Annotated in this window: 60 protein-coding genes (1 of these 60 only partly in view); 32 read left to right on the top strand and 28 right to left on the bottom strand. The window is 69.9% G+C overall.

The window, feature by feature from the left end:
* The 4 genes from QSK25_RS43045 to QSK25_RS43030 form a co-directional block, all read left to right on the top strand.
* On the top strand, positions 1–30 hold the 3' end of the coding sequence (locus tag QSK25_RS43045; RefSeq protein ID WP_285647245.1) for a hypothetical protein. 372 nt of this gene lie to the left of the window's left edge; the window shows 30 of its 402 coding nt (coding positions 373–402); its start codon lies beyond the left edge, outside the window; its stop codon occupies positions 28–30.
* 65 nt (positions 31–95) lie between these two features.
* Positions 96–506 (top strand): hypothetical protein, encoded by a 411-nt coding sequence (locus tag QSK25_RS43040; RefSeq protein ID WP_285647243.1) that lies wholly within the window; start codon positions 96–98, stop codon positions 504–506.
* Between the two features lie 6 nt (positions 507–512).
* Positions 513–1,556 (top strand): anthranilate phosphoribosyltransferase, encoded by a 1,044-nt coding sequence (gene trpD, locus QSK25_RS43035; protein WP_285647242.1) that lies wholly within the window; start codon positions 513–515, stop codon positions 1,554–1,556.
* Positions 1,557–1,717: 161 nt separating this feature from the next.
* Complete coding sequence (locus QSK25_RS43030; RefSeq protein ID WP_285647241.1) at positions 1,718–2,398, top strand: lysophospholipid acyltransferase family protein; 681 nt, start codon at positions 1,718–1,720, stop codon at positions 2,396–2,398.
* Between the two features lie 281 nt (positions 2,399–2,679).
* Here the strand turns inward: QSK25_RS43030 and QSK25_RS43025 are convergent, their stop codons facing one another.
* Complete coding sequence (locus tag QSK25_RS43025; protein WP_191303177.1) at positions 2,680–3,096, bottom strand: cytochrome c oxidase subunit 4; 417 nt, start codon at positions 3,094–3,096, stop codon at positions 2,680–2,682.
* 12 nt (positions 3,097–3,108) lie between these two features.
* Complete coding sequence (gene ctaC / locus QSK25_RS43020) at positions 3,109–4,041, bottom strand: aa3-type cytochrome oxidase subunit II (protein WP_285647238.1); 933 nt, start codon at positions 4,039–4,041, stop codon at positions 3,109–3,111.
* Between the two features lie 194 nt (positions 4,042–4,235).
* Between ctaC and asnB the strand changes: the two genes are divergently transcribed.
* Positions 4,236–6,164 carry an asparagine synthase (glutamine-hydrolyzing) gene (gene asnB, locus QSK25_RS43015; protein WP_285647237.1) on the top strand — a complete coding sequence of 643 codons (1,929 nt, stop codon included), beginning with the start codon at positions 4,236–4,238 and terminating at the stop codon, positions 6,162–6,164.
* Positions 6,165–6,208: 44 nt separating this feature from the next.
* On the opposite strand, the gene QSK25_RS43010 is transcribed toward asnB, so the two are convergent.
* A complete protein-coding gene (locus QSK25_RS43010) occupies positions 6,209–6,973 on the bottom strand; it encodes a class I SAM-dependent methyltransferase (protein WP_285647232.1) in 765 nt (254 codons plus the stop codon).
* A 7-nt stretch (positions 6,974–6,980) separates the two neighbouring features.
* Positions 6,981–7,913 (bottom strand): carbohydrate kinase family protein, encoded by a 933-nt coding sequence (locus tag QSK25_RS43005; protein WP_285647271.1) that lies wholly within the window; start codon positions 7,911–7,913, stop codon positions 6,981–6,983.
* 157 nt (positions 7,914–8,070) lie between these two features.
* On the opposite strand from QSK25_RS43005, the gene QSK25_RS43000 reads away from it, so the two are divergent.
* Positions 8,071–8,244, top strand: coding sequence for a hypothetical protein (locus QSK25_RS43000; protein WP_285647229.1), 174 nt, complete (start codon positions 8,071–8,073; stop codon positions 8,242–8,244).
* Positions 8,245–8,393: 149 nt separating this feature from the next.
* Here QSK25_RS43000 and QSK25_RS42995 read toward each other — a convergent pair whose 3' ends face one another.
* Positions 8,394–8,765, bottom strand: a complete 372-nt coding sequence (locus tag QSK25_RS42995) for a HesB/IscA family protein (protein ID WP_089922497.1) — start codon at positions 8,763–8,765, stop codon at positions 8,394–8,396.
* A gap of 162 nt (positions 8,766–8,927) precedes the next feature.
* Positions 8,928–9,962, bottom strand: a complete 1,035-nt coding sequence (locus QSK25_RS42990) for a glycerate kinase family protein (protein WP_285647227.1) — start codon at positions 9,960–9,962, stop codon at positions 8,928–8,930.
* A 42-nt stretch (positions 9,963–10,004) separates the two neighbouring features.
* Here QSK25_RS42990 and QSK25_RS42985 point away from each other — a divergent pair, with 42 nt between their 5' ends.
* From QSK25_RS42985 to QSK25_RS42975, 3 genes are read left to right on the top strand one after another with little or no spacing between them, the layout of a single operon-like run.
* Positions 10,005–10,643, top strand: a complete 639-nt coding sequence (locus QSK25_RS42985) for a DUF3043 domain-containing protein (RefSeq protein ID WP_285647226.1) — start codon at positions 10,005–10,007, stop codon at positions 10,641–10,643.
* The gene (locus tag QSK25_RS42980; RefSeq protein WP_285647225.1) at positions 10,643–11,275 is read left to right on the top strand and encodes a class I SAM-dependent methyltransferase; all 633 of its coding nucleotides are present in this window, start codon (positions 10,643–10,645) and stop codon (positions 11,273–11,275) included. Before QSK25_RS42985 ends, QSK25_RS42980 begins: the two co-directional genes overlap by 1 nt.
* A gap of 33 nt (positions 11,276–11,308) precedes the next feature.
* Complete coding sequence (locus tag QSK25_RS42975) at positions 11,309–12,295, top strand: aldo/keto reductase family protein (protein WP_285647224.1); 987 nt, start codon at positions 11,309–11,311, stop codon at positions 12,293–12,295.
* A gap of 12 nt (positions 12,296–12,307) precedes the next feature.
* On the opposite strand, the gene QSK25_RS42970 is transcribed toward QSK25_RS42975, so the two are convergent.
* Positions 12,308–12,508, bottom strand: coding sequence for a hypothetical protein (locus QSK25_RS42970; protein ID WP_285647222.1), 201 nt, complete (start codon positions 12,506–12,508; stop codon positions 12,308–12,310).
* A 20-nt stretch (positions 12,509–12,528) separates the two neighbouring features.
* On the opposite strand from QSK25_RS42970, the gene cobU reads away from it, so the two are divergent.
* Genes cobU through cobS form a run of 3 tightly spaced genes read left to right on the top strand, consistent with a single transcriptional unit; the run spans position 12,529 to position 14,820 of the window.
* The gene (gene cobU, locus QSK25_RS42965; protein ID WP_285647221.1) at positions 12,529–13,068 is read left to right on the top strand and encodes a bifunctional adenosylcobinamide kinase/adenosylcobinamide-phosphate guanylyltransferase; all 540 of its coding nucleotides are present in this window, start codon (positions 12,529–12,531) and stop codon (positions 13,066–13,068) included.
* Between the two features lie 10 nt (positions 13,069–13,078).
* On the top strand, positions 13,079–14,122 hold the full coding sequence (gene cobT, locus QSK25_RS42960) for a nicotinate-nucleotide--dimethylbenzimidazole phosphoribosyltransferase (protein WP_285647219.1): 1,044 nt from the start codon (positions 13,079–13,081) through the stop codon (positions 14,120–14,122).
* A complete protein-coding gene (gene cobS, locus QSK25_RS42955) occupies positions 14,119–14,820 on the top strand; it encodes an adenosylcobinamide-GDP ribazoletransferase (protein ID WP_285647218.1) in 702 nt (233 codons plus the stop codon). The genes cobT and cobS overlap by 4 nt, the downstream gene beginning before the upstream one ends.
* Here the strand turns inward: cobS and QSK25_RS42950 are convergent.
* Positions 14,817–15,908 (bottom strand): branched-chain amino acid aminotransferase, encoded by a 1,092-nt coding sequence (locus QSK25_RS42950; RefSeq protein WP_285647217.1) that lies wholly within the window; start codon positions 15,906–15,908, stop codon positions 14,817–14,819. The two genes, cobS and QSK25_RS42950, sit on opposite strands and share 4 nt — an antisense overlap.
* Before the next feature lie 92 nt (positions 15,909–16,000).
* On the opposite strand from QSK25_RS42950, the gene QSK25_RS42945 reads away from it, so the two are divergent.
* Positions 16,001–16,273 carry a hypothetical protein gene (locus QSK25_RS42945; RefSeq protein ID WP_285647216.1) on the top strand — a complete coding sequence of 91 codons (273 nt, stop codon included), beginning with the start codon at positions 16,001–16,003 and terminating at the stop codon, positions 16,271–16,273.
* On the opposite strand, the gene QSK25_RS42940 is transcribed toward QSK25_RS42945, so the two are convergent.
* Complete coding sequence (locus tag QSK25_RS42940) at positions 16,197–17,447, bottom strand: APC family permease (protein WP_285647215.1); 1,251 nt, start codon at positions 17,445–17,447, stop codon at positions 16,197–16,199. The genes QSK25_RS42945 and QSK25_RS42940 overlap by 77 nt on opposite strands.
* A gap of 199 nt (positions 17,448–17,646) precedes the next feature.
* Here QSK25_RS42940 and QSK25_RS42935 point away from each other — a divergent pair, with 199 nt between their 5' ends.
* Positions 17,647–19,119 carry a leucyl aminopeptidase gene (locus tag QSK25_RS42935; protein WP_285647214.1) on the top strand — a complete coding sequence of 491 codons (1,473 nt, stop codon included), beginning with the start codon at positions 17,647–17,649 and terminating at the stop codon, positions 19,117–19,119.
* A gap of 50 nt (positions 19,120–19,169) precedes the next feature.
* Here QSK25_RS42935 and QSK25_RS42930 read toward each other — a convergent pair whose 3' ends face one another.
* The gene (locus tag QSK25_RS42930) at positions 19,170–19,757 is read right to left on the bottom strand and encodes a nucleotidyltransferase family protein (protein WP_285647213.1); all 588 of its coding nucleotides are present in this window, start codon (positions 19,755–19,757) and stop codon (positions 19,170–19,172) included.
* Between the two features lie 102 nt (positions 19,758–19,859).
* Here QSK25_RS42930 and QSK25_RS42925 point away from each other — a divergent pair, with 102 nt between their 5' ends.
* Both QSK25_RS42925 and QSK25_RS42920 read left to right on the top strand, forming a co-directional pair.
* On the top strand, positions 19,860–20,327 hold the full coding sequence (locus QSK25_RS42925) for an OsmC family protein (RefSeq protein WP_285647211.1): 468 nt from the start codon (positions 19,860–19,862) through the stop codon (positions 20,325–20,327).
* A 34-nt stretch (positions 20,328–20,361) separates the two neighbouring features.
* On the top strand, positions 20,362–21,348 hold the full coding sequence (locus QSK25_RS42920) for a MerR family transcriptional regulator (RefSeq protein ID WP_285647210.1): 987 nt from the start codon (positions 20,362–20,364) through the stop codon (positions 21,346–21,348).
* On the opposite strand, the gene QSK25_RS42915 is transcribed toward QSK25_RS42920, so the two are convergent.
* Positions 21,345–21,671 carry an oxidoreductase gene (locus QSK25_RS42915; protein WP_285647209.1) on the bottom strand — a complete coding sequence of 109 codons (327 nt, stop codon included), beginning with the start codon at positions 21,669–21,671 and terminating at the stop codon, positions 21,345–21,347. The two genes, QSK25_RS42920 and QSK25_RS42915, sit on opposite strands and share 4 nt — an antisense overlap.
* Positions 21,672–21,850: 179 nt before the next feature.
* Between QSK25_RS42915 and lpdA the strand changes: the two genes are divergently transcribed.
* The 6 genes from lpdA (at position 21,851) to QSK25_RS42885 (ending at position 27,931) form a co-directional block, all read left to right on the top strand.
* Complete coding sequence (gene lpdA / locus QSK25_RS42910; RefSeq protein ID WP_285647207.1) at positions 21,851–23,242, top strand: dihydrolipoyl dehydrogenase; 1,392 nt, start codon at positions 21,851–21,853, stop codon at positions 23,240–23,242.
* A gap of 54 nt (positions 23,243–23,296) precedes the next feature.
* A complete protein-coding gene (gene sucB, locus QSK25_RS42905; protein ID WP_285647206.1) occupies positions 23,297–25,045 on the top strand; it encodes a 2-oxoglutarate dehydrogenase, E2 component, dihydrolipoamide succinyltransferase in 1,749 nt (582 codons plus the stop codon).
* Between the two features lie 170 nt (positions 25,046–25,215).
* Positions 25,216–26,106: a TIGR01777 family oxidoreductase gene (locus QSK25_RS42900; protein ID WP_285647205.1), complete on the top strand. Its 891-nt coding sequence runs from the start codon at positions 25,216–25,218 to the stop codon at positions 26,104–26,106.
* On the top strand, positions 26,103–26,681 hold the full coding sequence (locus tag QSK25_RS42895) for a phosphatase PAP2 family protein (RefSeq protein WP_285647201.1): 579 nt from the start codon (positions 26,103–26,105) through the stop codon (positions 26,679–26,681). Before QSK25_RS42900 ends, QSK25_RS42895 begins: the two co-directional genes overlap by 4 nt.
* Positions 26,638–27,366 (top strand): lipoyl(octanoyl) transferase LipB, encoded by a 729-nt coding sequence (lipB, locus tag QSK25_RS42890; protein WP_285647199.1) that lies wholly within the window; start codon positions 26,638–26,640, stop codon positions 27,364–27,366. Before QSK25_RS42895 ends, lipB begins: the two co-directional genes overlap by 44 nt.
* 55 nt (positions 27,367–27,421) lie before the next feature.
* A complete protein-coding gene (locus QSK25_RS42885) occupies positions 27,422–27,931 on the top strand; it encodes a hypothetical protein (protein ID WP_285647198.1) in 510 nt (169 codons plus the stop codon).
* A 65-nt stretch (positions 27,932–27,996) separates the two neighbouring features.
* Here QSK25_RS42885 and QSK25_RS42880 read toward each other — a convergent pair whose 3' ends face one another.
* From QSK25_RS42880 to QSK25_RS42870, 3 genes are read right to left on the bottom strand one after another with little or no spacing between them, the layout of a single operon-like run.
* A complete protein-coding gene (locus tag QSK25_RS42880) occupies positions 27,997–28,929 on the bottom strand; it encodes an LLM class F420-dependent oxidoreductase (protein WP_285647197.1) in 933 nt (310 codons plus the stop codon).
* Between the two features lie 18 nt (positions 28,930–28,947).
* Positions 28,948–29,949, bottom strand: coding sequence for a CaiB/BaiF CoA transferase family protein (locus QSK25_RS42875; protein ID WP_285647270.1), 1,002 nt, complete (start codon positions 29,947–29,949; stop codon positions 28,948–28,950).
* The gene (locus QSK25_RS42870) at positions 29,946–30,242 is read right to left on the bottom strand and encodes an antibiotic biosynthesis monooxygenase family protein (RefSeq protein ID WP_285647195.1); all 297 of its coding nucleotides are present in this window, start codon (positions 30,240–30,242) and stop codon (positions 29,946–29,948) included. The genes QSK25_RS42875 and QSK25_RS42870 overlap by 4 nt, the downstream gene beginning before the upstream one ends.
* A 104-nt stretch (positions 30,243–30,346) precedes the next feature.
* Between QSK25_RS42870 and QSK25_RS42865 the strand changes: the two genes are divergently transcribed.
* Positions 30,347–31,123: a cyclase family protein gene (locus tag QSK25_RS42865; protein WP_285647194.1), complete on the top strand. Its 777-nt coding sequence runs from the start codon at positions 30,347–30,349 to the stop codon at positions 31,121–31,123.
* Positions 31,124–31,293: 170 nt separating this feature from the next.
* Here the strand turns inward: QSK25_RS42865 and QSK25_RS42860 are convergent, their stop codons facing one another.
* From QSK25_RS42860 to QSK25_RS42830, 7 genes are all read right to left on the bottom strand, one after another.
* The gene (locus tag QSK25_RS42860) at positions 31,294–32,211 is read right to left on the bottom strand and encodes an acyltransferase domain-containing protein (RefSeq protein WP_285647193.1); all 918 of its coding nucleotides are present in this window, start codon (positions 32,209–32,211) and stop codon (positions 31,294–31,296) included.
* Between the two features lie 67 nt (positions 32,212–32,278).
* Positions 32,279–33,493, bottom strand: coding sequence for a ketosynthase chain-length factor (locus QSK25_RS42855; RefSeq protein WP_285647191.1), 1,215 nt, complete (start codon positions 33,491–33,493; stop codon positions 32,279–32,281).
* Positions 33,490–34,758, bottom strand: coding sequence for a beta-ketoacyl-[acyl-carrier-protein] synthase family protein (locus QSK25_RS42850; RefSeq protein WP_090059926.1), 1,269 nt, complete (start codon positions 34,756–34,758; stop codon positions 33,490–33,492). Before QSK25_RS42850 ends, QSK25_RS42855 begins: the two co-directional genes overlap by 4 nt.
* Positions 34,755–35,468, bottom strand: coding sequence for a hydroxymethylglutaryl-CoA lyase-like TIM-barrel protein (locus QSK25_RS42845; protein WP_285647187.1), 714 nt, complete (start codon positions 35,466–35,468; stop codon positions 34,755–34,757). Before QSK25_RS42845 ends, QSK25_RS42850 begins: the two co-directional genes overlap by 4 nt.
* 225 nt (positions 35,469–35,693) lie before the next feature.
* Entirely contained in the window at positions 35,694–36,629 is a 936-nt protein-coding gene (locus QSK25_RS42840; RefSeq protein ID WP_285647186.1) for an aromatase/cyclase, read from the bottom strand.
* A gap of 29 nt (positions 36,630–36,658) precedes the next feature.
* Positions 36,659–36,910: an acyl carrier protein gene (locus QSK25_RS42835; RefSeq protein ID WP_285647185.1), complete on the bottom strand. Its 252-nt coding sequence runs from the start codon at positions 36,908–36,910 to the stop codon at positions 36,659–36,661.
* Positions 36,911–37,069: 159 nt separating this feature from the next.
* The gene (locus tag QSK25_RS42830; protein WP_285647184.1) at positions 37,070–37,879 is read right to left on the bottom strand and encodes an AfsR/SARP family transcriptional regulator; all 810 of its coding nucleotides are present in this window, start codon (positions 37,877–37,879) and stop codon (positions 37,070–37,072) included.
* A 237-nt stretch (positions 37,880–38,116) separates the two neighbouring features.
* Here QSK25_RS42830 and QSK25_RS42825 point away from each other — a divergent pair, with 237 nt between their 5' ends.
* The 5 genes from QSK25_RS42825 (at position 38,117) to QSK25_RS42805 (ending at position 45,437) form a co-directional block, all read left to right on the top strand.
* Entirely contained in the window at positions 38,117–38,275 is a 159-nt protein-coding gene (locus QSK25_RS42825; RefSeq protein WP_285647183.1) for a hypothetical protein, read from the top strand.
* On the top strand, positions 38,272–40,533 hold the full coding sequence (locus QSK25_RS42820; protein ID WP_285647182.1) for a TOMM precursor leader peptide-binding protein: 2,262 nt from the start codon (positions 38,272–38,274) through the stop codon (positions 40,531–40,533). Before QSK25_RS42825 ends, QSK25_RS42820 begins: the two co-directional genes overlap by 4 nt.
* A gap of 26 nt (positions 40,534–40,559) precedes the next feature.
* Entirely contained in the window at positions 40,560–41,204 is a 645-nt protein-coding gene (locus QSK25_RS42815) for a hypothetical protein (protein WP_285647180.1), read from the top strand.
* Between the two features lie 99 nt (positions 41,205–41,303).
* Entirely contained in the window at positions 41,304–43,574 is a 2,271-nt protein-coding gene (locus QSK25_RS42810; RefSeq protein ID WP_285647178.1) for a sensor histidine kinase, read from the top strand.
* Positions 43,575–43,613: 39 nt separating this feature from the next.
* Positions 43,614–45,437, top strand: a complete 1,824-nt coding sequence (locus QSK25_RS42805; protein ID WP_285647177.1) for a sensor histidine kinase — start codon at positions 43,614–43,616, stop codon at positions 45,435–45,437.
* On the opposite strand, the gene QSK25_RS42800 is transcribed toward QSK25_RS42805, so the two are convergent.
* Positions 45,401–46,408 (bottom strand): ketoacyl-ACP synthase III family protein, encoded by a 1,008-nt coding sequence (locus tag QSK25_RS42800; RefSeq protein ID WP_285647175.1) that lies wholly within the window; start codon positions 46,406–46,408, stop codon positions 45,401–45,403. The two genes, QSK25_RS42805 and QSK25_RS42800, sit on opposite strands and share 37 nt — an antisense overlap.
* Before the next feature lie 5 nt (positions 46,409–46,413).
* A complete protein-coding gene (locus QSK25_RS42795) occupies positions 46,414–47,001 on the bottom strand; it encodes a flavodoxin family protein (RefSeq protein WP_285647174.1) in 588 nt (195 codons plus the stop codon).
* Between the two features lie 108 nt (positions 47,002–47,109).
* Here QSK25_RS42795 and QSK25_RS42790 point away from each other — a divergent pair, with 108 nt between their 5' ends.
* A complete protein-coding gene (locus QSK25_RS42790) occupies positions 47,110–47,715 on the top strand; it encodes a response regulator transcription factor (RefSeq protein ID WP_285647172.1) in 606 nt (201 codons plus the stop codon).
* A gap of 15 nt (positions 47,716–47,730) precedes the next feature.
* On the opposite strand, the gene QSK25_RS42785 is transcribed toward QSK25_RS42790, so the two are convergent.
* The 3 genes from QSK25_RS42785 to QSK25_RS42775 are packed head-to-tail and all read right to left on the bottom strand — an operon-like array spanning position 47,731 to position 50,067.
* On the bottom strand, positions 47,731–48,948 hold the full coding sequence (locus QSK25_RS42785) for an NAD(P)/FAD-dependent oxidoreductase (RefSeq protein WP_285647171.1): 1,218 nt from the start codon (positions 48,946–48,948) through the stop codon (positions 47,731–47,733).
* 1 nt (position 48,949) lies between these two features.
* A complete protein-coding gene (locus QSK25_RS42780; RefSeq protein ID WP_285647169.1) occupies positions 48,950–49,729 on the bottom strand; it encodes an SDR family NAD(P)-dependent oxidoreductase in 780 nt (259 codons plus the stop codon).
* A 14-nt stretch (positions 49,730–49,743) separates the two neighbouring features.
* Positions 49,744–50,067, bottom strand: a complete 324-nt coding sequence (locus tag QSK25_RS42775; protein ID WP_285647167.1) for a 2Fe-2S iron-sulfur cluster-binding protein — start codon at positions 50,065–50,067, stop codon at positions 49,744–49,746.
* Between the two features lie 152 nt (positions 50,068–50,219).
* Here QSK25_RS42775 and QSK25_RS42770 point away from each other — a divergent pair, with 152 nt between their 5' ends.
* Entirely contained in the window at positions 50,220–50,660 is a 441-nt protein-coding gene (locus QSK25_RS42770) for a DinB family protein (protein WP_285647164.1), read from the top strand.
* 79 nt (positions 50,661–50,739) lie between these two features.
* Positions 50,740–52,158 carry an alpha/beta fold hydrolase gene (locus tag QSK25_RS42765; protein ID WP_285647162.1) on the top strand — a complete coding sequence of 473 codons (1,419 nt, stop codon included), beginning with the start codon at positions 50,740–50,742 and terminating at the stop codon, positions 52,156–52,158.
* 60 nt (positions 52,159–52,218) lie between these two features.
* Here QSK25_RS42765 and QSK25_RS42760 read toward each other — a convergent pair whose 3' ends face one another.
* On the bottom strand, positions 52,219–53,448 hold the full coding sequence (locus QSK25_RS42760; protein WP_285647160.1) for a cytochrome P450: 1,230 nt from the start codon (positions 53,446–53,448) through the stop codon (positions 52,219–52,221).
* A 30-nt stretch (positions 53,449–53,478) separates the two neighbouring features.
* Positions 53,479–54,237, bottom strand: coding sequence for an SDR family NAD(P)-dependent oxidoreductase (locus QSK25_RS42755; protein WP_266043478.1), 759 nt, complete (start codon positions 54,235–54,237; stop codon positions 53,479–53,481).
* A gap of 99 nt (positions 54,238–54,336) precedes the next feature.
* Here QSK25_RS42755 and QSK25_RS42750 point away from each other — a divergent pair, with 99 nt between their 5' ends.
* On the top strand, positions 54,337–54,666 hold the full coding sequence (locus QSK25_RS42750; protein ID WP_285647156.1) for a hypothetical protein: 330 nt from the start codon (positions 54,337–54,339) through the stop codon (positions 54,664–54,666).
* Positions 54,667–54,816 lie beyond the last annotated feature (150 nt).

Raw genomic sequence — 54,816 nt, 5'->3', positions numbered from 1 at the left:
CTGCAACCCGCCCGCGAACCGGCCCGATAGCATCGTGGCGACCTTGGTCACTTTCTTCACAGGACCGCAGTCGGCAGTCGCAGCGGAGGATCCAGATGAGCACGCAGACCACGAAGATCCTGGTGTTCAGCCACCGGCCCGAGGTGCGTGAGACGATCATCACTGCGGTCGGCCGCCGTCCCGCGCCGGACCTGGGGCGCGTCGACTACGTCGAGGCCGGGACGATCGCGGACGTCCTCTACGAGGCGGACAACGGCACCGTCGACCTGCTGATCCTCGACGGCGAGGCGCAGCCGACCGGCGGCATGGGCCTGTCCCGCCAGCTCAAGGACGAGATCACCGACTGCCCGCCGATCGTGGTCGCGGTGCGTCGCAAGGACGACCGCTGGCTCGCGACCTGGTCGCAGGCGGACGCGGTGCTGGTGCACCCGCTCGACCCGCTGGCCGCCGCCGAGACCGTGGCCGAGGTGCTGCGGGGCTCGGCATTGCCCGTCGTCAAGGGCTGATCCGCCATGAGCCAGCGCACCTGGCCCTCGCTGCTCAACCGCCTGCTCGACGGCGCCGACCTGACCGCCGACGACACCGCCTGGGGCATGGACCAGGTGATGTCGGGCGAGGCGACGGCGGCGCAGATCGCGGCGTTCGTCGTCGCGTTGCGCGCCAAGGGCGAGACTCCGGAGGAGGTCGACGGCCTCGCCACGATGATGCTCAGCCACGCGAACCGGTTCACGGTGGACGTGCGGGCGACCGACATCGTGGGCACCGGCGGCGATCATTCCGGTTCGGTCAACATCTCGACGATGGCCGCGATCATCACGGCCGCCGCGGGCGTGCCCGTGGTCAAGCACGGCAACCGGGCGGCGTCGTCGCAGTGCGGCACGGCGGACGTGCTGGAGGCGCTGGGCGTCGCGATCGACCTGCCGGCCGAGGGCGTGCGGGCGACCGTGCGCGAACTCGGCATCGGGTTCTGCTTCGCGCCGGTGTTCCACCCCGGCTTCCGGCACGCGGGCCCGGTGCGGCGCGAGATCGGCATCCCGACGTCGTTCAACCTGCTCGGCCCGCTGACGAACCCGGCCCAGCCCACGGTCGGGCTGATCGGCTGCGCGCGGGCGGCGGCGGCACCGCTGATCGCGGGCGTGTTCGCGCGGCGCCGCAACACCGCGCTGGTGGTGCGGGGCGACGACGGCCTCGACGAGATCACCACGACCACGACGACGTCCGCCTGGCTCGCCCAGGACGGCGTGGTGCGCACGGAGACGATCGACCCCGTCGTGCTGGGCGTGAAGCCCGCGCGCGAGGAGGACCTGAAGGGCGGCGACGCGTCCGTCAACGCCCAGGTGGTCCGCGACCTCGTGGGCGGCAAGACCGGTTCGGTGCGTGACGCGGTGCTCGTGAACGCGGCGGGCGCCATCGCGGCGCACTCCGGCTTCTCCGAGGACCTGCACGCCGACCTGACGGCCTCGCTGAGCCGCGCGGCCGACGCCATCGACTCGGGCAGGGCGGCGGAGTTGCTGACCCGCTGGGTGGAGCTCTCGACGTCCCTGAAGGCCCGCTGAAGGCTTTTCCGCCGTTTCCCGGGGGTTTCGGTCACGCGTCGTCGCCGACGCGTGACCGTGCTCGCACGGCCGCCGCATCGGTGTAGTCCGAGCGAGTGACGGGCCCGAGATGCGCACCACGTGGTAACGCCGTGGCAATCGCCACCTGGAATGCTGGAGTCATGGCCCTCCTCTACCCGGTGATGAAGCACGTCGTCGCGCGCACAGCCCGTCTCGTCTACCGCCCGGTGGTGGACGGTCTGGAGAACATCCCCACCGACGGCCCCGTCATCCTGGCGGCCAACCACCTCAGCTTCATCGACAGCGTCGTGATCCCGATGGTCGTGCCCCGCCGCGTCTCGTTCCTCGCGAAGGCGGAGTACTTCACCGGCACGGGCGTGAAGGGCTCGCTGTCGCGCTGGTTCTTCTCGTCGCTCGGCCACGTGCCGGTGCACCGCGGCAAGGGCCGGGACGCCCGCGCGGCGCTCGACACGGCCGCCGAGATCCTGGGCCGCGGCGACGCGTTCGCCATCTACCCCGAGGGCACCCGCTCGCTCGACGGCATGCTGCACCGCGGCCGCACGGGCGTGGCCCGCATGGCGCTGGAGTCCGGTGCCCCGGTCATCCCGGTCGGCATCATCGGCACGGACAAGGTGCAGCCGGTCGGCAGCAGGTTCCCCAAGATCGTCCCGGTGACGGTCCGCTTCGGCGAGCCGCTCGACTTCAGCCGCTACGACGGCATGCAGGAGTCGCTGCCGGTGCTGCGCAGCGTCACCGACGAGATCATCTACCGCATCCTGGACCTGAGCGGCCAGGAGTACGTCGACGCCTACCAGAAGACCCCGGTGCCGGCGGCGGCGTAGCCGCTCCGCAGTCTCACAAAAGCGAAGGGCCCTTCCCGCCGTTGCCGGTGAGGAGGGCCTTTCGCTTTGTCACGGCGGGGGACATCGCGTCTCGCGGGCGATATCCGATATCCGATGTATTGGCGGCCGTGTCCCCCTGCAGCGGCTGACTGATATCCAGTATGCGATGTATCACATGTTGGATATCGGGTCCGATTTCCCTGTCCGGCAACGACGAAGGCCCCCTCCGCGCGCGGAGAGGGCCTTGGCCGAGCGATGTCCGATATCCGGTGTATCGGATATCAGTCGTGGTTGGGTCCGGTGTGGTACTCGAACACCAGGCCGCCGACCATGATCAGCACCATGACGATGGCGATCACGAGCAGCCACACGTGCCAGAACGCCACCGCGACACCCGTGGTCGCCGCCGCGGCGGCGAGGCCGACCGGCCAGTACGAGCCGGGGCTGAAGAAGCCCAGCTCACCGGCGCCGTCCGACACCTCGGCGTCGGGGTTGTCCTCCGGCCGCACCTCGATGCGGCGGGCGACGAACCGGAAGTAGGTGCCGGTGATGAGGGCCAGGCCACCGGTCAGCGCGAGCGCCACCGTGCCGGTGGGCTCGACGTGGCCGGTCGCGAGGTGCGTCCAGTAGCCGTAGACGACGGCCATCAGGAACGAGAAGGCCATCACCAGGTCGAATACGCGAGCTTCGATCTTCATCGCGGAGCGTCCCTACTTCTGGCCCGCGCCGGAGGCCTCGCGGGCCGTCCGGTCGGTGTTGAACGGGGTGGTCGTCGTGGCCAGCGGAGAGCACCACTTGTCGCAGTTCACCTGGGACAGGGCCTCTGCGGTGGTGTACGGCTTGCCCGTCTTCTCGTTGACCTGCTTGCGCAGCTCGATGTACCTGTCGAAGTCGGCCGACTCGAGGGCGCGGACCTCGAAGTTCATCACCGCGTGGTATGAGCCGCAGAGCTCGGCACAACGTCCGACGAACGCACCGGGACGGTCGATCTGGTCGATCTGGAAGACGTTGTCCTGGTTGTTCTTCTCCGGCTGCGGGAAGACGTCCCGCTTGAAGTGGAACTCCGGCACGAAGAACGAGTGGATGACGTCGGTCGAGCGCAGCGTGAACTGGATGCGCTTGCCGGCCGGCAGCACCATGATCGGGACCTCACCCGAGGTGCCGACCGTGCTGACGGCCTTGCCCTCCTCGGTCTTGTGGTCCGGGTACTGGAACTCCCAGTTCCACTGGAACGCGATCACGTCGACGTTCACGTCGGGCTTGCCCGACTTGTCCGTGACGTAGTTCTGCGTGATGGCGGTGAAGTAGAACAGCACCGCCACGATCACCGTCGGCACGACGATGAGCACGATCTCCAGCGGGAGGTTGTACGCCGTCTGACGCGGCAGCTCCTCCGACTTCTTGCGGTGGAACACGATCGACCACAGGATCAGGCCCCACACGATGACGCCGACGACGAGCGCGGCGATCACGGACCACGTCCAGAGCTCGCGCATCTTCTCGGCCTGCGGCGTGACGGCCTGCGGCCATCCGAAGCGCAGCACCTCGTCCGTGGAGCAACCGGTGGCCCCGATACCGACCAGGCCTACCAGCCCGGCGGTCTTCACCAGCCGGGATGCCCTGGTGCCCTCCTTCAGGCCCACTGCTCGCCCGCCTCCTCGTTCACAAACATCTGGCCATGCCAACGGATCAAGCGGGAGCGTAGCCCAGCGGGACTGCGCTCACCCCTCGGGGGCACCGCCGCTGCGGTGCAGTTTCGGTCACACAGAGCCCCTTCGGCATACTGGGGACTTCCCCGTGGTCTTCCCCTTCATGTCTTTTGAGAGGTGCGAGAGCCTTGTGCGGCCTGGCAGGACTTGTTTGCCCCAGCGAGAACGAGGCCGAGAACGCACGCCCGGCCGTGGCGGCTGCGTTGCGCTGCATGCGGCACCGCGGTCCGGACGAGAGCGGCACCAGGCGGGTCGATGAGGTCGTGTTCGGCTTCAACCGGCTCGCGATCATCGACATCGAGCACTCCCACCAGCCGCTGACCTGGGGTCCGGCGGAGTCGCCGAGCCGGTACACGATCAACTTCAACGGCGAGATCTACAACTACCTGGAGCTGCGGGCCGAGCTCACCGAGAAGCACGGCGCGGTCTTCCACACCGACGGCGACACCGAGACGATCGTCGCCGCCTACCACTACTACGGGGCCGCGGCGATCACGAAGCTGCGCGGCATGTTCGCCTTCATCATCTGGGACTCCGAGCGCGAGCTCCTGTTCGGCGGCCGCGACCCGTTCGGCATCAAGCCGCTGTACTGGGCGCAGGGGCAGAGCGGCGTGGCGTTCTCCAGCGAGAAGAAGATCATCCTGGAGATCGCGTCGTCGATCGGCATCGCGCCGAAGATGAACGTCAAGGGCCTGCAGCACTACCTGACGCTGCAGTACGTCCCGGAGCCCGCCTCGCTGCACGACTCGATCCACCGCGTCGAGTCCGGGCACTCGTTCACGCTGGTCCCGGGTGAGTCGCCGCGGTTCGAGCGGTACTTCCCGGCCGAGTTCAAGGTCCGCACGGTCCGCAGCGAGGCCGAGGCGAACGCCCTGTACGACGAGATCACCGCCGCGCTGCGCGACTCGGTCGCCAAGCACATGCGCGCGGACGTGACGGTCGGCTCGTTCCTGTCCGGCGGCATCGACTCGACGGTGGTCGCGGCGCTCGCCAAGGAGCACAACCCGGACCTGATCACGTTCACGACGGGCTTCGAGCGCCAGGGGTTCTCCGAGGTCGACGTGGCCGCGGAGTCGGCGGCGCTGATCGGCGTGAAGCACGTGGTCCGCACGGTGAGCGCGCAGGAGATGATGGACGCGCTGCCGCTGATCACCTGGTACCTCGACGACCCGGTGGCGGACCCGGCGCTGGTGCCGTTGTGGTTCATCGCCCGTGAGGCGCGTCAGCACGTGAAGGTCGTGCTGTCCGGCGAGGGCGCGGACGAGCTGTTCGGCGGTTACACGATCTACCGCGAGCCGTTGTCGCTGGCGGGCTTCGAGAAGGTGCCGGGCGCGCTGCGCAAGGCGATGGGCAAGGTCTCGACGAAGATCCCGCACGGCGTGCGTGGCAAGGACCTGCTGCGCCGTGGCGCTCTCACGCTCGAAGAGCGCTACTACGGCAACGCGCGCATCTTCCTCGACGACCACCTGCGCCAGGTGCTCAAGACGTACGACCCGGCGGTGTCGCACATGGACGCGACCGCCAAGCCGTACCGCGAGTCGATGGCCTGGGACCCGGTGACGCGCATGCAGCACGTCGACCTGTTCACGTGGCTGCGCGGCGACATCCTGGTCAAGGCCGACAAGATGACCATGGCGAACTCGCTGGAGCTGCGCGTCCCGTTCCTCGACCCCGAGGTCTTCAAGATCGCGTCGCAGATTCCGAGTGAGTTGAAGATCACCAAGGACACGACGAAGTTCGCGCTCCGCAAGGCGATCCGCGACATCGTGCCGGCGCACGTGCTGAACCGCCGCAAGCTCGGCTTCCCGGTGCCGATCCGGCACTGGCTCAAGGACGAGATGCACGAGTGGGCCGTCGACATCGTGCGCTCGTCGCAGACCGACCAGTACCTCGACAAGAACGCGGTGCTGCGCCTGATCGAGGAGCACCGGTCCGGCGTGCTCGACCACAGCCGCCGCATCTGGGCGCTGCTGGTGTTCATGATCTGGCACGGCATCTTCGTCGAGGCCCGCATCCAGCCGGTGGTGCCGGAACCGCACTACCCGATCAAGCTCTAGGTCGAAGGGTCCCTCCGCGGAGGGGCCCTTTCGTTCGTCGACGCCTATCGACGGCCCTGCGCGCTGCAGATCGCGTACGAGCTGATGACGGTCTCGGGGGACGCGAGGAGTTCCAGGTAGCGGTCGAACTCGTCGTCGGTGAGCGGGAGCTTCGCGCGCACCAGGCGGGCCGTGGCGGCGAGCAGGCGGCAGCCCGCGGATCCGCCCTCCCACTCCCGCACCTCGCGGGAGCCGCTGACGTCGTTCAGGCCGGCGTCGAGCAACGCCCTCTCGACGCGCGCGCCCCACGCCAGTTCGGCACCGGCCTGGTCGAGCAGGGTCAGCAGGGCGTTCTTCACCCGCATGATCAGCTTCGCGTCGTCGGGGGCTGCCTTGAGGACCTCGAGCGGGAGGCAGTCGAACTCCTCGAGCACGAGCCAGCCGCCGGGCCGCAACGAGTCGCGCAGCTTGCGCAGCACGACTTCGCGGGCGGGGAGGTAGAAGAGCACCAGGCGGGCGTGGACCAGGTCGAACGCGTTGCCCGGCAATATATTGGATACCACGTCGTGTTCCAGGACGGTGACGTTGTCCCGTTCCTCGAGCCTGGTGACGTCGATGTCGGTGACGGTCACGTGCCCGGACGGGGCGACGACGTCGGCGAGCCAGTTCGCGACCGATCCCCCGCCGCCCCCGACTTCGAGGCAGCGCCAGCCGTCCGCGACACCGAGCTGCTCGACGCGGGCGAAGGTGCCCGCGTCGAGCAGGGAGCTCAGCGCGTCGAACTTGGGATCGAGCGGTTCATCGGCGTCGCCGAACAGGTACGTCCCCATTGTCCGATCATGGCAGGACTGCGGCGATCTCCTCAGCTGCTTCCGCACCAAACGCGCCACGAATGCGGGTGAGCGCGGACTCGCGCTCCAGCACCCATTCCTGCGTGCCGACGGTCTCGAGCACCTCGACCGCGATGAACGAACCGAGCTGAGCAGCGCGTTCGATGCTCAGGCCGTAGTGCGTGCCGGCGAGGAAGCCCGCGCGGAAGCCGTCGCCGACGCCCGTCGGGTCCGTCTTCGCGACCTCGGGGACGGCCGGGACGTGCAGCGAGAAACCGTCGCGGTCGACGATCTCGACGCCCTTGGCGCCGAGCGTGGTGACGCGCTTGCCGACGCGGGTGAGGACGTCGGCCTCGGTCCAGCCGGTCTTCTGCAGCAGCAGTTCCCACTCGTAGTCGTTGCTGAAGAGGTACTCGGCGCCGTCGATGAACGCGCGCGCCTGCTCGCCGTCCATGCGGGCCAGCTGCTGCGACGGGTCGACGGCGAACTTGAAGCCGCGCTGACGGCACTCCTCGGCGTGCCGGAGCATCGCCGCGGGGTCGTCGGGGCTGATGACGACGAGTTCGAGGTTCTCGACGCGGCCCGCGATCGGGGCGAGCTCGATGTTGCGTGCCTCGGCCATCGCGCCCGCGTAGAACGAGGCGATCTGGCACATGTCGTCGTCGGTGGTGCAGACGAACCGCGCGGTGTGCGCGACCTCGGACACGTACACGCCGGACGTGTCGACGCCGTGCCGTTCGAGCCACGAGCGGTAGTCGTCGAAGTCCTTGCCGACGGCGCCCACGAGCACCGGACGCACCCCGAGCACTCCGAGGCCGAACGCGATGTTCGCGCCGATGCCACCGCGCCGGACGACGAGGTCGTCGACGAGGAAGCTCAGGGACACGCGGTCGAGACGCTCCGCGACCAGCTGGTCCGCGAAACGACCGGGGAAGTGCATCAGATGGTCGGTCGCGATGCTGCCGCACACGGCTAGGGGCACGTCGGCTCCTCTTTTCTTGTTGCGCTACGTGACTACTCACCCGGACGAGTACCGCGGTGAAGACTACTGTTTGGTAGGGCTACCGCAGGTCAGACCGCCGTCATACGGTCAGGGAGTGACGATCCCAGAGGCGACCACGATGAGTGAACTGATCGAGGACTGCGCGCAGCTCCCCTTCGCTCTCACCCACCCCGAGCACCCCCTCCCCGCCCCGCGCGCGGCCGCGCCCTGGCGGGTGGACGAGCGGTGCACCCACCAGGTCGAGGGCCTCGCCGAGTACGGCGTCTGATCCTGGGTTCCGACCTCTGGGTCTGACCTTTCCGGTCAGCGCCTCCGTCTTCCAGTCCGTCCGGGCTTTGCTGGGAGAATTCCCGGTGCACACGCGGAGAGGCCGCGTTCCCGTCGATGCGGGAACGCGGCCTCTCGCGTTGGTTCGCCTTAGTGGAACGAGTCGCCGCAGGCGCACGACCCGCCGGCGTTCGGGTTGTCGATCGTGAAGCCCTGCTTCTCGATCGTGTCCACGAAGTCGATGACAGCGCCTTCGACGTACGGGGCGCTCATGCGGTCAACGGCGACCTTCATGCCGTTGAAGTCGACCATCGCGTCGCCGTCGAGCGCACGCTCGTCGAAGAACAGCTGGTAGCGAAGGCCGGCGCAACCACCGGGCTGGACGGCGATGCGCAGGTGCATGTCGTCGCGGCCCTCCTGGTCGAGCAGCGCCTTGGCCTTGACGGCGGCCGCATCGGTCAGCGTCACGCCGTGGCTGGGCGCCTCGGAAGCGGTCGAAGCGGCATCCTGAGCGGTCGTCATGGCTCTCCTAAGAGGTCCTCTGCGGGCGGTTCACCCATCAACAACACGGGCGTTCCCCGCCTTGTTCCACTCCCCATGGTCCCACAACGAGAGGCCTCGCCGCCCTAGGTGTCCACTGTCACGTAGACCACGCTCAAGCCAACCGATATATCAGCGCGACTCCTACCGCGACCACTGCCGCGCGACGTGCCGGGCCGTGGCGACGACGCTGTCGCGGGCCTCGTCGATCGCCTTTCGCACGGAGCCGACGTGGTCGGCGACGGAGTAGGCGTCCTGGACACCGGCCGCGCCCATCTCGCGACGGCCGACGCTGACCTGGCCCGCGATGGCGATGCACGGGATGCCCCGCTCGGCGGCGCCGCTCGCGACGGCGGTGATGAGCTTGCCGCGCAGCGACTGCCAGTCGAAGCTGCCCTCGCCGGTGACGACGACGTCGGCGTCGTCTAGCGCGCCGTCGAGGCCGGTGAGCGTGCGGACCATGCCCGCGCCCGACGTCATCGTCGCGCCCAGCGACAGGAGCGCCGCGCCGAGGCCGCCCGCTGCGCCGGCACCCGATATATCGGATACGGGCTTGAGGACGTCCATGGCGGCGAGCTTGGCTTCGAGGCGTTCGACGGCCTCCGGCGACGCGCCCTTCTGCGGGCCGAACGTGTACGCGGCGCCGTGCGGGCCGAGGAGCGGGTTCTCGACGTCGGAGGCGGCGACGAGCGAGATGTCAGTCAGCACGACGCCGGCGTCGTCCAACGCCGCGAGCATTCCGGCGCCGCCGTCGGTCGTGCCGGAACCGCCGAGGCCGACCGCGATGACATCGTTGTCAGCCGCCGCTGCCGCGATGAGTTCGCCGACGCCTCGCGTCGTCGCCGTCTCGCAGGCCTGCGGGCGGAGTTCGGCGGGGACGAGGTGGAGGCCGCACGCCTCGGCGGACTCGATGTACGCGGTGCGCGTGCCGTCGGTGTGCACGCTCAGCCAGCGTGCCTCGACGGGCGTGCCCAGCGGGCCCGTCACGGTGATGTATCGGATATCGCCGTCCAGGGCGGCGTGCAGGACGTCGACGAAGCCGGGGCCTCCGTCGGCCAGAGGGCGTTGGACGACGACGTCGTCGGGCTTGGCGTCGCGCCAGCCGGTGGCGATGGCGTCGGCGGCCTCGCGGGCGGTCAGGGTGCCGCCGAAGCAGTCCGGAGCGATGAGTACGCGCACCTCGCGAAAGGTACAGAAAACCCGCTGCCCTACCCTGATGGTGTGAGGTTCTTGCGCCGCAACTCCGACGACACCGCCACCGCTGAGGCTCCCGAGTCCGGGGCCGAGCTCGCCGAGCCGCTCGACAGGGCGCGCACGGCCGGCAAGGGCAAGGCGACGCCCAAGCGGCGTGAGGCGCAGGGTCGGCGTTCCGGGCCGGTCCCCCCGCCGCCCAAGACGCAACGCGAGGCGTTCAAGCGCATGCGCGGCAACAAGGTGAGCAAGGAAGAGCGCCGTGCCGCCGCCACCGAGCGTCGTCAGCGGATGATGGCGGGCGAGGACAAGTACCTGCTGCCGCGCGACCGCGGGCCGGTGAAGGCGTACATCCGCGACCTCGTCGACTCGCGCCGCAACCTCATGGGCCTGTTCATGCCGCTCGCGGTCTTGGTGTTCGTGGCGCTGCTGACGCCGTCGCTCGCGGTGCAGCGGTACGCGACGCTGGCGACGACGTTCATGCTGATCGCGATGGTCATCGAGGGCATCGTGCTCGGCCGGCTCGTGACGCGGCGGGTGCGGGCGAAGTTCCCGACCGAGCCGATCAAGGGCCTGTCGATCGGCTGGTACTCGTTCATCCGGGCGAGCCAGATCCGCAAGCTCCGCGTGCCGAAGCCGCGGGTCGGCCCCGGTGACGCCATCAAGTAGTGCGCCGGATCCCGCTCAACCTCCAACTGCCGGAGAAGCTCTGGTGGGACCACAACGCGTGGTACCGCCGGTGGCTGCTCCGGCAGTTGCCGTCCGGGGCGAGGACGGCGCTGGACGTCGGGTGCGGCCACGGGGTGCTGGCGCGGTCGATCCCGGTCGAAGAGGTCACCGCGATCGACGCCAGCGAGCGCATGATCGAGATCGCGAGCGGCACGAGCAGCCGGGTGCGGTGGGTGTGCGGTGACGTGTTCACCGCGGACCTCGGGCGGTTCGACGTCGTCACGGCCGAGGCGAGCCTGCACCACCTGCCGTTGCGCGCGGGGCTGGAGCGGTTCCGGGAGCTGACGGCTCCGGGTGGCACGCTGGTCGTCGTCGGGCTCTACACCATCGCGACGCCGGTGGACTGGGCGGTGGAGGCGGTGACGTTGCCGGCCAACGCCGTCGTCGGCGTCGCGAAGGCCGCGACCGGCACCGCGGGCAAGCCGTACGACGTCGACATGCCGGTCGTGATGAGCGCGCCGACGCTGAACGAGATCCGCGGGGCGGCGGCCGAGATCCTGCCCGGCGCGCGGATCCGCAGGCGTCTGTTCTGGCGGTATTCCATGGTGTGGCACGCTCCCGAAGTTCATTAGCAGTACGAACGAAGTCGGTTTAAGCTCCGATGTATGAAGTTCCGTCGACTCGGCCGCAGCGGCCTGTCCATCAGTGAGATCTCGTACGGCAACTGGCTCACCCACGGTTCGCAGGTGGAAGAGGAGCAGGCGCACGCCTGTGTGAAGGCGGCGCTGGAGTCGGGGATCACGACCTTCGACACAGCCGACGTCTACGCCAACACGGCGGCGGAGTCGGTGCTCGGGCGGGCGCTGCAGGGGCAGCGGCGCGAGTCGCTCGAGATCCTCACCAAGGTCTACTGGCCGACCGGTCCCGGCGGCCCCAACGACCGCGGGCTCGGCCGCAAGCACATCATGGAGTCGGCCAACGCGTCGCTCAAGCGCCTGCAGACCGACTACGTCGACCTCTACCAGGCCCACCGCTACGACCACACGGTCCCGCTGGAAGAGACGATGCTGGCGTTCGCCGACCTCGTCCGGCAGGGCAAGGTCCTCTACGTCGGCGTGTCCGAGTGGACCGCCGAGCAGATCACCCGCGGCGCCGCGCTGGCCCGTGAGCTGAACGTGCCGTTCGTGTCGCACCAGCCGCAGTACTCGATGCTGTGGCGGGTCATCGAGCCGCAGGTCGTGCCGACGTGCGAGCGCGAGGGCATCAGCCAGATCGTCTTCTCCCCCATCGCGCAGGGCATCCTGACCGGCAAGTACCTGCCGGGCGCCGAGGCTCCGGAGGGGTCGCGCCTCGCCGACGCGCGCGGCTCGCAGATGATCGCGCGCTGGATGCGCGACGACGTCCTCAACGCCGTGCAGCAGCTCAAGCCGATCGCCGAGGCGGCGGGCATCACGCTCGCGCAGCTCGCCGTCGCGTGGGTGTTGAAGAACCCGAACGTCGCGTCCGCGATCATCGGCGCGTCACGTCCGGAGCAGGTCCACGAGAACGTCAAGGCGATCGACGTCGTGCTCGACGACGACGTGCTCAAGCAGATCGACAACGTCCTCGAAGGCGTCATCACCGACGACCCGAGGCTCACCGCCCAGGGCTGATCGGGCAGCGCCTCAGGACGCGGGGTGCAGGCTCATCGGGCCGTACACCTCGGTTTCCGACCGCAGCAGCGTGACCTGCTCGACACCGGCTTCGAGCAGGTCACGCCACTGGTCGCTGAACCAGTCCTCGGCCTCCGTCTGCTCCGCGAACGTCACATCCGGGCCCGCGACATCGCGTCCGTGTGCATCCTGGTAGCGCCAGCGGAATTCCATGAGACGAAGGCTACTGACTCTTGTCATCCAGGACGCTCGTGCTCGGCGGAGCGCGTTCAGGCAAGTCGGCACACGCGGAAGGCCTGCTCACCGAACCGACGGTGACGTACGTGGCCACCGCGCGCAGGTACCCGGACGACCCCGACTGGGACGCGCGCATCGCGTCGCACGTCGCGCGGCGCCCGGCCACGTGGCACACGGTCGAGGCCTCGGCGCCCGCCGACCTGCCCGCTCTGCTCACAGCCACCCAGTACGAGGACCCGCCGATCCTGGTCGACGACGTGTCGACGTGGCTGGTCGGCGTGCTCGACGACGCCGGCGCGTGGGAGGGCGACGGCGCGGAGGCCATCGCGCGTCACGCCGACGCGCTGGTCCGCTCGGTCGCCACGTGCCGGACGCGACTCGTGCTCGTGACCGCGGAGGTCGGCCTCGGCGTCATTCCGTCGACGCGCTCTGGCAGGCTCTTCCGCGATCACCTCGGTGCGCTCAACGCGCGCGTCGCCGAGGTGTGCGACGAGGTCACGCTCCTCGTCGCGGGTATCCCGTTGAAGCTGAGATGAGGAGCGCCGAGTGAGCACCGAGTTCCCGCCGGTCGAACCGCCGGACGAGACAGTTCTGCGCGAGGCCGAGGCCCGGCACGCGGTGCTGACGAAGCCGGTCGGCTCGCTCGGCCGGCTCGAGGAACTGGGCAACTGGATCGCGGCCTGCCAGGGGGTCGTGCCGCCGAAGCCGTTCGTGCGGCCGCGCGTCGTCGTGTTCGCGGGCGACCACGGCATCACCGCGCAGGGCGTCTCGGCCTACCCGAGTGAGGTGACCGGCCAGATGGTCGCCAACTTCCTCACCGGTGGCGCCGCGGTGAACGTCCTCGCGCAGGTCGCGGGCGCCACCGTGCGCGTCGTCGACATGGCCGTCGACGCCGACACCCCTGCCGCGGTCAGCCAGCACAAGGTGCGGCGCTCGTCCGGGTCGATCGACCGCGAGGACGCGCTCACCCGCGAGCAGTGCGAACTCGCCATCGCGGCCGGCCGCGCGCTGGCCGACGAGGAGGTCGACGCCGGCGCCGACGTGCTCGTCGCGGGCGACATGGGCATCGGCAACACGACGCCGTCGGCGGTGCTGATCGCGTCGCTGACCGGGTCGGAGCCCGTCGCGGTCGTCGGGCGCGGCACCGGCATCGACGACCAGGCGTGGATGCGCAAGACGGCGGCGATCCGGGACGCGCTGCGCCGGGCTCGCCGGGTGATCAGCGACCCGGTGGCGCTGCTCGCGACGGCCGGTGGCGCGGACATCGCGGCGATGGCCGGGTTCCTCGCGCAGGCCGCCGTGCGCAAGACGCCGGTCGTGCTCGACGGCGTCGTCGCCGGTGCGGCCGCGGTCGTCGCCGAGGAGATGGCGCCGGGTGCGCGCGAGTGGTGGGTCGCCGGGCACGAGTCCGCCGAACCCTCGCACGCGATCGCCCTCGGGCACCTCAACCTGAAGCCGCTGCTCGAGTTCGGCATGCGGCTCGGTGAGGGCTCCGGCGCGGTGGCGGCACTGCCGTTGCTGATCTCGGCGGTGAAGGTCCTGGCCGAGATGGCGACCTTCGAGAGCGCCGGGATCACGAACAAGGAATGAAGCTCGCGTTTTCGTGGCTGACGGTCCTGCCGCTGCGTGTCGACGACGTCGACAACCGGGCGGCGGGACGGGCCATCACAGCGACACCCGTCGTCGGCGTAGTCATCGGCGCGTTCGTCGTCGGCGTGCTCCAGCTGCTGGCGATATCCAATATATCGGCGCTCGTCGCGGGGTTTCTCGTCGTCGGCGTCGTCGCGCTGTTCACGCGGGGCATGCACCTCGACGGGCTCGCCGACGTCGCCGACGGGCTCGGGTGCTACGGACCCCCGGAGCGCGCGCTCAAGGTCATGAAGGACGGCGGCGCGGGACCGTTCGGGGTCGTGTCGCTGATCGTGGTGCTGGGGGCGCAGGCCGCGGCACTCCCCCACGCCCACTGGGGCGTGGTGCTGCTCGCGTTCGCGACGAGCCGGGCGGCGTTCGGGATCTGCTGCATGCGCGGTGTGCCCGCCGCACGGCCGGAGGGGCTCGGTGCGCTCGTGGCGGGCACACAGCACCCAGGGATCGTCATCGGCACGTGGGTGGTGCTCGCGGGCGCGGCGGTTCCGCTCGGGTGGCGGGCGGTCGTCGCCGTGGTCGTCGCGTTCGGGCTCGTGTGGGGGCTGGTGCAGCACACCGGAAAGCGTTTCGGCGGCATCACCGGTGATGTGCTCGGTGCTGCCGCCGAAATCGCGCTCCTGGCCGTGCTCGTGATCGCCTAGGACTTGAGGGTCGTCATCCAGCCGTGGGAGTCGGTGACGTGGCCGTGCTGGAGGCCGGTCAGGCGCTCGCGCAGCTTCATCGTCACGGAGCCGGTGCCGCCGTCGGCGATGTCGAACTCGCCCCCGGCGTGCTTGACGTGGCCGACCGGCGTGATGACCGCCGCCGTGCCACAGGCGAAGACCTCGGTGAGCTCACCGGAGGCGTTGGCCTTCTCCCACTCGTCGGTCGAGATGCGGCGCTCCTCCACGGACAGGCCGAGGTCGGAGGCCAGCTCCAGCAGTGAGCTCCGGGTGATGCCGGGCAGCAGCGTGCCGGTGAGCTCGGGCGTGATCACCTTGTCCCCGAAGACGAAGAACAGGTTCATGCCGCCCATCTCCTCGACCCAGCGGCGTTCCACCGCGTCGAGCCAGACGACCTGGTCGCAGCCCTTCTCGGCGGCCTGCGCCTGCGCCACCAGGGACGCGGCGTAGTTGCCGGCGAACTTGGCCGCGCCGGTACCACCGGGCGCCGCGCGGACGTACTCGGTCGAGAGCCACACGCTCACCGGCCGGACGCCGCCCGCGAAGTAGGAACCGGCGGGCGAGGCGATCAGCACGTAGAGGTACTCGGACGCGGGTCGCACGCCGAGGCCCTTCTCCGTGGAGATCATGAAGGGGCGCAGGTAGAGGGACTCCTCCGCGGCGGACGGCACCCAGCGGTCGTCGACCGCGAGGATCTGCCGCACGGACTCCAGGAAGAGCTCGTCGGGAAGTTCGGGCATCGCCATCCGGCGGGCCGACGCGCGGAAGCGCTCGGCGTTCGCCTCGGGGCGGAAGGACGCGATCGAACCGTCGGGCTGCCGGTAGGCCTTGAGCCCTTCGAAGATCGCCTGGCCGTAGTGCAGCACCATTGCCGCGGGGTCCAGTGCGAGGGTGGAGTACGGGCCGACTTCAGCGTCGTGCCAGCCCTGCTCGCGGTTCCAGCGGATCGTCACCATGTGGTCGGTGAAGTGCTGCCCGAAGCCCGGCTTGGCAAGTACCTCCGCTACGCGCTCCGGGGTCGCCGGGTGCGGGTGGGGAGTCCGGGTGAAAGGCAACTCGCTCGTCATGTGAGCACGGTAACCCGCAGGTGGGGATACGGAAAATCCACTTCCCAAAACTCGGACGTCCTACTAAGTAGGACTCGATAGAGTCCCCGGCCATGACCGAGCCGGAAAGATCTTCCACGGGTTCCGACGTCCGCACCGTCTTACAGGCCACGCTGCTCGTCCTGGGCACCGGCCTGACGTTCTTCGCCGGCTGGGCGATGTGGGGCGGGGGCGGCATCGTGGCCGCCGTGTTCGCCTCCGCGACCTTCCTGTTCGTCTGCTGGGCGCTCGTCAGGGAGAAGCCCGAGGTCACGAACGGGCGGCTGTACGGGCTTGCTGTGTGTGTTGGCGTGACGCTGCTCGTTTTCTTCTCAGCGCTGACGTGAGGCCGATGAGCCCGGTGCCGATGCCCAGCCCCGCGATCGAGATCAGCATGGCGGGCACCGGCAGGCTCATCGCCAGCAGCACCGAGAGGCCCAGGCCGAGGCACGCCGTGCGCATCGGCCACGTGCGGTCGTTCTGCAGCAGCACGCGCGCCGACGCGTTGGTGAAGGCGTAGTAGAACAACGTCCCGCAGGCCGCCACGCCCAGCGCCGTCGCGAAGGGCATGACCACCACGGCGAGCGCCGCGGCGACGACCACGACGAGGGTCAGCACGCCGGACGAGAGCCGGGTCGGCAGGTCGCCGTCCTCGGTCAGGCCGGTCAGCGTGCGGTGCGCGGACGCGAGGACGAAGTGCAGCGCGGCCACGCCGGCGACGGCGGCGGCGACCTGCACGAGCGGGACCAGCGCGGCCGAGTCGGCGGCGACGAGCGCGTCCCGCAACGGCACGGGCGACAACGCGAGGCGCGCGCTGCCGAGCTGCCGCAGCACCCCGGCGCCCACGGCCAGGTAGACGGCGAACGACAGTCCGACGAGGACGGGAATCGCGATCCTCAACACGCCCGGCGAGTGCGGCCGCTCGCCGCGCAACGGCGCGGTGACGCGTTCGAACCCGGCGAACGCCACGAACATCAGCCCGGCGACGCCGACGAGCTCGTTGGCGGTGCCCGTCTCCCCCGCCGACGGCACGGGCTCGATGGCGAAGCTCGCCGCGACGACCAGCGCCAGCACCCCGAGCACGACCACCGACACCAGCGTGCTCACGCCCGTGGTGAAGCGGAATCCGGCGGCACCGAGCAACGCCGTCGTGACGAGGAGGGCGAGCCCTCCGACCACCGGGCGGTCCGGCACGACGTAGGCGCCGAACATCAACGCCACCGCGGCCGCCATGGCGACGCGCCCCACCAGGTGGGCGCTCGCTGTCATCCGTGCGGGCCACACACCGAGCTGCGCACGTACGTATCCGTAACCACCGCCGATGTCCGGATAGGCGCGCGACTGGTCGGCGGTGGAGAACGCGGAGCACAGGGCTGCGAACGCGGACAGGGCCAGCGCCGGGAGCACCCACCAGCCCGCAAGACCTGCTGCAGGGGCGAATCCAGCGAAAACCCCCGCTCCGAGCACCGCGGGCAGACCGAGCGCGACCGTTGCGACGATCTCGCGAGGCGTGTGGGTCACGCGTACACGTTCTCAGATGCGGCATCCGGCCGTAACCACCCGGTCGACTGATGCGTGAAACGGGCGAATCGCCACACTGAGCAACTGTCAACGTCACGGATTGCGGCGAACGTGGCGGGGCTGGGCATTAGTGGGACAGTCCGACCTTTAGCATGAGTCACGATTCCGAGCCCCGCACGCAACAACCCTGGAGCAGCACGTGACAGCCCCGAAGCTGGCCCTCACCGAGGGTGACCTGAGCACCACCGCCGCGGACGCAGTCGTCGTGGGCACCCTGCAGGGTGCGGACGGTCTGGAGCTCGCCCCCGGTGCCGAAGCTGTCGCCGCCGCGTTCGACGGCGCGCTGCTCGACGTGCTCGCCACGCTGCGCGCGTCCGGCAAGGCCGACGAGCTCGTGAAGGTGCCGACGTTCGGCAAGATCGCCGCCCCGCTGGTGCTGGCCGTCGGCCTGGGCAAGACCACCGGCGAGGAGCAGGTGCGCCGCGCGTCCGGCGTCGCCGCCCGCGCGCTCGGCGGCAAGAAGCGCGCGATCAACACGCTCGCCGCGCTGCACGTCGGTGCCGCCGCCGAGGGCACGCTGCTCGGCGCCTACTCGTTCACCGAGTACAAGTCCGACAAGGGCGAGGGCCCGGTCGCGAAGGTCGACCTGCACGCCGCCGGTTCCAAGGAGAACAAGGCCGCGCTGAAGGCCGCCGTCGCGATCGCCGAGTCGGTCGCCATCGCGCGCGACTTCATCAACACCCCGCCGAACGACCTCTACCCCGGCTCGTTCGCCGACCGCGCCGCGAAGCTCGCCACCGCGGCGGGCCTCGACGTCGAGGTGCTCGACGAGAAGGCCCTCAAGAAGCAGGGCTTCGGCGGCATCCTGGGCGTCGGCGGCGGCTCGACCCGCCAGCCGCGCCTCGTGCGCATCTCGTACAAGGGCGCGAAGGCCACCAAGAAGGTCGCGCTGGTCGGCAAGGGCATCACGTTCGACACCGGCGGCATCTCGATCAAGCCGGCCGCGGGCATGGACGAGATGACCTCGGACATGTCGGGTGCCGCCGCGATCGTCGCCACGATGGTGCTCGCCGCGAAGCTCAAGTACCCGCTGGAGATCATCGCGTCGATCCCGATGGCGGAGAACATGCCGTCCGGTGACGCCTACCGCCCCGGCGACGTGCTGACCATGTACGGCGGCAAGACCGTCGAGGTGCTCAACACCGACGCCGAGGGCCGGCTGATCCTGTCCGACGCCATCGTGCGCGCGTGCGAGGACGGCCCGGACTACCTGATCGAGACCGCGACGCTGACCGGCGCGCAGGTCGTGGCGCTGGGCAAGCGCACGTCGGGCGTCATGGGCTCGGAGGAGTTCCGCGACCGCGTGGCCGCCATCGGCACCGCCGTCGGCGAGTCGGCGTGGCCGATGCCGCTTCCCGAGGAGCTGCGCGCGGACCTCGACTCGCGCCTCGCGGACCTCGCGAACGTGACCGGGCACCGCTGGGGCGGCATGCTCGCCGCCGGGCTGTTCCTGCGTGAGTTCGTGGCCGAGGGCGTGCAGTGGGCGCACATCGACATCGCCGGCCCGGCGTACCACACGGGTGGGGCGTACGGGTACACCTCGAAGGGCGGCACCGGTGTTCCGGTGCGGACCATCGCGGCCGTGCTGGCGGACATCGCGGCCAACGGCTGACCGTCTTCCTGGAAACGGGCGGGGACCTCTTCTGAGGTTCCCGCCCGTTCTCAATCAGGCCACGGGAGAACGGTCAGCTCCGGCCACTGCGCCCGCCACCTGGCCGTTTTGGTTTCGTAGACGTGCCTCGGGGCGAGCACGGGGTTCGGGCGGACGACGAGGTCGAAGACGTCCGACAGGCCGTGCGGCGCGTAGACCTGCCACCGGCCGTCGAGGTCCGTGCGCACGCCGACGCAGCACGTGGTGGCGGCGAACGAGTCGATGGCGGCCTCCGTCGACTCGTACGGCGGGCACGGGACGCCGAACTTCTCCTCGTACCAGAGGTGGACGCGGGCCTCGTTGCGGATCTCGACGACCGCGTCCCCGAAGCGTTCCCGGCCCGCCCGGATGACGGCGTCCTCCGCCTCCCACGACAGGTCGGACGCGTCGAAGTAGAAGAGGTCGTGGTCGAGGATCCCCTCGGCCGCGGGCCTGCCGGTGACCACGTTCCACACCGTCTGGAACACGCACCCCGCCGTCAGGTACCAGCCGGGCAGACCCATCTCCGAGGCGCCCGCGAGGACGTTCATCAGCACCTCGTTGCGGCTCAACGCATCCCGCAACGCCCCGGCCCGCCCCTCCATCCTTTCAGGACTCAAACCGCTTCCCCGCTGATCCGAAGTGGACTGTCGCGGCAGGTCTCCCCGCCGTTCTCCCGAAAGAGGCTAGGCGCTCGGGCGCGCGAGGAGGAGAATTTCCACATGGGGACGCATCGGTACGAGACCGAGGTCGTGTGGACCGGCAACACCGGGAGCGGTACGTCCGGCTACAAGGCCTACGAGCGCGCACATGAGATCCGGGCCGAGGGCAAGGAGACGATCCTCGGCTCCTCCGACCCGTCGTTCCGGGGCGACCGGAGCCGCTACAACCCCGAGGAGCTGCTCCTCGCCTCGCTGTCGCAGTGCCACATGCTCTGGTACCTGCACCTGGCCTCGGCCAACGGCGTCGTCGTGACGGACTACCGCGACCGCGCCACCGGCACGATGGCCGAGCACCCGGACGGCTCCGGACGGTTCACCGAGGTGCTGCTCAACCCCGTCGTCACGGTCGCCGACCCGGCCACGCGGGAGAAGGCGCAGGCGTTGCACGAGAAGGCGCACTCGATGTGCTTCATCGCCGCCAGCGTGAACTTCCCCGTGCGGCACGAACCGGTCGTGGAAACCGCTTGAGTCTCAAGCCGCTTGAGACACCAGGGTGGTCGGCATGACCAAGTTGTACCCCATCGGGGACGTCGCGCGCCGCACCGGACTGAGTGTGAGCGCCATCAGGTTCTACGCCGATGAAGGCGTGGTGCCGCCGACCAGCCACACGGACGGCGGGTACCGGCTCTACGACGTCGAGGCCGTCGCCCGGCTGGAGCTCGTGCGGACGTTGCGCGATCTCGGCGCGAGCGTGGAGGACGTGCGGCGGCTGCTCGCCGACGAGACCTCGTTGCACGACCTCGCGACCACGCACCTCGTGATCGTGGAACGGCAGTTGCGGCACCTGAAGGCGCGGCGGGCCGTGCTGCGGACCATCGTCGGGCAGGGCGGCGGGGCGCGGCAGGCGGCGTTGATGCACGCGCTCGTGTCGATGTCCGACGAGGACCGCGAGCGGCTGCTGGACGACTTCTGGGACGAGGTGACGGACGGGCTGACGGTCCACCCGTCGTTCGTCGAGCACCTGCACCGGCTGCGGCCGGTGCTGCCGGACGAGCCGGAGACCGAGCAGCTCCAGGCCTGGATCGCGCTCGCGGACATGGTGCAGGACAACGACTTCCGGCGTGAGGTGCGGGAGTTCCTGCACTCCGGCTTCGCCTCGCCGAAGGCGCTCACCGTGACGTCACCGGAGATCATGGAGCGGGTCGAGGCGCATCGACTGATCGAGGTCGAGGCGGCCGAGGCGGAACGGGCGGGGGTGGCGCCGGACTCGCCGCGCGGTCAGGAGATCGCCCGCCGGATGCTCGACTCGCTGGCCGGGCTGACGGCCGCCGTCACCGGGGCACCCGCCGAGCCGGACGAGCTGAAGCGGACCATGAGCGCACCGGACCGGGTCGTCGACGAGACCGCGCGGCAGGCCGTCGCCCGGTTCGGCGCCGTGCTCGACCGGTACTTCGCGCTCATGGCGACGATCAGCGGCACGCCCGTGCCGGACCCCTCGGACACCGGTGTGAGCGAGCCGTGGATCGCCGCCGCGATGACCGCCCTTTAGCCGTTGCCGAGCTTGCGCTGGCGCGCCGTGTAGTCGCGCATGCGCTTCGGGTAGCCGACGATGCCGGCGTCGTAGATCGGCATGCCGAGTTTGCGTGCGAACGACCTCGCGGCGTCCGGCGAGGCGACCCTGCGGCGGGTCCACTCGCCGTCGTGAGCGACCAGCACCACAGTGGTTTCGGTCACCGTGGTCTTGGGCTCCACATAGGCCTCGACGCCCTGGCGGCTCTTCGTCCACTGCTCCAGGTGGCTGGTGTCCTGGTTGGAGGCGGTCCGCAGCACCCCTGGGCGCGGCTTCCTGCGGAAACGGTCGAACAGCCCCATCGAGCACCTCCTGCGTCTCCCTCCACCATGATGCCAGGAAAGGGTGTTATGAGTAGGTGAATGATCAGGACCGGGCGTGGTCTCCTATGCCGGATCACCACGCTCTGGCAAGTAGTGACAAGATGGCCGCGTACCTCGCGCGCACCCGCGCGTAGTAAGTAATCCCGAGGAGATCCGAAGTGACTTCGCCGGAACTGGAGTCGGCCACCAACGCCGATCTCGTCATCCTCGGCGGTGGTTCAGGTGGCTACGCCTGCGCGTTCCGCGCGGCCGAGCTCGGCCTGTCCGTCGTCCTGGTCGAGAAGGACAAGCTGGGCGGCACCTGCCTGCACCGCGGTTGCATCCCGACCAAGGCGCTGCTGCACGCGGCCGAGGTCGCGGACAACGCCCGCGAAGGCGACCAGTTCGGCGTGAAGTCCTCCCTCGAGGGCATCGACATCGCCGGCGTGAACTCGTACAAGGACGGCGTGATCTCGCGGCTCTACAAGGGCCTGCAGGGACTCGCGAAGGCCAACAAGGTCACCTTCGTCGAGGGCGCGGGCACGTTCGTGGGCCCGAACACCGTCGAGGTCGGCGGCCGGCGCTACGTCGGCAAGAACGTGGTCCTCGCGACCGGTTCGTACGCCCGCAGCCTGCCCGGTCTGGAGATCGGCGGCCGGGTCATCACCAGCGACCAGGCCCTCAACCTCGACTTCATCCCCGAGAAGGTCGTCGTCCTCGGCGGCGGCGTCATCGGTGTGGAGTTCGCGAGCGTGTGGCGTTCGTTCGGCGCCGACGTGACCATCGTCGAGGCCCTGCCCCGCCTGGTCCCGGCCGAGGACGAGTACGCGTCCAAGCAGCTGGAGCGCGCGTTCCGCAAGCGCGGCATCAAGTTCAAGACCGGCGTGAAGTTCACCGGCGCCACCCAGACCGACTCGGGCGTGTCGGTCACGCTGGAGAACGGCGACGTCCTCGACGCCGACCTGCTGCTCGTCGCGGTCGGCCGCGGCCCCAACAGCGCGGGCCACGGTTACGAGGAGGCCGGCGTCAAGATCGACCGCGGCTTCGTCGTCACCGACGAGCGCCTGCGCACCAACCTCCCGAACGTCTTCGCCGTCGGCGACATCGTGCCCGGCCTGCAGCTCGCGCACCGCGGCTTCCAGCAGGGCATCTTCGTGGCCGAGGAGATCGCGGGCCAGAACCCGAAGGTGATCGACGAGGCGGGCATCCCGCGCGTCACCTACTGCAAGCCCGAGGTCGCGTCCGTCGGTCTCTCCGAGGCCGCCGCCAAGGAGAAGTACGGCCAGGACGTCAAGGTTTTCATCTACGACCTCGCGGGTAACGGCAAGAGCCAGATCCTCAAGACCGCGGGCGGCGTGAAGCTCGTGAAGGCCCCCGACGGCCCGGTCGTCGGCATCACCATGGTCGGCGAGCGCGTCGGCGAACTCATCGGTGAGGCGCAGCTGATCTACAGCTGGGAGGCTTTCCCGGAGGACGTGGCTCCGTTGATCCACGCCCACCCGACCCAGACTGAAGCCCTGGGCGAGGCGTTCCTCGCTCTGGCCGGCAAGCCGCTGCACGTGCACGGCTGACCGTTCCCCACACAAAGTCAGCCACACGACGAGAGCACGAGGAGTCAGCGAACAATGGCCTTCTCCGTCCAGATGCCCGCACTCGGGGAGAGCGTCACCGAGGGCACGGTCACCCGGTGGTTGAAGCAGGAAGGCGACCGGGTGGAGGTGGACGAGCCGTTGCTCGAGGTGTCCACCGACAAGGTCGACACCGAGATCCCGTCTCCGGCGGCCGGCGTCCTGCAGAAGATCGTCGCGCAGGAGGACGACACCGTCGAGGTCGGCGGCGAGCTCGCGGTGATCGGTGACGGCGACGGCGGTTCCGCCGCGCCCGCGCCGGCCCCCGCCCAGGAGTCCGCACCCGAGCCCGAGCCGCAGCAGACGCAGCCCGCGCCGCAGCAGCCCTCCGAGGAGGCGCAGGAGGCTCCGGCCGCCCCCGCCCAGTCGGGTGGCTCGGCCGAGGGCACCGACGTCACGATGCCCGCGCTCGGCGAGTCCGTCACCGAGGGCACCGTCACCCGCTGGCTGAAGCAGGTCGGCGACAGCGTCGAGGTCGACGAGCCGCTGCTCGAGGTCTCGACCGACAAGGTCGACACCGAGATCCCGTCCCCGGTCGCCGGCACGTTGCTGGAGATCACCGCGGGTGAGGACGAGACCGTCGAGGTCGGCGGCAAGCTCGCCGTCATCGGTTCGGGCAGCCCGGCCGCCGCTCCCGCCCAGGAGAGCAAGCCCGAGCCGAAGCAGGAGTCCGCCCCGGCGCCCGCGCCGCAGCAGGCCGCTCCGGCTCCCGCCCCGCAGGCCGCTCCGGCTCCGGCACCCGCCGCGCCGGCTCCGCAGGCCGCGCCCGCCGCGCAGTCCTCTTCGGACGACGCGAACGGCACGCCGTACGTCACGCCGCTGGTGCGCAAGCTCGCGTCGGAGAACGGCATCGACCTGGGCTCGCTCAAGGGCACCGGCGTCGGTGGCCGCATCCGCAAGCAGGACGTGCTCGCCGCCGTCGAGGCCAAGAAGGCCCCGGCTCCGGCACCCGCCGCCGCTGCGCCTGCGGCTTCGGCTCCGGCCGCTCGCACCGCCGCCCCGGCCGCGGTCGACAACTCGGGCAAGCGCGGCACCGTGCAGAAGCTCCCGCGCCTGCGTCAGATCGTCGCGCAGCGCACCCGCGAGTCGCTGCAGCAGTCGGCCCAGCTCACCCAGGTGTTCGAGGTCGACGTGACCAAGATCGCCCGGCTGCGCAACCAGGCCAAGAAGGCGTTCGAGGCTCGTGAGGGCGCCAAGCTCACGTTCCTGCCGTTCTTCGCGAAGGCCGCCATCGAGGCCCTCAAGGCCCACCCGGTGCTCAACGCGTCGATCGACGAGGAGCGCAAGGAGGTCACCTACCACGGTGCCGAGCACCTCGGCCTGGCGATCGACACGGAGCGCGGCCTGCTCAACGCCGTGATCCACAACGCCGGTGACCTGAACCTGTCGGGCATCGCCCACAAGATCGGTGACCTGGCGGCGCGCGCCCGTTCGAACAAGCTCACGCCGGACGAGCTCGCCGGTGGCACGTTCTCGCTGACCAACCTCGGCAGCAACGGCGCCCTCTTCGACACCCCGATCATCCAGCAGCCGCAGGTCGGCATCCTGGGCGTCGGCGTCGTCAAGAAGCGCCCGGTCGTCATGACCGACGAGGACGGCAACGACACCATCGCCATCCGCTCGATGATGTACCTCGCGCTCACCTACGACCACCGCCTGGTCGACGGTGCCGACGCGGGCCGCTTCCTCACGACGGTCAAGAACCGTCTCGAGGAGGGCGCGTTCGAGGCCGACCTCGGTCTCTGAACGTCTGGCGCAAGACCCTGAGGTGAACACAGGGCAGGACTGATATCCGATATATTGGATATTGACCGAAGGCCACCCCGGTTTAGCCGGGGTGGCCTTCGGCACATCCTGGGTCCGTTATGTCTTTTGTGGCTGTGCACGTGCTGCGTGAGTGGGGAACGATCTAGGTCATGCGGGTAGTCATCGCGGGATCGTCGGGCTTGATCGGAACGAGCCTGGTGGCGTCCATGCGCGCCGCCGGTCACGAGGTGCTGCGGCTGGTGCGCCGCAAGGCCGCCGCGCCCGACGAACGCGGCTGGGACCCGTACGCCGGGCGCATCGACGAGGGGACCTTCGACGGTGTTGACGCCGTCATCAACCTGTGCGGCGCCGGCATCGGCGACAAGCGCTGGGACGACGCCCGCAAGCAGGTCCTGCGCGACAGCCGCGTCGTCCCGGCCGAGGTGCTGTCGGCGGCGTGCGTCGAACACGGCGTGCCGACGCTCGTGAGCTCCTCGGGCGCCCACTTCTACGGCGACACCGGCTCGCGCCTCGCGGACGAGGACGCGCCGGGCGGCCACAGCTTCATGTCCCGCCTGACCCAGGACTGGGAGGCGGCGACCTCGGCGGCGCAGGAGGGCGGTGTGCGGGTCGTGCTGATGCGCACCGCCGTCGTCATCTCGCCGTCGGGCGGGGTGTTCGGCCGGTTGAAGCCGGTGTTCCAGTTCTTCCTCGGCGGCAAGCTCGGGACGGGCGAGCAGTTCTTCCCGTGGGTGTCGCTCGACGACGTCGTCTCCGCCTACCGGTTCGTCGTAGAGCACGACGACGTCCGCGGGCCGGTGAACGTCGCGGGCCCGACGCCGGTGACGAACGCCGAGTTCACCAAGGCGGTCGGCACGGCGCTCGGGCGGCCGACGCCGTGGACGGTGCCCGCGTTCGCGCTGAAGACGTTGCTCGGCGCCGAGATGGCCCAGGAGCTGCTGCTCAGCGGTCCCGGCCTGACGCCGAAGGTGCTGGAGAGCAAGGGTTTCCACTTCCTGCACCCGGCGCTGCCGTCCGCACTGACCGCGGCGGTCGCATGACTCGTGCGCTCGCCGCGGTGCTGGTGCTCTCGTGGGTCCTCGTGGGCCTGCCGGAGCGGACCGCGCTCGACCTGTGGGTGCACGACGCCCTGCCGCGACCCGAGTGGTTGCAGACGACGGCGTTCGTGATCGGCCTGGTGCTCGGGCCGACGCTCGGGTGGGCGTTCGCGGCCGTGTTGTTCGTGCTGGCGTGGAAGCGGCGCGACCCGCGGCTGTGGAAGGCGCTGGCGTTGCACGGGATCTGCTCCGCGACGGTGCTGACGCGGTTCCTGTTCGACCGCGTCCGGCCGATCGAGTACCACCTGCCGAGCTATCCGAGCGGGCACACGGTGGCCATCGCGTCGGTCGGGTTCACGATGGTGGTGCTGCTGCGGCGAGGCGTGTTGTGGGCGGCGCTCGCGGTGCTCGTGGGCGGGTTCGCGAGGGTCGTCCTCGAGATGCACTGGGTCACCGACGTCATCGGTGCCGTGCTGGGTGTGACGGGCGTCGGGCTTTTGGCGGCCATGGCGCTGGGGTTGGTAACGTCGGGTCGTGAACTCGTGTCGCACCTCGACAGACCCCGTCGTCATCCGTGAGCTGGGGCTCATCGACTACATGGCGGCGTGGGACCTCCAGAAGGAGATCGCGGAAGCGCGCGCTGGAGCCGGTGGCCCCGACACGCTCCTGCTGCTCGAGCACCCGCCCGTCTACACCTGCGGGCGGCGCACCCTCGACGAGGAACGCCCGCGCGGCGGCAGCACCCCGGTCATCGACGTCGACCGCGGCGGCAAGATCACCTGGCACGGCCCCGGCCAGCTGGTCGGCTACCCGATCGTCAAGCTCACCGACCCGATCGACGTCGTCGACTACGTCCGCCGCGTCGAGCAGGGCCTGATCGACGTGTGCGACCAGCTCGGCGTGCACACCGGCCGAGTCGAGGGCCGCAGCGGCGTGTGGCTGCCCGCCGACGACCGGGGCCCCGAGCGCAAGGTCGCCGCCATCGGCATCCGCGTGCAACGCGGCGTCACCATGCACGGCTTCGAGATCAACTGCAACGCGAGCCTTGAGGCGTTCGGCGACATCATCCCGTGCGGCATCAAGGACGCGGGCGTCGCTTCGCTCTCGCACGAGCTCGGCCGCGACGTCACCGTCGCCGAGGTCCTGCCGCTCGCCCGTGACTCCGTGCTCGCGGCGCTCGACGGGACGATCCCCCTGACGGACCGCACTTTGGCCCGCACTGGCCCCGTCGCGCCGGGTATCACCTTCGCTAGCATTCCGTAGCCCTGCGGCGGGGAGCGGCGGAGTTCTCCTCGGGGCATTCGGAGGAGGGTGCGTCGTGAGGTTGTCCCGACGCCAGTTGTTCACGGCTGCCGGTGTCACGGCATTGGCGGGTGGGATCACGTCCGGCAGCGCCGTGGCGGTGGCTGCCGAGCCCGACGGCAAGCCGGTGCGGACGTGGTCCGGTGAGATCCAGGTCGCCGAGTGGGAGCAGTACCACCTCGGCCTCGACGGCGGCGCGCACCAGAGGGCGCTGAGCGCGTTGGGCATCGCGCATCGCGACGGAGTCCACGCGGACGAGCAGTACCTGGTGGTGCCGGTCGAATCGGTGCGCCGGGCCGCTCTGGAGTTCGGCGACCACGCGGCCGCCGACGTGCTGCGCGCCCGCTTCGACCTCGACTCGCCGTCGATGCTCGGCCGCGGGTTGAAGCTGGTCCTGGGGCGGGACGGCCTGGAGAAGCGCTACTTCGACGACCCGGGCCTGCAGCTGCGATACATCGGACATCGGCGGAGGTTCGCGGACGTCGTCCTGCCGATGCCGGCGGCGGTGCGGCGAGCGCTGGCCTGACACATCGGGTACCGGACATCAGGCCGCCGCCGATGTCCAGTACCCGATATCCGATATATCGGAGGTCAGGCCAGCTGCGGAGCCACGTCCGAGGCGATGTCGGTGAGGTGGTCGAGGTCGGCGAGGTCCAGGGTCTGGAGGTAGACGCGCTGGACGCCCGTCGCCTCCCGCCAGGCGCCGACGCGGTCGACGACCTCGGCCGGGGTGCCGGCGAGGCCGTTCTGCTTGAGCTCGTCGACCTCGCGGCCGATCGCGGCGGCACGGCGGGCGACGTCGGCGTCGGTGCGGCCGACGCAGGCGACGAGCGCGACGGAGCGGGTGATCTCCTTCGGGTCGCGGCCGATGGCCTCGCAGGCGGCGTCGACGCGGGCGAACTGCGCGACGGCGTCGTCGATGCCGACGAACGGCAGGTTGAACTCGGTGGCGTGGGTGGCGGCCAGTGCCGGGGTGCGCTTGGCGCCCTTGCCGCCGATCAGCAGCGGGATGCGGTCCTGCGCGGGCTTCGGCAGGGCGGGCGAGTCCGTCAGCGTGTAGTGCTTGCCGTCGAACGAGAAGGTGCCGCCGGCCGGGGTCTGCCACAGGCCGGTGATGATGGCGACCTGCTCCTCGTAGCGCTCGAACCGCTCCCCCAGCGCCGGGAACGGGATGCCGTACGCGGTGTGCTCGGCCTCGTACCAGCCGGCGCCGATGCCGAACTCCACGCGGCCGCCGGACATCTGGTCGACCTGGGCGACGCTGATGGCGAGCGGGCCGGGGTGGCGGAACGTGGCCGCGGTCATCAGCGTGCCCAGGCGGATCGTCGACGTGTCGCGGGCGAGGCCCGCGAAGGTGATCCACGGGTCGGTCGGGCCGGGCAGGCCGTCGACCGAGCCCATCTTGAGGTAGTGGTCGGAGCGGAAGAAGGCGCCGTAACCGGCGTCCTCGGCCGTCCGCGCCACGCGGAGCAGGTCGTCGTAGCTCGCCCCCTGCTGGGGCTCGGTGAAGATGCGCAGTTCCACGACAACAACTTAGCGAGGTTAAGTTTCTGGTGAGAAGCGCGGTGCGGGTACCGCGGCGCCCTCCGAGGTGAACACCCCGCGCGCCACCAGGTGCGGGTGCGACGAAGCCTCCTCCAGCGTCAGCACCGGGGTCACGCAGGCATCGGTGGCACCGAACACCTCCGACCACTCGTCGCGGGTCCGCGTCAGGAACGCCTCGGCGAACGTCTTGCGCAGCAACGGCCACGAGTCGCGGTCCATCTGCGCGGGAAGATCGGCGGCGACCAGCCCGAGACCGGCGAGCAGCAACGCGTAGAACTGCGGTTCCAGCGATCCCACCGCGACGGAACGGCCGTCCGCGCACTCGTAGATCGCGTAGAACGGGCACCCGCCGTCGAGCAGGTTCGCGTCCGGCGAGTCCTCCCACACCGCCTGCGCCTTCATCGACCAGATCATCTGGGCGAGCGAGGCGACGCCGTCGACGATGGCCGCGTCGACGACCTGGCCGCGGCCGGTGCGCTGGCGTTCCCACAACGCCGCCAGCACGCCGAGCACCAGGTACAGCGAGCCGCCCCCGAAGTCGCCGACGAGGTTCAGCGGTGGCTTGCCGATCGCGTGCAGCAGTCCGGTGACCGACAGGTAGTTGATGTCGTGGCCGGCGCGCTGGGCCAACGGCCCGGACTGGCCCCACCCGGTCATGCGCGCGTAGATCAGGCCGGGGTTGACCGCGAGGCAGTCGGACGGGCCGAGCCCGAGCCGTTCCAGCACGCCGGGCCGGAAGCCCTCGATCACGACGTCGGCCTCCGAGACCAACGCCAGCACCGCGGTCCGGCCCTCGTCGGACTTCAGGTCCGCCGCCACCGAACGCCTGCCGCGCAACAGGAAGTCGCGGGAGGCGTCCGGCACCACGGACAGGCCGCCGGACGGGCGTTCGACGCGGGTGACCTCCGCGCCGAGGTCCGCCAGCAGCATCGCGCCGTGCGGGCCGGGACCGATGCCGCCGAACTCGACGACCTTCAGTCCGGACAGGGGAGACATCAGGCGGAGGCGACGAACGACAGGCGCGGGTTGAAGATCGCGCCGGACGACTCGGCCAGGCCGCGCATCGCCTTGGCGTGGTTGCCGAAGTCCGGGTGGGCCAGTGCCGCGCGCAGGGCGTCGGCGCTCTCCCACAGCGCGATGTTGATGTAGGAGGCCGGGTCGTCGAGCTGGCGCGAGAGCGTGTACTGGATCAGGCCCGGCTGTTCGCGCAGGAACGCCGCCGTCTCGTCGAAGGCCTTCTCGAACTCCTCGGGGTCACCGGTGAGCGTGAAGCGGTTCAGGAAGGTGATCATGCGAGAGCTCCCCACGAAATCGGGCGAAACGGTGTCATGCCTGGGAAAACTCTGCACACCGCGTCTTGAGACGTGCTCAAGGAACGCCCGCCAAGCTCTGCTGCATGCGCATCATCGATCTGTCTTCCCACATTGACGCAGCCGCGTACGAAGCGGACCCGGTGACGCACGAGGTGCTCACGGCCGCTCAGGGCGCGGAACACATGGCCGAGCAGCTCAAGGCGCGGCTCGGCGTCGAGTTCGACGTCTCCGTGCTGCGGGACTCCGAGTTCCTCACGCTGGACCGGATCAGCCTGACCTCCCACACCGGCACGCACGTCGACGCGCCGAGCCACTACGGGTCGAAGACCACGTACGGCAACGGAATCCCGCGCCACATCGACGAGATGCCGCTCGAGTGGTTCCACAACCCCGGCGTGAAGCTCGACGTGCGCGGTCACGGCACCGGCGTCATCGGCGTCGAGGTGCTGGAGAAGGAGTTCGCCCGCATCGGCTACACGCCGAAGCCGATGGACATCGTCATCCTCGACACCGGTGCCGCCGAGCACGCGGGCACCCAGACGTACTTCACCGACTACACCGGGCTCGACGGCCCCGCCACGAACTTCCTGCTGGACCTCGGGGTCAAGGTGATCGCGACCGACGCGTTCAGCCTCGACGCGCCGTTCCCGGACATCGTCAAGCGCTACCTGCAGACCAAGGACGAGAGCGTGCTGTGGCCCGCGCACTTCGCCGGCCGCGACCGCGAGTACTGCCAGATCGAGCGGCTCGCGAACCTGGAGGCGTTGCCGGACTTCGGGTTCACCGTCGTCGCGTTCCCGGTCAAGATCAAGGGCGCCGGCGCGGGCTGGACCCGTGCGGTCGCCCTGCTGGACGACTGAAACCGGACAACCGTTCTTCAAGTGAGAGCTGAATCACCGTACCTACCCTCGTAGGTATGGAAAACAGCGATTCATGGCCACCAGAGAACGAAGACCACATCATCCGAGGCATCGACTAGCAGGCGCTAAAGGGCCGCCCTCCAGGAGAGGGCGGCCCTTTTACATCGCGGCTAAACCAGACGAGCGCGAGCGGTCTCCACCGAGTCGTGGGAATCCAGCAACGGCAGCACCTGAGAAGCACCGGACCGCACGGCCTTCGTACGGCGCGCGAACGACGTCAGCGTCTGCCCCGGCCCCGCTTCCACCAGCAGCACGTCGTACATGGCCACCAGCTCGTTCAACGCCGGTCCGAAGTAGACGGCGTCGGTCAGCTGCCGGGTCCAGAACCGCGCCGACAAAGCGTCTTCCTCAGTCATCAGCTTGCCCGTGTACCCCGAGTACAACGGCATCGAAGGAGCCACCGGAGAAGCGCTCCACGACGCCAGCGCCTCGTCCACGGCGGGCTGCATGGCGGGACTGTGGAACGGCGTGGAGGCCGGCACCGTCACGACGACGTACTCGTCCGCCTCGAGCCGGGCCCGCACCCGCGCCAACGGCTCGTCGGAACCGGCCAGCATGGTCTGCCGCGCCGAGTTCACCGCGGCGATCGCGACGTCCCCCTCCAGGTACGGCAGCAGGTCCGCCTCGGAGGCCGCGACGGCCAGCATGCCCCCGGACGGGATCGGCACCGCCGACAGCACCCGGTCCCGCACCAGCGAAACGGCTTCCTCCAGGGAGAACACCCCGGCCAGCGTCGCCGCGACGACCTCACCGGCGGAGTGCCCGATCAACGCCACGGGCTCGACACCCCACGACAGGACGGTGCGCCCCAACGCGTAGTCCACCGCGAACAGCAACGGCTGCGCGCGCGACACGTGGTCGATGTCTGCCCCGGCCAGCCAGTCCTCGCAGGCGACGGAACCCACCTCGCCGAACAGCTCGAACACCTCGTCGATCACCGAGGTGAACACCGCGTCCGTGCCGTACAGGGACGCCGCCATCCGCGGGTACTGCGATCCCTGGCCCGGAAACATAAGTGCTACGTCCACAACACGCCTCCAGAAACGGCTCGAGGGCCGCGAGAGAGAAAACCCCCGCGGCCCTCGAGGCATGACATCACCTGTACTCGCGAACCACCATGGCGGAGTTGAAGCCGCCCTTGCCGCGGCCGAGCACCAGAGCGGCCTTGATCTTGCCGTGCCGCGCCTCGTTCAGCACGAGGTCGAGCTCGTACTCCGGCACCACGTTCTCGACGTTGACGGTCGGCGGGATCGCGCTCCAGTAGATGGAGAGGATCGCCGACGCCACGTCCAGCGAGCCGCCACCGGCGAACAGGCGGCCCGTCATGGTCTTCGGGGCCGTGACCGGCACACCGTACGGCCCGAAGATGGCCTTGATCGCGTCGGCCTCGGCCTTGTCGAGCTCCGGGATGCCCGCCGCGTCGGCGAACACCACGTCGATCTCCGAGGCGTCCATGCCGGCGTCGCGCAGCGCGAGCTCCGCGGCGCGCTTCAGGCCCGGCTCCCGCGACGGCATCTTCGAGTCGAACGTCGAGGCGTATCCGACGATCTCGCCGTAGATGCGCGTCCCCGGCCGTCCCGCCGCCGACTCCGGCGTCTCGACGACCATGATCGCGCCGCCCTCACCCGCGACGTACCCGGAGGCGTCGCGGTCGAACGGCAGGTAGGCGCGCTTCGGGTTGTTGTTGCGGGACAGGCAACCCGAAGCCTGGTGGGCGACCCACGCCCACGGGCACAGCGAGGAGTCCATGCCGCCCGTCAGCGCCAGCTGCACGCCCTTGCGCAGCTGCCGGCGGGCGTGCCCGATGGAGTCGATGCCACCGGCCTGCTCGGACACCACGACCGCACCGGGACCACGCGTGCCGTGCCGGATCGAGATCTGACCCGTGTTGACCGCGTAGAACCACGCGAACGACTGGTACGCCGAGACGTACTCCGGGCCCTGGTGCCACAGCTTCTGCAGTTCGCGCTGGCCGAACTCGTACCCGCCCGCCGTCGCCGCGGTGATCACCGCGATGTCGGTGTCCGGGATGTCGTTGGGCTGCACGCCCGCACCACGCAACGCCCAGTCCGTGCCGACGAGTGTCAGCCGCGTCATGTGGTCCGTCTGCGGCAGCAGGCGGCCCTGCAGGTGCCGCCCTGCCTCGAAGCCGGGCACCTCACCGGCGATCTTCGCCCAGTAGTTCGCGCTGTCGAACCGGGTGATCGGCCTGATCGCCGCCTCCCCGTGCAGGGTCGCCCGCCAGTACGCGGTCGGCCCCAGTCCGTTCGGAGACGCGATGCCGATTCCCGTCACCACCGCCCGAGTCACCGGCCTGCCCCTTCCACCTTCTTGAGCACCATGGCGCTCTGGAATCCACCGAAACCACTGCCCACGGTCAGGACCGTGTTGACCTTCTTCTCGCGCGCGACCAGCGGCGTGTAGTCGAGGTCGCACTCGGGGTCCGGCTCGTGGAGGTTCGCCGTCGGCGGGATGAGGTCCTGCTCGAACGCCAGCAGCGAGCCGACGATCTCCAGGGACCCGATCGCGCCCAGCGAGTGCCCGATCATCGACTTGAAGCCGGAGACCGGGGTCTTGTAGGCGTGCGCACCGAGAGAACGCTTGAAGGCGGCCGTCTCGTGCAGGTCGTTCTGCTTCGTGCCCGACCCGTGCGCGTTGATGTACCCGACGTCCGTCGCGTCCGCCCGCGCCTGCTTCAGCGCGATGTTGATGGCGTCGGACATCTCGATGCCCTCGGGGTGCAGGCCCGTCATGTGGTAGGCGTTGCACCGCGAGGCGAAGCCGCCGATCTCACCGTAGATGTGGGCGCCGCGGGCACGGGCGTGCTCCAGCTCCTCCAGCACGATGATCGCGCACCCCTCGCCCAGCACCAGGCCGTCGCGGGTCTTGTCGAACGGCCGGCAGGCCGTGGTGGGGTCGTCGTTGCGGGTGCTGGACGCGCGGATCACGTCGAAGCACACCACGGTGATCGGGGAGAGCGGGGCCTCGGTGCCGCCGGTGACGACGACGTCCGCGGAGCCCTCCATGATCAGCTCGGCCGCGTAACCGACCGAGTCGAGACCGGAGGTGCAGCCCGTGGAGACCACGGAGACCGGGCCTTCCGCGCCGACCGTCCACGCCAGCTCCGTCGCCATCGAGGACGGCGTGAAGTAGTCGTAGAGGTGCGGGACGGCGTAGGACTGGTCGACCTCCCAGTACTTGCCCCGGTCGGAGCCGACGATGAACTCGCGCTCCAGCGAGGTCGTGCAGCCGACCGCGGTGCCGAGCGAGACACCGATGCGGCCGGGGTCGAGCTGGTCGAACTCGATGCCGGAGTCGGACATCGCCTCACGACCCGCGACCACGGCGAACTGCGCGGCGCGGTCGAGCCGGCGGATCTCCTGCGGTGTCAGGCCTTCGCGCACTGGATCGAAATCTGCTTCCCCCGCCATGCGGGAGCGGTACGGAGACGCGTCGAAGTGCGTGATGTTGCGAGTCGCCGTACGCCCTTCGGACAGCAGTTTCCAATACGCCTTCGTTCCGATGCCACCAGGTGCGACCACGCCCACCCCGGTGATGACGGCGCGACGACTCATCGGACACCTCCAATCGCCTTCTGTGCGGACACGGTCTGCTCCAATCTCGGACAGGGCACGGGAGCGACACCTGTCTCTGCCGAATGAACCGATGGTGAAACGGCCCGATCGAGGCCACCTCGAACGACGGCGTAGGACCCCTGTACGAGTCCTGCCCCCGCGTCGGCCGCGAACAGCTGCTTCGCGGCCGCTCCGCCCTCGTCGTGACAACCAAAACCAAGGGGCACACCGGTTTCCGCGACCGAGGAGACGATCTCGCCGATCTGGTCCGGCCACAGCTTGCCCGCTGTGTCGTGCAGCAACACGGTTTCCGCCCCGGCCTCGGCGGCTGTCAGCACGACCTCCAACGCGTGTTCGGGGTCGATCAGCCAGCCGTCGAAGAAGTCCCGCGCCTCGACGACCACTCGTCGTTCGGCGCGCACGAGTTGACGCACGGCTTCCCTGACCATCGAGAGGCCGTGCCCTTGCACGACAACCGCCACCGCGGGGGTCTCCGCGGCCAGCAATGCGGTGAGGTCTTCCGCACCACCTGAAGCGATGAGGGTGGCCACCCGCAACCGGAGTTCGATCGCCGCCCGGTGATAAAACGACCGGGCGGGCCTTCCTCCGTCGACGAACGCGACCCCGAGCGCGTCGAGGCGCCGCGCCGCGACCAGTCTGTCCGAAACGGACTGGCTGGTGCGGCGCAGCGAGATGTCGTAGAGCTTCATCCAGAACCCCTCGCGCTTCAACGGTCAGAAGCCCGACAACAGCACTCGGGAGGCCTCGATCTCGTACGCGCAGTGGCCGACCTCGGAAGGGCAACCCTTGCGCTGGTGCTCGACCGCGGCCTTCTCCAGGTACATGGAGACCACGTAAAGCCCGTTGCGGCTTGCAGCGCGTGCAGCGGCTGTCAGCAAGTCCGCGCCACCCAACCCCATCGCGTCACCCCGTCCTCATCCGTTCTCGGCGAATTCCTTCGCGTGCCGGAGCGTCGTGAGGCTGTTGGTGCCCAGCGCGTGACGGATGAGCTCGCGAGCGCGCTCGATCGTCCCGTCGGCACCCAGCACCTCGGGGACGACCTCGGGCCGGATGACGACGGTGTGGTGCGACGTCGCCTCGATGCCGGCCTCGATGCCGTCGCCGATGTCCTTGAACGTCCACCGGCCGACGTGCGCCGCCATGATCGGCGGCGTGTGCGTCTGCTTGTAGACGATGCCCTCGTACGGGGTGCAGACCCGCACCGAGTGGGTGGTGTGGATCGACCCGTCCGGGCTGCGCGTGTCCATCTCCATGGACTGCACCCCGGTGACGGCCTCGGTGAGGTCCAGCCGCGCGACGTGCGGCAGGCGTTCCGGCCACAGGTCGGAGCGGTACAGGAACTCGTAGACGTCCTTGCGGCTCGCGTGGATCGTGATGCTGTCGGAGAACGACAGCACCAGCTTGTCGTAGTCGTCGCCGTACTCGGCCGCCCGCTTGAGAGCGGCGAGTTCGGCGTCGCTGTTGTTGTTGACCGCGTTCAGGATGACCTCGACCGCCTCGGGCTGCGCCGCGGTGAAGTGGTGGAGCAGATCGACCCGAGTCGCCGAGTCGGCGATCGGGACGATCCGCCACTCCCCACCCATCGTCTTCACGGGTGCCGCCGAGCGTTCCTGCTCGAAGGAGATGTGCAGGTTCGCCGGGTCGAGCTCGCGCCGGGACGTCCACGTGCGCACGTCACCGTTGGCGAACGCGTGCAACCGCAACCGCTCCGTCGAGCCGTCCCGTTCGAACACCTCGGCCTGCACCGTGGGTCCGAAGATGTACGGCCAGGTCGTCACGTCCGCGACCAGGTCGTACACCACCTTGGCGGGAGCCCCGATCATGACCGTGTGCGTGGTGGTGTGCGTCATGTCCGTCTCCGTATCCCGAGTCGCCGGCGTCAGGCCGCGATCTGTCCGTTGACCTTGTCCAGCAACTGGCGCGGTGTCTCGAGGTACGCCATCTCGTCGTCGGCGATGGAGACCCCGTGCTTGCGCTTGATCAGCGCGACCGTCTCCAGCAGGGCGAGGGAGTCGAAGCCCAGCTCGAGGAACGGGAGGTCGAGAATGTCCTGGCCGGGCTTGAACGAGTCGTCGTCGCCCGCGGCCTCGTTGAGGATCTCCTTGAGGCCCTCGATGGTCAGTGCGCTCACGGCTAGCTTCCTTTCCTCCAGCGGGCGATTTCCGCGCGCCCACGACTGAGGTTGCCAGCGCACGGCTGTGACTCGGTGGAGAGATTCTCGAAGAAACCGTTGCGCGACAAGCAAAAACGGCCCCCGCCACAGTGTGGCGAGGGCCGCTGGAGCCTCGATCTAAGCGAGAAGGCGTTGCAGCTGCCTGGTTTCCGCGCTGTCGAGGCGCGGGTCGGACGTGAGGATGGCGTGCTGCAACGTCTGCAGGCGCGACGACGGTTCGACGCCGAGCTCCTCGATCAGGGTGTTGCGCAACGCCTTGAACGCGTCGAGCGCCTGCCACTGCCGGCCCGCGCGGAACAGCGAGATCATGTACTGCGCGCACAGGTTCTCGTTCATCGGGTTCTGCACGGTCAGCACGGAGAGCTCGCTCAGCAACGCCTTGTGCTTGCCCATCCGCAGCTCGGCGTCGATGCGCGCTTCGAGCACGCCCAGCCGGGCCTCTTCGAGGCGCACGATCTCGATGCCGAGCGGCATGCCGGGCCGCACGTCGACGACGGCGGCGCCGCGCCACATGTCGAGCGCCTGGCGCAGCAGCCGGGAGGCCGACGCGAAGTCCTCGACGTCGTAGGCCTGCTGGCCCGCGCGCGAGAGGCGTTCGAACTCGTGCACGTCGACGGCCTCCTCGGGCACGTCGAGCAGGTAGCCGCCGTACCGGGTGACGAGCACTTCCTTCGCCGCGCCCTCACCGGACGCCGGCAGCGCGTCGCCGATGAGCTTGCGCAGTTGCAGGATGTAGGTCTGCAGGGTGGTGCGGGCGCTGCGCGGCGGACGGTCGCCCCACAGTTCCTCGATCAGGGTGGGGACGGACACGACCTGCCCGGAGTGCAGCGCGAGCAGCGCCAGGATCTGACGTGGCTTGGCCGCGGTGGGCGTCACCGAGCGACCGTTCACCTTGGCCTCGACGGGCCCCAGGACCTTGATCTGCATCGCGACCCCTCCTTCGGTTCCGAGCACGGGATTAGTCTGCTCGGCCCAACGGTCGCGCGTTAGTGCACAGGCCATCGATGTCAGGTGAGTTCTGCCCGTGCCGGGTATGAAAACTTCATACGGGGGCGCATTAGCCGGTAACTACCGATCCATTACCGCTGGTCCGCATGATTACCCACAACAAATCACACGCAAACATCGGAGATGCACATGTACCCCACCGCCACCGTGGAGCACTTGTCTTCCGTCACCACCGCCATTGACGACTCCGACGACATGAAGATCTACCAGTTCGACCGTGAAGCCTCGATGGACTTCCTGTTCCCCTGGGGCTGGTGCACGACCACCGGTTCCGGCAAGGGCTGCGTGGCGTACGACGAGGTCCTCGCCGCATGAGACCCGAACTGGCCGAACCCGGCGAGCAGAGGATCGGGTTCAAACGCCACCTCCGTCCGCAGATCGTCCAGGGCGAGGCCGTCTACCTCATCGGGGAGTCCGGGGTCACCGCGATCCAGGGCAGCCACGTCGAGGCGCTGGCACCGCTGCTGGACGGCACCAGGGACCTCACGGCACTGCTGCGGGACGTGCCCGCCGGCCTGACCGCGGACAGGGTCGAGCGCATGCTCACCCGGCTCGCCGCGGCGGGACTCATCGGCAGGCGCGGCGCGGAGGACTGTTCGGCCGCGGTGGAAGCCTCACTCGCGTACTGGGACGCGGCCGGGCTCGACCCGACCGACGCGGTGGCGGCGACGACGACGTCGCTCGTCTCCGTGGTCGCGGTCGGCGACGTCGATCCCGACGCACTCGCGGAAACCCTGCGCCGCAACGGACTGACGGTCACTTCGGGGAGTGGTGACCTCACGATCGTGGCGTGCGCGGACTACCTGGACCCCGCCCTGAAAGCGATCGACGAGGCCCAGCGCGCGGCGGGCACGCCGTGGCTGCTGGTCAAGCCGGTCGGCGCGCAGGTGACCGTGGGCCCGTTCTTCACCCCGGGCGACGGCCCGTGCTGGCGCTGCCTCGCCACCCGCCTGTCCGCGAACCGGACGGCGGAGGCCCACGTGCGGGCCCGGTGCGGTCAGAAGGGCCCGGCACCCCGCCCGCTCATCGGACTGCCGTCGCTGCACGCGATGGCCATGGAGATCGCGTCGGTCGAGGCGGCCAAGTGGCTCGCCGGGATCCGGCACGAGACCCAGCGCTCCATCTGGAGCTACGACAGCCTGAGCATGAAGGTCACCCAGCACGACGTGCGGCACCGCCCGCAGTGCGCGGGCTGCGGTGACCAGGAAGTTGTCGCGCGCAGAGCGTTCGAGCCGGTCGAACTCGCGAGTCGCGTGAAGCGCTCCTGCGACGGCGGCGGGCACCGCTCGTCGCCGCCGCAGGAGATGCTCGACAGCTACCGCCACCTCGTCGGTCCCGTCACCGGGATCGTGCGGGAGATCCGCCGGGCCGAGGGCGGCCCGGCGTTCTTCAACTCGTTCCGCTCCGGCGCGAACATCGCGGCGGGCGGCGAAGGCCTCGAGGGGCTGCGGTCGGCGTTGCGCGCGGACACCGGCGGCAAGGGCGTGACCGCGCTCGACGCCGAGGTCGGCGCGCTGTGCGAGGCCGTGGAACGACGCTCCGGCGCGTTCTTCGGCGACGAGGCCAGGGTCAGCGGCAGCTACGCCTCGCTGGGCGAGCGCGCGATCCACCCCGACACCGTGCAGCAGTTCCACCCGCGCCAGTTCGCGGACCGCGACACCTGGAACGCCGAGCACGCCGACTTCCAGTACGTCACCACCCCGTTCGACGAGCACGAGACGATGGACTGGACCCCGCTCTGGTCCCTCACCGAGCGACGCCACAAGCTGCTGCCCACCGGCATGGTCTACTTCGGCGCCCCCTGTCCGCCGAGCATCGTGTCGAACTCCAACGGCTGTGCGGCCGGCAGCAGCGTCGAGGACGCGGTCCTGCAAGGGCTGCTCGAGCTCGTCGAACGGGACGCGGTCGCCATCTGGTGGTACAACCGCACGCCCGTGCCGGGGATCGACCTCGACTCGATGCAGGACCCGTGGGTCCGCGAGCTGCGCGAGGTGCACGCGGGCCTCGGGCGTGAGGTGTGGGTCCTCGACGTCACGGCGGACCTCGGCGTCCCCACGATGGTCGCGCTCTCACGACGGGTGGGCGGCGAGCGCGAGGACATCATGCTCGGCTGCGGCGCGCACCTCGACCCGCGCCTCGCCGTGCGCCGGGCGCTCGCCGAGCTCAACCAGTGCATGCCGATGGTGTGCGGCGAGGTGGACCTCACCACGTTCGACGTCGACATGAGGCGCTGGTTCGAGACGACCCGGCTCGTGGACCACCCGTGGCTCGCGCCGGACCCCGCCGCGCCGCCCCGGGACGTGTTCCACCACGGCTACACGTTCCGCGGCGACCTGACCGACGACATCCGCGCGATCCAGCAGCTGCTGGAGGACCGCGGCATGGAGGTGCTCGTGCTCGACCAGACCAGGCCCGACATCGGGCTGCCGGTGGTCAGGGTGGTCGTGCCGGGCCTGCGGCACTTCTGGTCGAGGTTCGCTCAAGGGCGCCTCTACGACGTGCCGGTAGAACTGGGACGGCTGACCCGTCCTCGCTGTTACGAAGAGCTCAACCCGATCCCGTTGTTCATGTGATGCACACCTGCCAGAGCGGAGGCGCCGTGGTGCCCACGCAGTCGCACGTCCCGGCCGGCCGGCCGCTGTGGTCGTTGCTGGAGGACGCCTTCGTGGACGAGGGCGTCGAGCACCTGACCGTGCACGGCAGATGGGGTGCGATCGAGATCGCGGACACGAGCCCGCTCGTGCGCGAGGCACTGCACCGGATGACGCTCGGGCCGGTGGCGCTGGAGAACATCTCCGCGCTGCACGAGAACTTCGTGCGGTGGAAGACGGGCTCCGGGCCGTGCCTGATCTGGCGCAAGCTCAAGAACACGCTCGACCAACTGGGTGGTTGTCTCGTGCCGTCGCTCGGCCTGAACGACGGCGCGGGGCCCATCCTCTCGGTCGTGGCGGTCACGAGGGACGCGGTGTTCGCGTTGCCGCACATCGGCGACGACGAGGTCGTCACGATGCGGCCGCGCACCGAGATCGAACGGTTGAACGGCGACCAGGCGCTCGCCTGTCCCGGCCTCTCCTACCAGGTGATCCTGCACAGCGCCCCGGCCACCGAGATCGCGAAGTCGTTGCTGCACACCGAGAGCACGATCGCGCAGGTGGCGGAAGCGTTGCAGGTGGAGAAGACGCTGGTCGCGGATGTGGTCGCTTATCTGGCGGGGGCCGGACTCGCAGTCGTCCAGAGGTGTTGAGCCATCGCCATGTTGCTCCGATCGCGGACCGCAAAACGCGAGATTTCCCAGGAAGCGCCCGTATCATGGCCGCGTCCCGACCCTCGCGTGGGAGCTGCTGTGACGCTACGACAGGAACGCTCGTCCGTGTCCCGTCGTTTGGCGTACGTCGTGATCAGCGTGGTCTTCGCCAACTACCTCGGCAACGCGTTCTTCTACGTGCTGCAGGTGTCGGCGACGCTCCCCCGCATCGCGGCCTCGCTCGCCTGCCTGCTCTCGATCGGGTTCCTCCAGCTGCGGGTGTTCTCGCGGCCGGGTTCGGACCTGCGTTCGGGCAGGGCGTACCTGGCGCTCGGCGCGCTGGCGGGCCTCGTCTACGTGCCCATGTTCTTCTTCCCCGCCGCGTGGCCCGGCATGCCGGGGTTCCTCGCGGGCAGCGCGCTGCTGGTGCTGCCCAACCGGGTGCGCTGGCTCGCGTTCGGCCTGGTGGCGCTCAGCAACGGTGTCATCCAGTCCTTCTTCGTGCCGACGTTGCCGCTGGTCGGGCAGGTGTACTACGTCGTCTCGGCCACCGTCGCCGGCCTGGTCGTCTACGGCCTGTCGCGGCTGCCGTCGCTGGTGCGGCAGCTCGAGTCGGTCCGGTCGGAACTGGCCGAGCTCGCGGTGTCGCAGGAACGGCTGCGGTTCGCCCGCGACCTGCACGACCTGCTCGGGTTCAGCCTCTCGGCGATCACGCTCAAGGTCGAGCTCGCCCGCAAGCTGATCGGTGAGCACACCGACCGGGCGCTGCGCGAGCTCGCGGAGATCCTCGGCATCGCCCGCGAGGCCCTGACGGACGTTCGTGCGGTGGCGTCGAGCTACCGCGAGCTGTCGCTGACCGACGAGATCGAGTCCGCCCGGTCCGTGCTGACGGCGGCGGGCGTGCGGGCGACGATCGAGACCGAGCACGCCGAGCTGTCGCCGCGGTCGAAGACCGTGCTCGCCACCGTGCTGCGCGAGGGCGTCACGAACCTCCTGCGGCACAGCGAGGCGACCCGGTGCGAGATCACCATCACGGGCACCGGTGGCCAGGTGTCGATCGACATCGTCAACGACGGCGCGCCCGCTCAGGTGAGCACCGACCGGGGCAGCGGCCTGACGAACCTCGCGAACCGCGCGACCGCCATCGGCGGCTCGCTGCTCGCGCACGCCGGCGCGGACGGCACCTACCGGCTGCACGCCGAGGTCCCGGCCGACTCGGCACCGGAACGGCAGCAGGAGGAAGGCGATCGCCCGGCGCGCCCGGCGATCGCGACGACGTTCGCGCAGGTGCTCCTCACGTCGGTGGTGGTCGGATACCTCCTCACCACCACGACGCTGGTGCTGAACGAGTTCGCCCGGATCGGCGGGACCGGGATCGTGCTGACCGCGATCGGCCTCGTCGGCACGGTCGCCCTGGTGCTCGGTGTCTCCAGCCGCCCCCGGCTGCGGTTGTCGCTGGTCACCCGGTGCGCGGTGCTCGCGGGCATGGCCGCGTTCGTCTACGTCCCCCAGCTCACCTACGGCGATCCGTACCTCGGCCTGACCGGGTTCCTCGCCGGGTCCGCGGCGCTGCTGCTGCCGTCCCGCGCGGGCTGGCCGGCGTTCTTCGCCGTCGTCATCTCGCAGGGCGTCATCTTCGGCACGAACGGGTTCGGCGCGGTCGAGATGGCGTACGGCGTCATGGCCGCCACGAACCACGGCCTGGTGATCTACGCGCTGTCCCGGCTGCGGTCGATGGTGACCGAACTGCACGAGGCGCGCGAGGAGCTGGCGACGGCGGCGGTCACGCAGGAGCGCTTCCGGTTCGCCCGCGACCTGCACGACCTGCTCGGCTACAGCCTGTCCGCGATCACGTTGAAGAGCGAGCTCACGCACCGGCTGGCCACGCTCGACCCCGGCCGGGCCCGCCAGGAGCTGACCGAGGTCCTGGAGATCTCCCGGCAGGCGCTCGCGGACGTCCGTTCGGTGGCGCTGAGCTACCGCGAGCTGTCGTTCGACGAGGAGACCCAGTCGGCGCAGGCGCTGCTCTCGGCGGCCGACATCGAGGTCACCGTGAAGATCGACGCGTGCGACCAGCTGCCGACCGAGGTGAAGGTGACGCTCGCGACGGTGTTGCGCGAGGGCGTCACGAACCTGCTGCGGCACAGCAAGGCCGAGCACTGCGAGATCGTGCTCTCCAGCTCGCAGCACCTGGTCACGATGGACATCGTCAACGACGGCATCCCGTCCACCGAGCGCCGCTCACCCGACGGCAGCGGGATCGGCAACCTGACCACGCGCGTGCGGGCGCTCGGCGGTGACCTGCACGCCGGCCTCACGCCCGAGCACACCTACCGGCTGCGCGCCGAGATCCCCCTGCCGCTCAACTGAGGACCCCGCCGGCCGTTCCGGGTGCCATCATGCCTGCCCATGACGGCCGAGTCACCGGGACCGGGGCACTCATCGGTGTCCCGGCGGCTGGCGTTCGCGGTGATCAGCGTGGTGTTCGCCGGTTACCTCGCGAACGCGTTCCTCTACGTGCTGGACGCGGGCGCGACGCCGGGGCGGGTCGCCGGCTCGCTCGCCTGCCTGGGGACGATCGGGTACCTCCAGCTCGGGGTGTTCTCACGGCCGGGCACGGACCTGACGTCCCGGCGCGCGCACCTGGCGCTGGGCGGGCTCGCGGCGCTGGTGTTCGCGCCGGTGCCGTTCTTCCAGACGGCGTGGGCGGGCATGCCGGGGTTCCTCGCCGGCAGTTCCCTGCTGGTGGTGCGCGGGCGGGCGCGGTGGGTGGTGTTCGGCCTGGTCGCGGCGGCCAACCCGCTGACGAAGGTCTCGTTCGGCGCGCCCGCCGGGGTGCTCGCGTACTGGTTCGCGTCCACGCTGACCGCGGGCCTCGCCGTCTACGGCCTGTCGCGGCTGCCCGCGCTGGTGGACCGGCTGGAGACCGCGCGGTCCGAACTGGCCGACCTCGCGGTGGCGCGCGAGCGGCTCGCGTTCGCCCGCGACCTGGAGGACCTGCTCGGACAGGGCCTGACCACGATCGTGCGGCAGACCCGGATCGTCAGCGGGTCCGCGATCACCCGGATCATCGGCATCGCCCGCGAGGCGCTGGCGGACGTGCGCGTGGTCGCGTCGAGCTACCGCGACCCGCCGTCGTCCTCGGCGGCACCGATCCCGGCGCTGTTCCCGCGGGTGCTGCTCACGGCGGTGGTGATCGGGTACGGCGTGATGGCGACGTTGCTCGCGTCGTACGACCTCGGCGTGATGGCGGTCTGCGCGGTGAGCGGTGCGGTGATCGTGGTCCTGGTGCTGGCGGTCCTGCCCCGCACGCCCCGCCTGGCGCTCGCCGGGATCGCCCTGTGCGTGTTCGGCCCGCAGCTCGTGACCGGGAACCCGTTCACGGGCGGCGTCCCCGGTTTCGCCGGCGGCGCGGCGCTGCTGGTGCTCCCCCGGCGACCCGGCTGGGCCGCGTTCGGGCTCGTGGTCGCGAGCCAGGGCGTCGTGCACGTGGTCGCCGGCAACCCGTTCACGGACGTGGCGTGGGGCATGATCGCGGCGACCAACCACGGGCTGGTGCTCTACGCGCTGACCCGGCTGTGGTCGATGGTGACCGAGCTGCAGCAGGCGCGCGAGGAGCTCGCGACGGCGGCCGTCACGCGGGAGCGGCTGCGGTTCGCGCGCGACCTGCACGACCTGCTCGGCTACAGCCTGTCCGCGATCACGTTGAAGACAGAGCTGGCGCACCGGCTCTCCCCCGTGCAGGCCCGCCGGGAGCTCGCCGAGGTGCGCGACATCGCCCGGCAGGCGCTCGCGGACGTCCGGTCGGTGGCCCTGAGCTACCGGGAGCTGTCGCTCGACGAGGAACTCGCGTCGGCACGCGCGTTGCTGGCGGTGGCGGGTGTCGACGTCCGGGTCGACGCGGGCGAGGTGCCCCCGGAGGTGGCGGGGACGCTCGCGACGGTGCTGCGCGAGGGTGTCACGAACCTGTTGCGGCACAGCAAGGCCGAGCGCTGCGACATCGGGCTTTCCACGTCGGATCGACTGGTGGCGCTGGAGATCGTCAACGACGGGGTGCCCGCCGGGGAGCGGAGGTCCGCCGACGGCAGCGGGATCGGCAACCTGACCACGCGCGTGCGGGCGCTCGGCGGAGACCTGCACGCCGGCCTCACGCCCGAGCACACCTACCGGCTGCGCGCCGAGATCCCGTTGCCGCGTCAGAGCATCTCGATGACCGCGCAGCCCCAGCTGTAGCCGGCGCCGACGCCGAACATCACGATCCGCTGGCCCGACTTCGCCTTGCCGGTCGTCACCAGGTGGTCGAAGCTCGCGAACTGGTCGCCCGCGCCGAGGTGCCCGACCGTGCGGCTCCACGCCCACGTCGTGCGGTCCGTCTCGATGTCGTACGGCCGCAGGTAGTTCACGTCCAGGCGGCGCCTGCCGAAGTGCGGCAGGATCACCCAGTCCGCGTCGCCGATCTTCATGTCGGCGTCGGACAGCGCCTGCTCGACGGCGAGCGCCTGGCCCGCGTTGGCCTTGTTGATGCCGTAGGAGAGCCCGAACTCGCGGCTGAACGTGTGCTTGGCCTCCTCGAAGTCCACCGGGATGCGGTGCGAGAAGGGCGCGAGGCCGAACGGCACGTCGCCGCGGTGCAGCGGTTCGAGATCGCTGTCCGCGTTGATGGCCAGCGAGAGCAGCTTCGCGTAGCCGCCCCGGGTGGACAGCACCAGAGCCGACGCACCGTCGCCGTAGGGCGTTCCGGGGTCGGTCCTCCAGCGGTCGATCCCGGGCAGGCAGAAGCGGTCTGAGGACGTGAGGAGGGCATCCCTGCCGGGACGGGCGATCAGGTACGAGACGGCGAGGTCCATCGCGGCCAGGCCGCCGTTGGACATCTGCCGGATCTCCAGCGCCAGGCAGGAGTTCCTGACCGTCTCGCGCTGGATGTAGGAGCCGACCGGCCACAGGTCCTGGCCCTGGTGGTAGGTGGTGGCGTGCAGGATCAGGTCGACGTCGTCGGGTTGCGAACCCGCGCGCGCCAACGCGACCCGTGCCGCCTCGACCGCCATCTCGGCCGCGGACTCGTGCGGGGACACGGAGACGGACTCGACGTCCGTGCGCGCGACGAGCTTCGGCTCGCAGTCCCCCGACGCGATCGCGTCCGCGACGTTCAGCGTCGAGGGCAGGCGCACACCGCTGCCGTTGACGAAGACATCTTTGACTCGCACCGCGGTCAGACCTCCTTCAGCGCGCGGGCCACCCGCACGACGCGTTCCGCCTGCATTCGGGCCTGCCGCAACGCGATGTCGTCGACCGGCAGGTTGTCCGCGCCCAGCACGTGAGAGGTGCCGTAGGGGTTCAGGTCACCGCCCGGCGGCACGATGATCCCGCCGAAGTGGCAGACCATGTTGTAGATCGACACGAGCGTCGTCTCCATGCCCCCGTGCAGGCTGCCGCCGGAGGTGAAGGCGCTGTAGACCTTGTCTGCCAGCAGGCCGCTGAACCAGGCCGGCCCCAGTGTGTCGATGAACTGCTTGAGCTGCGAGGACACGTTGCCGAAGCGGGTCGGCGTGCCGAAGACGACGGCGTCGGCCCACAGCACGTCGTCGACGGCGGCGACGGGAACGTCGCTGGTCGCCTCCAGGTGCCCGGCCCAGGCGGGCCGCGACCGCCAGACGGCCTCGGGAGCGAGTTCCGCGGCTCGCACGAGCCGCACCTCGGCGCCGTTCTTCTCGGCCGTCTCGGCGATCTCCGAGGCGATCCGGTGAATCGTTCCCGTCGAGGAGTAGTAGACGACCGTCAGGTTGACGCCGCGTTCCATGACGCATCCCTTCGCGAGGTTGCTCGGTCCACCCTTGCCGGGCCGCCTTGATGTGGCGTGGAGCGCGACATGAACGTTGGGAGATATGGTGTCGCGCGGAGGGGCGCGATGATCAGGGTTCTGCTCGCGGAGGACATGCACATGGTGCGCGGTGCTCTCATCGCGCTGCTCAACCTGGAACCGGACATCGAGGTCGTGGCCGAGGTGAGTTCGGGCGACAAGATCGTGCCGGCCGCGCGCCAGCACGGTCCGGACGTCTGCGTCATCGACATCGACCTGCCGATCCTCGACGGACTGAGTGCCGCGACGACGATCCGCGAGACGATGCCGCAGGTCAGGACGTTGATGTTGACGTCGCTCGGTCGTCCGGGGACGTTGCGCAGGGCGTTGGCGGCCCGTGTGGACGGCTTCCTGCTCAAGGACGCGCCGCCGACGGAGCTCGCGGACGCGATCCGCCGGGTCGCCGCCGGGGAACGCGTCGTCGACAGCCAGCTGGCCCTGGCCGCGTGGGACCGCGGCGAGTGCCCGCTGACCGACCGCGAGCTGGAGGTCCTGCGGCTCGCGGCGAACGGCGCCGACTCGCCTGACATCGCTGTCGCGTTGTCCTTGTCGGTCGGCACCGTGCGCAACTACATGACGACGATCATGACCAAGCTGAACGGCCGCAACCGGGTGGACGCCATCCGCATCGCCCAGGAAGCCGGGTGGCTGTGAGGCGGATGGCATCCGTCAGGCTGCCTTCTGCTGGCTCGCGCGCAGGTCGAAGCCCGGCTGGGCGACGATCTCGGGCGTGAGGGCGTTGCCGTTCTCGAGGATCCTGCGGCCCATCAGGAAGTCGATGGGGCGGTTGTAGGCCTCGATCCCGATGAGCCTGCCCCGCTTGAAGCAGAACACCGAGAACTTGCCCTCGGCCGGGTCGCCGACGGTGACCGTGCGGTCGTGGCCGTTGGTGAGGCCCGCGGTCTGCAGCTTCACGTCGTACTGGTCGCTCCAGAACCACGGCAGGGCGGTGTAGGGCTCCGCGCTGCCGAGGATGGCCGCCGCGACCGTGGTGCCCTGGTCGGTGGCGTTCTGCACCGATTCCAGGCGGATGAGCCCACCCGCGTGCGTGCTGGCGAACCGCGCGCAGTCGCCGAGCGCGTGGATGCGCGGGTCGACGGTGCGCAGGTGGGCGTCGACGACGATGCCGTTGTCGACGGCCAGGCCGGCCCGTTGCGCGATCTCCGTGTTCGGGATGACGCCGATGCCCGCGACCACGAGGTCGGCGACGAGCACCGTGCCGTCCGTCAGTTCGACGAGGCCTTCCTTGACCGCCGCCACGCCCGTTCCGGTGAGGATCTGGACGCCTTCGCTGCGGTGGCGGTTGACGAGCTGTTCCGCGGTCGCCGCGGACACGGCCCGTTGCATCACCTGCGGCTGCGCCTCGACGACGGTCACCTCGTGGCGCAGTTTCCGGACCACGGCGGCGAATTCGAGGCCGATGAACCCGCCGCCGATGACGACGACGTCGAGTCCGATCTGGCCTTCGAGGCGTTCCTTGATGGCGTCCGCGTCGGCGACCGAGCGGAGGTTGAGCACGTGCTCGGCGCCGGGGATCGGCAACGGCCGCGGCCGCGCGCCCGTCGCGAACACCAGGTGGTCGTAGCGGACCGTGCGGGCACAGCCCAGCACCGCGACCCGTGCCTGCCGGTCGACCCCGATGACGCGCTCGCCCTTGATGAGCTTGACGCCGTGGTCGTCGTAGTACGAGTCCTGCCTCAGCACCAGCCCGGCGAGGTCGGTCTCCCCCGCCAGGTAGGCCTTCGTGAGCGGCGGCCGCTGGTAGGGCGGCGCCTTCTCGTCACCGATGAGCGTGATGGGGCCGCGGTGTCCCTGCTCGCGCAGGGACACCGCGACCTGGCAGCCCGCCTGCCCGGCCCCGACGACGACTACCGACTCGCCGCGCATGTCAGTAGTTGCCCAGCCCGCCGCAGACGTTGAGCGCCTGCGCGGTGATCGAGGACGCGGTGTCCGTCGTCAGGTACGTCACGAGACCGGCGACCTCTTCCGGCGTGCTGTACCGACCCAGCGGGATCTTGGCGTTGAACTTCTCGAGGACCTCTTCCTCGGTGACACCCCAGTGGTTCGCGTAGCCCTGGCGCACCCGGCCGGCCATGGGGGTCTCGACGTAGCCGGGGCACACGGCGTTGACCGTGATGCCGGACTTCGCGAGCTCGATGCCGACGGCCTTGGTGAAGCCGACCACGCCGTGCTTGGACGCCGAGTAGGGCGCGGCGAACACGACGCCCTGCTTGCCGCCGGTGCTGGCGATGTTGATGATCCGGCCCCAGCTCTGCTCGACCATCTTGCCGGTGGAGAGGACCTCCTTGGTGAAGCGGAAGACGCCGTTGAGGTTGGTGTCGATGACGTCCAGCCACAGGTCCTCGTCGAGCTCGGCGGTGATGCCGCCGCCTCCCCGTCCCGCGTTGTTGACGAGGATCTCGATGGGGCCGAAGGCGTCGACGGCCTTCCGCACGGCGTTGCGGATGTCCTCAGTGGACGTCACGTCGGTCGCCGCGCCGTCCGCTTCGATGCCTTCTTCTTTGAGCTGCTTCACCGTGGTCGTCACGTTCTCGGCGTTGCGGGCGACGACGAAGACCGCGTGCCCCTCCTTGCCGAGGCTGCGCGCGACCTCAAGCCCGATACCGCTGGTAGCGCCCGTGACCAGGGCGACCCGTCGCTGGCTCATGCTTCTTCTCTCCCTCAGAGTTGCTTCTCAGGCATGTGCACGACGAGCCCGTCCTGCTCCTCGGTCACGGGGATCTGGCAGCTCAGGCGGCTGTTCTCGCGGCGCTCGCAGGCCGTGAAGTAGAGGAGCTCGTCCTCGACCTGGTGCATCTGGGACAGCGGCTTGGTGTTCTCGGGATCGATGTACACGTGGCACGTGCCGCAAGAGGCACCGCCGCCGCACTGGGCGACGATTCCCTTGATGCCGTTGAGAACCGCGCCGCGCATCACGGTGTCGTCCTGGGCAACGTCGACGACGGTCTCGACACCGTCGTGCGCTACATAAGTGATCTTTGGCATGGCAGTTCTCCCACGGATCTGCGGCTCGCCGGACGTGGTTCACCTTGACCGTCCCCGCTTTGCACGTGGTGGAGACCACCTTGAGCGTTCAGGGGCTTGCTGTTCCGGCAAGTTCGCGTGCGTTCGGGCGGGTGTCCACGCAGGATCGAGCCATGCCCGGGAAACGTGACCAGCCGCCGCCCAGGACCGGCGGGAGTGAAACCGAGGTGCTGCGCGGGTTCCTCGACTACCTGCGGGAGGCGGTGATCGCCAAGGTGGACGGCGCGCCCGAACCCGCCGTGCGGACCGCGATGGTGCCGTCCGGGACGACCCTGCTGGGGTTGGTGCGGCACCTGACGTTCGTGGAGCGGGCCACGTTCCTCGGGGTGAAGCCGCGCAGCTGGAAGGCGACGTTCCACGTGCCCGCCGGTGACAGCGTCGCGGACGTCGTGGCCGGCTACCGGGAGGTGGTCGCGGCTTCGAACGAGGTGCTCGACGGGAGTGTTGCGGAGGACGTGCGGTGGCGGCTCGCGCACATGGTCGAGGAGACCGGCCGGCACGCCGGGCACGCCGACATCATCCGCGAGCTGATCGACGGCTCGACCGGCCGCTGAGTTCTCAGGTTCCAGGGCCGTTCGAGCCCACCTTGCGACTCTGCGGTGTCGGCGCACATCCACACGCGGAGGTTCCACCGTGCCCCTCAAGGAGTTCTACGACCAGCAGGTGAACTGGTCACCGCCGTTCGAGGACGGCCTTGAACGCGCGACCGTCGTCGTGCCACGCGACTACTCCGACCCGGACGGTCCCAAGCTCACCATCGCGATCGCCCGGCTGAAGGCGACCGACCCGGCCAGGCGCCGCGGGGTGCTGCTGGCCGTCAACGGCGGCCCGGGTGGCGACGGTGGCGACGGGCTCGGGCTGATCAAGCGCCTCGGCAAGCGGGTGCGGACGGCCTACGACCTCATCGGGTTCGACCCGCGCGGGTACGGCGAGTCCACCAAGCTCTACAGCGAGGTGACGATTCCCAAGGCGCCGTTCGACTCGCGGCCGCCGGACTCGTTGTTCGAGCAGCTGGCCGAGGACATGCGGTTGCGCGAGCTGGGGTGTGAGAAGGCCGGCGGCGAGCTGCGCCCGCACATCACCACGCGCAACACCGCGCGGGACATGGATCTGATCCGGGTTGTGCTCGGGGAGGAGAAGATCTCGTTCGTCGGGTACGCGTACGGCACGTACGTCGGCGCCGTCTACGGCACGATGTTCCCGGAGAGCGTCGACCGCACGGTGCTCGACTCGTGCATCAATCCACAGTGGACCTGGCGCGAGCAGTTCGTCACGCAGGCCGAGGCGGTGTACCGCAACGTCGCGCTGTGGGCGGACTGGACGGCTGAGCGCGACGGGCACTTCCACCTCGGCACCACGCGCCAGGCCGTCATCGACGAGATCGAGGCCGTGGTCGCGAAGCTCGACGAGGGCGACCAGGTCCAGCTGCGCACCCTGTTCGACGGCGCGGTCGGGACGCGGTCGACGGACCGGGCGCAGTGGGACTCGCTCGGCTACCTCATCGGCGACCTCAGGACCACGTTGCAGGACGCCAACTACGAGAAGGCGCGGGCGCTGATCGTCGGGCAGGCCACCTGGCGGCCGCAGGACTCCGAGGGCGACCTGCGGGTCGGTGTGCTGGAGGCCATCACGCTGGAGACCTACTGGCCGCAGGACCTGGAGGTCTACTACGCCGACGTGCGCAAGCACCGCGCCGAGCACCCGTACGGGTACGGCGTGCTGCGCGCGCAGCCGTGGGTCGGGGCGTTCCGGACGTTCGAGAGCCTGGAGCCGCCGACGAAGCTCGCGCAGCCCGGCTACCCCAAGGGTCTCGTCGTGCAGGCCGACGGCGACCCCATGGACCGCGTCGAGGGCGGCATCGAACTCGCCGCGCTGCTCGACCACCCGCTGGTCCTCATCGAGGACTCGGGCGACCACGAGGTGTACGGGCTGGCGGGCAACGCCGCGCTCGACGCCCTGGTCGACGACTACCTCGTCGACGGCGTGCTGCCCGCCACCAAGCACACCAGGATCCCCGGCCACGTGAAGCGCCCGGACATCCCGAAGGACTGAGCACAGCAACGCGAAAGGGGCCCCGCACCGGAAGGTGCGGGGCCCCTTTCGCGAACCGGTTCAGTCCTCCGCGGGGATGTCCCACGTGACCGGCAGCTCCCACAGGCCGTAGATCACGGCGCCTTCCTTGCGCGGGATCTCCAGGAACGGCTTGGCGAGGCGCAGCGACGGGATGCGCTGGAACAGCGTCGTCCACACCAACTGCATCTCCAGGCGCGCGAGGTCGGCACCGATGCAGTGGTGCAGCCCGTGCCCGAACCCGAGGTGCTTGCGGGTGCCGCGCTCCAGGATCAGCTTCTCCGGCTCCGGGAAGATCTCCGGGTCGCGGTTGCCGTTCAGGCCGAGGCACAGGATGCCGTCGCCGGCCTTGATCGTCTTGCCGGCGATCTCGATGTCCTCCAGCGCGACCCGCGGGATGGCCGTGTCACCGATGGTGGCGATGCGGACGAGTTCCTCGACGGCCGGCTCGATCATGCCCTCGGGGTCGTCCAGCAGCAGCTTCAACTGGTCCGGGTGCTCCAGGAGCGCCGCCGTACCGAGCGACAGCATCGACGCGGTGGTCTCGTGGCCACCGTTCATCAGCAACCGGATCATGTTGAAGAGGTCGCGGCGGGTGTACTCCTCGCCCGAGGCCGCGTACTCGGCCATCGCGCGCGAGAGCAGGTCCTCGCCCGGCTCCTTCTCCTTCAACGTGATCAGCTTGTCGACGTAGGCGTTCACCTCGACGATCGCGGCCTGGCGCTGTTCCGGCGTCGAGTGCCCGCCGAGCAGACAGGTGCCGTGCTCGATGAAGAAGTCGTGCTCGTCCTGCGGGATGCCGAGCAGCTCGCAGATGACGGTCATCGGCACGGCGAGGGAGAACTCGCGGTGGAAGTCGATCGGCGGCGTCATCGTCAGGATCTTGTCGATGTACTCATCGACGATCTCCTGGATGCGGCCGCGCAGCCGCTTCACCTGGCGGTTGGTGAACGTCACCGCGGCCTTGCGCCGGGTCTTGGTGTGCTCCGGGTTGTCGTAGCCGATGAACGACGTCTCGGTGCGGAACTCCGGCGGCGCGATGAAGTAGAACGGGAAGTTGTCGTGCTTGCGCGACGCGCTGATCCGCGGGTCGGTCAGCAGCTGCTTGATGGTGTGGTAGCCGCTGATCGTCCAGATCCGCAGACCGGACCCGGTCAGCGTCACCTCGACGACGTCCTCCTCGGCCATCTGCGTGTACTGCGCAGGCGGGGTGAACGGGCACTGGCGCTTGTACGGGAACGTGTCCACACCCGGCTCGGCGGTGCTGGTCATCTGGGTCTTCCTCCTAGTCGAAAGGTTGGCTCACGCCAGGTCAGCGCCGCCGTCGAGCGTGATGACCTGCCCGGTCACCCACGAGCTCGCCGGCTCGGCGAAGCGGGTGATCCACGGAACGACGTCGTCGACCTCACCGGTGCGCCCGAGAGGCGTCTGCGAGGCCTGGAAGCCGAAGTAACCCTCGACCTCCTCGGGGCTCAAACCGTTGGCCGCGTAGACCTCCGTGCGCACCGCCGCCGGCGCGACCGCGTTCACGCGGATGCCCTGGGGTGCGAGTTCGAGGGCCCAGCTGCGGACCAGGCTGTCCACGGCGGCCTTGCTGGCGCCGTACACGCCACCACCGGGCACGGCGATGTGCCCGGCGTTGCTGGAGACGAACACGATGCTGCCGCCGGGCGAAGTCAGCTGCGGCAACAGCTTGGCGGTCAGCACCAGCGGGCCGACCAGGTTGGTCTCCAGCACGTCACGGGCGGTCGCGAGGTCGAAGCCCGCGACCGGGGTGAAGCGGAAGATCCCTGCGTTGTGCACGAGCACGTCCACCTTGCCGCCGCCCAGCTTCACGGCGTCGGCGACCTTCTGCGCGCCCTCGTCGGTCGTCACGTCGGCGACGACGGCGGTGATCGCGGGGTGCAGGGCGACGACCTCGGTGAGGCGGCTCTCGCGGCGGCCGGTGATGATCACGTTCGCGGCGCCGAGGTCGGCGAACGCCAGCGCCGCCGCGCGGCCGATGCCGGTTCCCCCACCCGTCACGACGACCTGCTGTCCGGCAAATGGTGCGTCCGACATGACGCCTCCAGCTTCTTTCCACTCGGCAGTGCAGTCACCGTCCACCCTGCTGGTTGAACCTTGAGTCCAGGTCTAGGTCGAGCGGAAACCCTGGAGGGCATGGGAATCCTCGCGGTGGGCAGGTGGCGCGCACGGGTCGGCAGGCCCGGCGGGGCCACGGAGAGCGAGTTCGAGTTCGCCCGCGACGGCACAGCGCTGCTGGTCGTGGGCGGAAGGGGAGCCGGGACGTGGACCCAGACGGGGCCCGACACGTTCAGCTACCGGATCGACGAGGAACTCACCGAGGCGCCGGGCACGATCGAGATCGAGCAGGACGCGGTGCTGCGCGGCGACGAGTTCGTCAGCAACGGCAAAGCCGTGGTGCGCCTCGAGAACGGCACGACGGCGCGTGAGGCGGCGATCAGCATCGTGGCCCAGCGGCTCGGGTGAAAGACCTCGAAGGGGGCGCCACACTGAACCGCTCCCCGGAACTTGGACTGGGAATCCAGTTCCGACTTTCCGGGGAGCGGTTGGGTGCATCCACGAAGTTCGTTGTCTGAGCGGCAGCGGGAGACCGCTGCCGCGTTGTTCGAGGCCGGG

The organism is Lentzea sp. NBRC 102530 (assembly GCF_030269365.1).
Classification (GTDB): domain Bacteria; phylum Actinomycetota; class Actinomycetes; order Mycobacteriales; family Pseudonocardiaceae; genus Lentzea.
This window is presented reverse-complemented; position numbering and strand designations above follow the sequence as displayed.

Bases quoted from the DNA above. Each gene is read 5' to 3' on its own strand.
- QSK25_RS43040 (WP_285647243.1), top strand. From the start codon at position 96: ATGAGCACGCAGACCACGAAGATCCTGGTGTTCAGCCACCGGCCCGAG.
- trpD (WP_285647242.1), top strand. From the start codon at position 513: ATGAGCCAGCGCACCTGGCCCTCGCTGCTCAACCGCCTGCTCGACGGC.
- QSK25_RS43030 (WP_285647241.1), top strand. From the start codon at position 1,718: ATGGCCCTCCTCTACCCGGTGATGAAGCACGTCGTCGCGCGCACAGCC.
- QSK25_RS43025 (WP_191303177.1), bottom strand. From the start codon at position 3,096: ATGAAGATCGAAGCTCGCGTATTCGACCTGGTGATGGCCTTCTCGTTC.
- QSK25_RS43010 (WP_285647232.1), bottom strand. From the start codon at position 6,973: ATGGGGACGTACCTGTTCGGCGACGCCGATGAACCGCTCGATCCCAAG.
- QSK25_RS43005 (WP_285647271.1), bottom strand. From the start codon at position 7,913: ATGCACTTCCCCGGTCGTTTCGCGGACCAGCTGGTCGCGGAGCGTCTC.
- QSK25_RS42995 (WP_089922497.1), bottom strand. From the start codon at position 8,765: ATGACGACCGCTCAGGATGCCGCTTCGACCGCTTCCGAGGCGCCCAGC.
- QSK25_RS42975 (WP_285647224.1), top strand. From the start codon at position 11,309: ATGAAGTTCCGTCGACTCGGCCGCAGCGGCCTGTCCATCAGTGAGATC.
- QSK25_RS42970 (WP_285647222.1), bottom strand. From the start codon at position 12,508: ATGGAATTCCGCTGGCGCTACCAGGATGCACACGGACGCGATGTCGCG.
- cobS (WP_285647218.1), top strand. From the start codon at position 14,119: ATGAAGCTCGCGTTTTCGTGGCTGACGGTCCTGCCGCTGCGTGTCGAC.
- QSK25_RS42950 (WP_285647217.1), bottom strand. From the start codon at position 15,908: ATGACGAGCGAGTTGCCTTTCACCCGGACTCCCCACCCGCACCCGGCG.
- QSK25_RS42945 (WP_285647216.1), top strand. From the start codon at position 16,001: ATGACCGAGCCGGAAAGATCTTCCACGGGTTCCGACGTCCGCACCGTC.
- QSK25_RS42925 (WP_285647211.1), top strand. From the start codon at position 19,860: ATGGGGACGCATCGGTACGAGACCGAGGTCGTGTGGACCGGCAACACC.
- QSK25_RS42920 (WP_285647210.1), top strand. From the start codon at position 20,362: ATGACCAAGTTGTACCCCATCGGGGACGTCGCGCGCCGCACCGGACTG.
- QSK25_RS42915 (WP_285647209.1), bottom strand. From the start codon at position 21,671: ATGGGGCTGTTCGACCGTTTCCGCAGGAAGCCGCGCCCAGGGGTGCTG.
- sucB (WP_285647206.1), top strand. From the start codon at position 23,297: ATGGCCTTCTCCGTCCAGATGCCCGCACTCGGGGAGAGCGTCACCGAG.
- QSK25_RS42900 (WP_285647205.1), top strand. From the start codon at position 25,216: ATGCGGGTAGTCATCGCGGGATCGTCGGGCTTGATCGGAACGAGCCTG.
- QSK25_RS42895 (WP_285647201.1), top strand. From the start codon at position 26,103: ATGACTCGTGCGCTCGCCGCGGTGCTGGTGCTCTCGTGGGTCCTCGTG.
- QSK25_RS42870 (WP_285647195.1), bottom strand. From the start codon at position 30,242: ATGATCACCTTCCTGAACCGCTTCACGCTCACCGGTGACCCCGAGGAG.
- QSK25_RS42865 (WP_285647194.1), top strand. From the start codon at position 30,347: ATGCGCATCATCGATCTGTCTTCCCACATTGACGCAGCCGCGTACGAA.
- QSK25_RS42850 (WP_090059926.1), bottom strand. From the start codon at position 34,758: ATGAGTCGTCGCGCCGTCATCACCGGGGTGGGCGTGGTCGCACCTGGT.
- QSK25_RS42845 (WP_285647187.1), bottom strand. From the start codon at position 35,468: ATGAAGCTCTACGACATCTCGCTGCGCCGCACCAGCCAGTCCGTTTCG.
- QSK25_RS42840 (WP_285647186.1), bottom strand. From the start codon at position 36,629: ATGACGCACACCACCACGCACACGGTCATGATCGGGGCTCCCGCCAAG.
- QSK25_RS42830 (WP_285647184.1), bottom strand. From the start codon at position 37,879: ATGCAGATCAAGGTCCTGGGGCCCGTCGAGGCCAAGGTGAACGGTCGC.
- QSK25_RS42820 (WP_285647182.1), top strand. From the start codon at position 38,272: ATGAGACCCGAACTGGCCGAACCCGGCGAGCAGAGGATCGGGTTCAAA.
- QSK25_RS42805 (WP_285647177.1), top strand. From the start codon at position 43,614: ATGACGGCCGAGTCACCGGGACCGGGGCACTCATCGGTGTCCCGGCGG.
- QSK25_RS42795 (WP_285647174.1), bottom strand. From the start codon at position 47,001: ATGGAACGCGGCGTCAACCTGACGGTCGTCTACTACTCCTCGACGGGA.
- QSK25_RS42790 (WP_285647172.1), top strand. From the start codon at position 47,110: ATGATCAGGGTTCTGCTCGCGGAGGACATGCACATGGTGCGCGGTGCT.
- QSK25_RS42785 (WP_285647171.1), bottom strand. From the start codon at position 48,948: ATGCGCGGCGAGTCGGTAGTCGTCGTCGGGGCCGGGCAGGCGGGCTGC.
- QSK25_RS42780 (WP_285647169.1), bottom strand. From the start codon at position 49,729: ATGAGCCAGCGACGGGTCGCCCTGGTCACGGGCGCTACCAGCGGTATC.
- QSK25_RS42775 (WP_285647167.1), bottom strand. From the start codon at position 50,067: ATGCCAAAGATCACTTATGTAGCGCACGACGGTGTCGAGACCGTCGTC.
- QSK25_RS42770 (WP_285647164.1), top strand. From the start codon at position 50,220: ATGCCCGGGAAACGTGACCAGCCGCCGCCCAGGACCGGCGGGAGTGAA.
- QSK25_RS42760 (WP_285647160.1), bottom strand. From the start codon at position 53,448: ATGACCAGCACCGCCGAGCCGGGTGTGGACACGTTCCCGTACAAGCGC.
- QSK25_RS42755 (WP_266043478.1), bottom strand. From the start codon at position 54,237: ATGTCGGACGCACCATTTGCCGGACAGCAGGTCGTCGTGACGGGTGGG.
- QSK25_RS42750 (WP_285647156.1), top strand. From the start codon at position 54,337: ATGGGAATCCTCGCGGTGGGCAGGTGGCGCGCACGGGTCGGCAGGCCC.